The 45,747-nt window shown below is 38.1% G+C and carries 48 protein-coding genes, 4 tRNA genes, 1 pseudogene and 2 other annotated features; of the genes and pseudogenes, 42 read left to right on the top strand and 11 right to left on the bottom strand.

What is annotated here, in order from left to right:
* Nucleotides 1-2 precede the first annotated feature (2 nt).
* The 5 genes from FB379_RS10955 to FB379_RS10935 all read left to right on the top strand — a co-directional run bounded on the left by FB379_RS10955 (nt 3) and on the right by FB379_RS10935 (nt 1,182).
* Nucleotides 3-91 (top strand) — tRNA-Leu (locus FB379_RS10955).
* 5 nt (nt 92-96) lie between these two features.
* Nucleotides 97-173: transfer RNA gene (locus FB379_RS10950), tRNA-Arg, on the top strand.
* 3 nt (nt 174-176) lie between these two features.
* Nucleotides 177-253: transfer RNA gene (locus FB379_RS10945), tRNA-Pro, on the top strand.
* A gap of 11 nt (nt 254-264) precedes the next feature.
* A tRNA-Ala gene (locus FB379_RS10940) sits at nt 265-337 on the top strand.
* Between the two features lie 77 nt (nt 338-414).
* Nucleotides 415-1,182, top strand: a complete 768-nt coding sequence (locus FB379_RS10935; protein ID WP_066252211.1) for a protein rep — start codon at nt 415-417, stop codon at nt 1,180-1,182.
* A 241-nt stretch (nt 1,183-1,423) separates the two neighbouring features.
* On the opposite strand, the gene FB379_RS10930 is transcribed toward FB379_RS10935, so the two are convergent.
* Both FB379_RS10930 and FB379_RS10925 read right to left on the bottom strand, forming a co-directional pair.
* Nucleotides 1,424-1,657: a hypothetical protein gene (locus FB379_RS10930; protein ID WP_066252204.1), complete on the bottom strand. Its 234-nt coding sequence runs from the start codon at nt 1,655-1,657 to the stop codon at nt 1,424-1,426.
* 16 nt (nt 1,658-1,673) lie between these two features.
* The gene (locus FB379_RS10925; protein ID WP_133309202.1) at nt 1,674-1,892 is read right to left on the bottom strand and encodes a hypothetical protein; all 219 of its coding nucleotides are present in this window, start codon (nt 1,890-1,892) and stop codon (nt 1,674-1,676) included.
* A gap of 281 nt (nt 1,893-2,173) precedes the next feature.
* On the opposite strand from FB379_RS10925, the pseudogene FB379_RS10920 reads away from it, so the two are divergent.
* The 6 genes and pseudogenes from FB379_RS10920 to FB379_RS10895 all read left to right on the top strand — a co-directional run.
* Nucleotides 2,174-2,524: pseudogene (locus FB379_RS10920) on the top strand (protein rep); the annotation flags it as partial.
* Between the two features lie 489 nt (nt 2,525-3,013).
* Nucleotides 3,014-4,369: a hypothetical protein gene (locus FB379_RS10915; protein ID WP_144597984.1), complete on the top strand. Its 1,356-nt coding sequence runs from the start codon at nt 3,014-3,016 to the stop codon at nt 4,367-4,369.
* Between the two features lie 12 nt (nt 4,370-4,381).
* Nucleotides 4,382-5,065: an ATP-binding cassette domain-containing protein gene (locus FB379_RS10910; RefSeq protein WP_066247871.1), complete on the top strand. Its 684-nt coding sequence runs from the start codon at nt 4,382-4,384 to the stop codon at nt 5,063-5,065.
* Between the two features lie 32 nt (nt 5,066-5,097).
* The gene (locus tag FB379_RS10905; RefSeq protein WP_158640186.1) at nt 5,098-5,580 is read left to right on the top strand and encodes a stage II sporulation protein M; all 483 of its coding nucleotides are present in this window, start codon (nt 5,098-5,100) and stop codon (nt 5,578-5,580) included.
* On the top strand, nt 5,568-6,095 hold the full coding sequence (locus FB379_RS10900) for a hypothetical protein (protein ID WP_144597982.1): 528 nt from the start codon (nt 5,568-5,570) through the stop codon (nt 6,093-6,095). The genes FB379_RS10905 and FB379_RS10900 overlap by 13 nt, the downstream gene beginning before the upstream one ends.
* A gap of 64 nt (nt 6,096-6,159) precedes the next feature.
* Nucleotides 6,160-6,903, top strand: coding sequence for a hypothetical protein (locus FB379_RS10895; protein WP_144597981.1), 744 nt, complete (start codon nt 6,160-6,162; stop codon nt 6,901-6,903).
* A gap of 143 nt (nt 6,904-7,046) precedes the next feature.
* Here FB379_RS10895 and FB379_RS10890 read toward each other — a convergent pair whose 3' ends face one another.
* From FB379_RS10890 to FB379_RS10850, 9 genes are all read right to left on the bottom strand, one after another.
* A complete protein-coding gene (locus FB379_RS10890) occupies nt 7,047-7,799 on the bottom strand; it encodes a prepilin peptidase (RefSeq protein ID WP_144597980.1) in 753 nt (250 codons plus the stop codon).
* Between the two features lie 18 nt (nt 7,800-7,817).
* The gene (locus FB379_RS10885; RefSeq protein WP_144597979.1) at nt 7,818-8,624 is read right to left on the bottom strand and encodes a hypothetical protein; all 807 of its coding nucleotides are present in this window, start codon (nt 8,622-8,624) and stop codon (nt 7,818-7,820) included.
* Complete coding sequence (locus FB379_RS10880) at nt 8,617-9,219, bottom strand: PilN domain-containing protein (RefSeq protein ID WP_144597978.1); 603 nt, start codon at nt 9,217-9,219, stop codon at nt 8,617-8,619. The genes FB379_RS10885 and FB379_RS10880 overlap by 8 nt, the downstream gene beginning before the upstream one ends.
* Nucleotides 9,220-10,218, bottom strand: a complete 999-nt coding sequence (gene pilM / locus FB379_RS10875; protein ID WP_144597977.1) for a type IV pilus biogenesis protein PilM — start codon at nt 10,216-10,218, stop codon at nt 9,220-9,222.
* A 117-nt stretch (nt 10,219-10,335) separates the two neighbouring features.
* Complete coding sequence (locus tag FB379_RS10870; RefSeq protein WP_144597976.1) at nt 10,336-10,734, bottom strand: prepilin-type N-terminal cleavage/methylation domain-containing protein; 399 nt, start codon at nt 10,732-10,734, stop codon at nt 10,336-10,338.
* A gap of 187 nt (nt 10,735-10,921) precedes the next feature.
* A complete protein-coding gene (locus FB379_RS10865; RefSeq protein WP_144597975.1) occupies nt 10,922-12,127 on the bottom strand; it encodes a type II secretion system F family protein in 1,206 nt (401 codons plus the stop codon).
* Nucleotides 12,114-13,166: a type IV pilus twitching motility protein PilT gene (locus FB379_RS10860; RefSeq protein WP_117017145.1), complete on the bottom strand. Its 1,053-nt coding sequence runs from the start codon at nt 13,164-13,166 to the stop codon at nt 12,114-12,116. The genes FB379_RS10865 and FB379_RS10860 overlap by 14 nt, the downstream gene beginning before the upstream one ends.
* 12 nt (nt 13,167-13,178) lie before the next feature.
* Nucleotides 13,179-14,834: a GspE/PulE family protein gene (locus FB379_RS10855; RefSeq protein WP_144597974.1), complete on the bottom strand. Its 1,656-nt coding sequence runs from the start codon at nt 14,832-14,834 to the stop codon at nt 13,179-13,181.
* Nucleotides 14,835-14,906: 72 nt separating this feature from the next.
* A complete protein-coding gene (locus tag FB379_RS10850) occupies nt 14,907-16,298 on the bottom strand; it encodes a G5 domain-containing protein (protein ID WP_158640185.1) in 1,392 nt (463 codons plus the stop codon).
* A 676-nt stretch (nt 16,299-16,974) separates the two neighbouring features.
* Here FB379_RS10850 and FB379_RS10845 point away from each other — a divergent pair.
* From FB379_RS10845 to FB379_RS10700, 31 genes are all read left to right on the top strand, one after another.
* On the top strand, nt 16,975-17,442 hold the full coding sequence (locus tag FB379_RS10845) for a type IV pilus modification PilV family protein (protein ID WP_157727882.1): 468 nt from the start codon (nt 16,975-16,977) through the stop codon (nt 17,440-17,442).
* Nucleotides 17,435-17,959: a hypothetical protein gene (locus FB379_RS10840; protein ID WP_144597972.1), complete on the top strand. Its 525-nt coding sequence runs from the start codon at nt 17,435-17,437 to the stop codon at nt 17,957-17,959. Before FB379_RS10845 ends, FB379_RS10840 begins: the two co-directional genes overlap by 8 nt.
* Nucleotides 17,940-19,694, top strand: coding sequence for a DUF4097 family beta strand repeat-containing protein (locus FB379_RS10835; RefSeq protein WP_144597971.1), 1,755 nt, complete (start codon nt 17,940-17,942; stop codon nt 19,692-19,694). The genes FB379_RS10840 and FB379_RS10835 overlap by 20 nt, the downstream gene beginning before the upstream one ends.
* Nucleotides 19,695-19,982: 288 nt before the next feature.
* A complete protein-coding gene (locus tag FB379_RS19005) occupies nt 19,983-20,105 on the top strand; it encodes a hypothetical protein (protein ID WP_277874802.1) in 123 nt (40 codons plus the stop codon).
* A 371-nt stretch (nt 20,106-20,476) separates the two neighbouring features.
* On the top strand, nt 20,477-21,151 hold the full coding sequence (locus FB379_RS10830) for an MgtC/SapB family protein (protein ID WP_242009321.1): 675 nt from the start codon (nt 20,477-20,479) through the stop codon (nt 21,149-21,151).
* A gap of 241 nt (nt 21,152-21,392) precedes the next feature.
* Nucleotides 21,393-21,854 carry a CtsR family transcriptional regulator gene (locus FB379_RS10825; RefSeq protein ID WP_063387474.1) on the top strand — a complete coding sequence of 154 codons (462 nt, stop codon included), beginning with the start codon at nt 21,393-21,395 and terminating at the stop codon, nt 21,852-21,854.
* Nucleotides 21,855-21,868: 14 nt separating this feature from the next.
* Nucleotides 21,869-22,417, top strand: coding sequence for a protein-arginine kinase activator protein McsA (locus FB379_RS10820; RefSeq protein ID WP_063387128.1), 549 nt, complete (start codon nt 21,869-21,871; stop codon nt 22,415-22,417).
* Between the two features lies 1 nt (nt 22,418).
* Entirely contained in the window at nt 22,419-23,507 is a 1,089-nt protein-coding gene (locus FB379_RS10815) for a protein-arginine kinase McsB (RefSeq protein ID WP_063387129.1), read from the top strand.
* Nucleotides 23,504-25,939 carry an ATP-dependent protease ATP-binding subunit ClpC gene (gene clpC, locus FB379_RS10810; protein ID WP_063387130.1) on the top strand — a complete coding sequence of 812 codons (2,436 nt, stop codon included), beginning with the start codon at nt 23,504-23,506 and terminating at the stop codon, nt 25,937-25,939. The genes FB379_RS10815 and clpC overlap by 4 nt, the downstream gene beginning before the upstream one ends.
* 83 nt (nt 25,940-26,022) lie before the next feature.
* Entirely contained in the window at nt 26,023-27,399 is a 1,377-nt protein-coding gene (gene radA, locus FB379_RS10805) for a DNA repair protein RadA (RefSeq protein WP_144597970.1), read from the top strand.
* Nucleotides 27,400-27,402: 3 nt separating this feature from the next.
* Nucleotides 27,403-28,464, top strand: coding sequence for a DNA integrity scanning diadenylate cyclase DisA (disA, locus tag FB379_RS10800; RefSeq protein ID WP_144597969.1), 1,062 nt, complete (start codon nt 27,403-27,405; stop codon nt 28,462-28,464).
* Nucleotides 28,465-28,563: 99 nt separating this feature from the next.
* On the top strand, nt 28,564-29,658 hold the full coding sequence (locus tag FB379_RS10795) for a PIN/TRAM domain-containing protein (protein WP_063387133.1): 1,095 nt from the start codon (nt 28,564-28,566) through the stop codon (nt 29,656-29,658).
* A 15-nt stretch (nt 29,659-29,673) separates the two neighbouring features.
* On the top strand, nt 29,674-30,366 hold the full coding sequence (ispD, locus tag FB379_RS10790; protein ID WP_063387134.1) for a 2-C-methyl-D-erythritol 4-phosphate cytidylyltransferase: 693 nt from the start codon (nt 29,674-29,676) through the stop codon (nt 30,364-30,366).
* Nucleotides 30,363-30,842: a 2-C-methyl-D-erythritol 2,4-cyclodiphosphate synthase gene (gene ispF, locus FB379_RS10785; RefSeq protein WP_063387135.1), complete on the top strand. Its 480-nt coding sequence runs from the start codon at nt 30,363-30,365 to the stop codon at nt 30,840-30,842. The genes ispD and ispF overlap by 4 nt, the downstream gene beginning before the upstream one ends.
* Before the next feature lie 71 nt (nt 30,843-30,913).
* On the top strand, nt 30,914-32,374 hold the full coding sequence (gltX, locus tag FB379_RS10780) for a glutamate--tRNA ligase (RefSeq protein ID WP_063387136.1): 1,461 nt from the start codon (nt 30,914-30,916) through the stop codon (nt 32,372-32,374).
* A gap of 42 nt (nt 32,375-32,416) precedes the next feature.
* Nucleotides 32,417-32,650: a binding site (T-box leader), on the top strand.
* A gap of 35 nt (nt 32,651-32,685) precedes the next feature.
* A complete protein-coding gene (cysE, locus tag FB379_RS10775) occupies nt 32,686-33,366 on the top strand; it encodes a serine O-acetyltransferase (RefSeq protein WP_082829424.1) in 681 nt (226 codons plus the stop codon).
* Nucleotides 33,363-34,760 (top strand): cysteine--tRNA ligase, encoded by a 1,398-nt coding sequence (gene cysS, locus FB379_RS10770; RefSeq protein ID WP_144597968.1) that lies wholly within the window; start codon nt 33,363-33,365, stop codon nt 34,758-34,760. Before cysE ends, cysS begins: the two co-directional genes overlap by 4 nt.
* Nucleotides 34,761-34,762: 2 nt before the next feature.
* Nucleotides 34,763-35,191 carry a Mini-ribonuclease 3 gene (locus tag FB379_RS10765; protein ID WP_066247904.1) on the top strand — a complete coding sequence of 143 codons (429 nt, stop codon included), beginning with the start codon at nt 34,763-34,765 and terminating at the stop codon, nt 35,189-35,191.
* Complete coding sequence (gene rlmB, locus FB379_RS10760; RefSeq protein ID WP_422386930.1) at nt 35,181-35,924, top strand: 23S rRNA (guanosine(2251)-2'-O)-methyltransferase RlmB; 744 nt, start codon at nt 35,181-35,183, stop codon at nt 35,922-35,924. The genes FB379_RS10765 and rlmB overlap by 11 nt, the downstream gene beginning before the upstream one ends.
* Before the next feature lie 3 nt (nt 35,925-35,927).
* Nucleotides 35,928-36,443, top strand: a complete 516-nt coding sequence (locus FB379_RS10755; RefSeq protein ID WP_063387141.1) for an NYN domain-containing protein — start codon at nt 35,928-35,930, stop codon at nt 36,441-36,443.
* A 79-nt stretch (nt 36,444-36,522) separates the two neighbouring features.
* Nucleotides 36,523-37,176 (top strand): RNA polymerase sporulation sigma factor SigH, encoded by a 654-nt coding sequence (sigH, locus tag FB379_RS10750; RefSeq protein WP_063387142.1) that lies wholly within the window; start codon nt 36,523-36,525, stop codon nt 37,174-37,176.
* Nucleotides 37,177-37,239: 63 nt separating this feature from the next.
* Nucleotides 37,240-37,383, top strand: a complete 144-nt coding sequence (gene rpmG, locus FB379_RS10745; protein WP_144597966.1) for a 50S ribosomal protein L33 — start codon at nt 37,240-37,242, stop codon at nt 37,381-37,383.
* 34 nt (nt 37,384-37,417) lie between these two features.
* A complete protein-coding gene (secE, locus tag FB379_RS10740; protein WP_063387143.1) occupies nt 37,418-37,600 on the top strand; it encodes a preprotein translocase subunit SecE in 183 nt (60 codons plus the stop codon).
* Between the two features lie 116 nt (nt 37,601-37,716).
* Nucleotides 37,717-38,250, top strand: coding sequence for a transcription termination/antitermination protein NusG (gene nusG / locus FB379_RS10735; protein ID WP_063387144.1), 534 nt, complete (start codon nt 37,717-37,719; stop codon nt 38,248-38,250).
* Nucleotides 38,251-38,430: 180 nt separating this feature from the next.
* On the top strand, nt 38,431-38,856 hold the full coding sequence (rplK, locus tag FB379_RS10730; RefSeq protein WP_063387145.1) for a 50S ribosomal protein L11: 426 nt from the start codon (nt 38,431-38,433) through the stop codon (nt 38,854-38,856).
* Between the two features lie 103 nt (nt 38,857-38,959).
* The gene (gene rplA, locus FB379_RS10725) at nt 38,960-39,658 is read left to right on the top strand and encodes a 50S ribosomal protein L1 (RefSeq protein WP_063387146.1); all 699 of its coding nucleotides are present in this window, start codon (nt 38,960-38,962) and stop codon (nt 39,656-39,658) included.
* A gap of 55 nt (nt 39,659-39,713) precedes the next feature.
* Nucleotides 39,714-39,856 (top strand) — a sequence feature (ribosomal protein L10 leader region).
* Between the two features lie 43 nt (nt 39,857-39,899).
* Entirely contained in the window at nt 39,900-40,400 is a 501-nt protein-coding gene (gene rplJ / locus FB379_RS10720; RefSeq protein ID WP_063387147.1) for a 50S ribosomal protein L10, read from the top strand.
* Nucleotides 40,401-40,454: 54 nt separating this feature from the next.
* Nucleotides 40,455-40,820 carry a 50S ribosomal protein L7/L12 gene (rplL, locus tag FB379_RS10715; protein WP_063387148.1) on the top strand — a complete coding sequence of 122 codons (366 nt, stop codon included), beginning with the start codon at nt 40,455-40,457 and terminating at the stop codon, nt 40,818-40,820.
* 104 nt (nt 40,821-40,924) lie between these two features.
* The gene (locus FB379_RS10710) at nt 40,925-41,527 is read left to right on the top strand and encodes a class I SAM-dependent methyltransferase (RefSeq protein WP_066247918.1); all 603 of its coding nucleotides are present in this window, start codon (nt 40,925-40,927) and stop codon (nt 41,525-41,527) included.
* A gap of 254 nt (nt 41,528-41,781) precedes the next feature.
* Complete coding sequence (rpoB, locus tag FB379_RS10705) at nt 41,782-45,360, top strand: DNA-directed RNA polymerase subunit beta (RefSeq protein ID WP_063387150.1); 3,579 nt, start codon at nt 41,782-41,784, stop codon at nt 45,358-45,360.
* A gap of 42 nt (nt 45,361-45,402) precedes the next feature.
* On the top strand, nt 45,403-45,747 hold a 345-nt coding region (locus FB379_RS10700), incomplete at its 3' end, for a hypothetical protein (protein WP_242009320.1).

The raw sequence follows: 45,747 nt of genomic DNA, 5'->3' as shown, positions 1-45,747 counted from the left end.
CTGCCGGGGTGGCGGAATTGGCAGACGCACAGGACTTAAAATCCTGCGGTAGGTGACTACCGTACCGGTTCAAGTCCGGTCCTCGGCACCATATTGGCGCCCGTAGCTCAATTGGATAGAGCGTTTGACTACGGATCAAAAGGTTAGGGGTTCGACTCCTCTCGGGCGCGCCATATCGGGAAGTAGCTCAGCTTGGTAGAGCACATGGTTTGGGACCATGGGGTCGCAGGTTCGAATCCTGTCTTCCCGACCAGGGAATTTAAAGGGGCCTTAGCTCAGCTGGGAGAGCGCCTGCTTTGCACGCAGGAGGTCAGCGGTTCGATCCCGCTAGGCTCCATCCAAATATTTATTTATACAACCAATTCCAATAATCCACTGAACCTTAGGGAGATTCCTAAGGTTTTTTTATTGCCCATGAAAAATGGACATGCCTGGCGCAGGTCGTTAAAAATTGCATATCACAATAAATTGATTGTTGAGGAAGCCAATCGGCGATATCATTGTGCTTGGTTATTTCTCACACTGACAGTTCGGAATGTCGAGGGAGGAGAGCTTCGCCAAACGATTTCCGATATGATGAAGGGGTTTAATCGTTTGACGAAGTACAAGCGATTTGATGCAGCCGTCCTTGGGTATTTTCGAGCTTTAGAAATCACGAAAAATCATGAAGAACATACATATCATCCACATTTTCATGTGTTATTACCAGTAAAGAAAAGTTATTTCACAGGCAAGTTATATATTAGTCAAAAAGATTGGACAAGCCTTTGGAAAAAGGCAATGAAACTTGATTACACGCCGATTGTACATATACAGCGGGGCAAAGGGAAAACCAAGATTGATGCTGAACAGATCGAGAGTGAAGTGCGAGAGGCTATAGAGGAGCAAAAAGCTGTTTTGGAAATTTCAAAGTACCCTGTGAAGGATACAGATCTTGTCCGCGGCAACAAGGTGACTGAAGACAATTTGGATACGGTCTACTATCTGGACGACGCGCTGTCGGCTCGGCGACTAATCGGATATGGTGGCATTTTGAAGGAGATACATAAGGAAATGAATCTCGGTGATGCAGAGGACGGCGATCTGGTTAAGATTGAGGAAGAAAATGATGAGGTGGCAAACGCTGCATTTGAGGTTATGGCTTATTGGCATCCTGGCATAAAGAATTACATAATCAAGTAAGAAAAGCAGGCCTAGAGCCTGCTTTTCTTACTAAGGTAGATGTTTTTTTAACTTTTTGTCCCATCCTGTAAAGACCATTATTGCCGTTATTGGTAGCCCTAATGCCATAACAAAAATCAAAGATACATTTTCAGATGGACCTAAGATTAAATAAATCAATAACATTATAGCCGCGAGGCTAATATAACTTTTTAAAAATGCTATCAGTGAGTTTTTATTCATAATCTCGCCCCATTTTAAATTATTTTACAATCGTGTATTTTATTTGTACTGAATAGGATGTATGGTAATTTTTATAATCAGTTATTTTTAATCTCTTTCCTTTTTTTGCAGCATTTATAACTTCTTTTTTATAAAGAGAATTAGAACTCAGTTGTGTTGCTAATGCAGAAGCCCATCCAGCAACTCCACCCCATTTAGTAGCAATAGCTAAAATAACAATTTTTAGATTACTATTACCTTTTATTGCTTTCATATTATTAGCCAACTCTTTATTGAGCTTTGGATAAAGTATAAGACCCTACTACAACTCTCTTTTCTGCTGCATGAGCAACATTACTTGATTTATTAAATCCCAAAAAACTTGTTGATCCTAACAGAGGTGGGGCAACCAATAAAGCTACCAATATAATCTTCACTAAAAAACCAAATTTCTTCTTTTTCACAATCATAGCATTATCTCCTTTACTTTCACACTCTTTTTCAATCAAAAAACATCCTTTCCTGGAATTATATGGGCCCATATACTACTACTATAAACAAATATAAGTCTTTTTTGGGATACTTTGGATATGATTTAATTAGAATTAGTCGAAAATTTAGAAGGGTTTGAATTAAAGATAGGAAAAAACGTTTTACTTTTTATAACGTGTGGTTTTTGGGATTGATAATGTACAACATTAGAGAGCATACTTCCTTTGCTACAGCGACGATTATTTTAGCTGCTTTCATTGCTGTTTGTTTGATGCTTGAGGTGGTTTGGAAAAGATATAAAAAAGACTTAGAAGAATACGAGAAAGATTTTAAAAAAGCTATCAGAGAACAAAATGCTATTTTGGAAGTTTCTAAGTATCCAGTCAAAGATACGGATGTCATTAAAGGGAATAAGGTCACGGATGAAAATGTGGAAACCGTTTTGGTGTTAGACAACGCCTTGGCATATAAGCGATTAATCGGTTATGGTGGTTTGCTGAAACAGATCCACAAGGAATTGAATTTGGGAGATGCAGAAGATGGAGATTTAGTCTATATCTCCGAAAATGACGAAGTAGCAAACGGTGCTTTTGATGTGATTGGCAAGTGGCATATCGGTTTAAAAAATTATGTGATAAAGAGAGATTAATAGGGTGTAGAAAATTAGAGATACAGAAGATACGGGAGATGATTTTCGTATCTTTTTTTATTGCTCGGCGGGTCACTAGAGGGAAGAAGGTGACGCATGGCGGTTGTCAATTAAAATGTGCGGTAGCGGACCGAAGGGAGCATAAGGAGCACATTTTTTTGTGTTGCTTAACATAGTGCTTTGAAGCCGTTAGTATGATCCGAAAAGTGTATAGCGATGGGGGCAAACAAAACTATCGATATCGATCGAAACATAAAAAATGGGAGAATTTCTAATAAATCGCTAAATATGGTTGATCAATGGTATATTTGGTAATATTATTTAATTGATCAGATGAAGAGAAAGTGAGAGTTTAAATATGAGTTCAGCTATACAATGGCTCAGCAGCTTCATTATTTTTTAGGAAAAATTTAAGAAAATAGATAAACATCGCGTAATGAACATTGTTTCTAAATTTCGTTTTATGGTTTTATTGATGAGGTGCAGACTATGTCATATGTAAGAATTTTTTTTCTTATTGCAATCAATGCTTTAAGAGCATATCAAAGCAATTTGTATGAAAAATTTGAAAAAATTTTACCTGAATTTAAATATCTGGCGAAATATTATATATACTTTTATGCAGCGTCAAATATTTTATTATTAGGGATTATTCTTTTACTAGACCCTTCTCAAAATGTACATATTCATCGTATATTAAATGACTATAAATGGGAAATTTTAATCGCAAAATATTTAATGGAATTATTTGTCATTATAAATTTGTTAAGATTTGAAGTTCCAAAAGGATTTAAAAAAGTTTATGGATTAATACCGTCTATTTTTTATGTAATCACTGCTAATTTTAAAAACGTTTATACATGGATACTGATACAGTTTATATATTATACATTTTTAGATAAACAACTTTTTTTGATCTTATTTATTTTAAGCTGTATAATCATTTATCTTTCTTTGTTTGCTAAAATATCAGAATTTCAATACATATTAAATATTTTAAAAATGGCTCGTCTCATGTTTGTAATATTGTTAAGTTATCAAATCATTCAAGAAGTATCGCAAAAAGCAGGTTTTAGCTTCGCGAGTGCAAGCAATAAAATCGAGGTTTTATTATTTTTATGGGTGGCTTTTCTATTAATTCTGTTAATATCTAACTATTTTTTATTAAGATATATTAAAGCTACTACACGAATTTTCCAGGAAAAACAATTAATCCATTATTTCAAACTATTTTTTATACCCTTCATATTTTTGACTTTGATACAGATCACATCCAGCTTGTTTGTTTTCATCAGCAATATCGAAGAATCACTGATAATCATATCCTATTTAATTTCATCTCTTTTTGTAAAAATCAAATTTATTGATTTTTTAACTATGGAAACTTATGGTTATTATTTGTTTTATTTAAAGTCTTTAGACAAAAAAATTCAATCTGAGTTTATGATGAATATTAACTTAAATAATTTCTTCTTATTATTGCCCGTTTTACTATTTCACCTCTGTTATCTCATTTTAAATCAGCAATATATTTATGCTTTCCTGCTGATGCTTGTATACATATTAGACATTAAGGCAGATGAACTAATCATTTTAATCACGAGAAAAATATTGAAGAAAAGTGAATTGCCTAATTTGTTTATACACACAAAAAAAGGTTTATCCAACGTATTATTAATAGCGTTTGTTCCCAGTGCCATTATTAGCATTCTTGTAAACAGTAGCAGCATAAAGAGCTCCAGCTTAGCTACAACGATGTTGCTGCTCGTTTCCGTCATACTATTTTGTGTGTCAATATTGGCGCATTATTGGAGGAAGAGCTTTTTTGACGAATTACATAAGTGAGGTAAAAAATAAATGTTAGAAATTAAAAATTTAACGTATAGCATAGGGGAGAAAAAAATTTTAGATCATATATCTTTTTCAATACCTGAAAATGAAGTGACAGCCATTGTCGGGCCAAATGGCGTGGGCAAAACTACAACCGTGCAAATATTGTCGAATATAATCAAAACGGAAAATGCTTCTGTTAAGAGCTTAAATCGTAATAAGAAAATCGTTTACTTGGATATTGAATATTTAGTTTTTGATGAATTGACAGCACAAGAGTTTCTCGAGTTACATTCACGAATTCATAATAAAAATAAAGAAGAGCTTGAAGAGCTATTAAACGAATTTGAAGTATTGAATATTAAAGAATTTTTACCGAACAAGTTAAAGGGTCTTTCTTTAGGGCAAAAGCAAAAATTGATAATATTAATGGGATTTATGTCCAATGCAGATATTTTAATATTTGATGAGCCATTTAACGGTTTAGATTATAAATCTGAAATGAATTTTAAAGAGCTGCTCAGAAAAAATAAGTTTAACTTCACAATTATCATCACTACCCATAATTTTCATGATATCGAAAGGTACACTAAGCAGTGCATTGTGATGGAAGATAGCAAAACGATTAAGCAGATTACAAACGTAAATACTCAAAGTTATAAAAAAAATATATTTCATTATTTAGATTTAGAACAGGAGCAGTATAGATGAATCGTCAGTTCGTCATAAAAAGGGAAGAGTTCATGAAAATTCCTCTGCTTATATTTGGTTTTTTATTGGCAGGATTCTTCTTTGGCGCATTATTAGAAGTCGATTTAAAAAGGGAAGCTCTCGATCTAAATTTTATTGATATTTTTTTCAATAACGCCTCAATCGGCATTATGTTAGTTCTGCTAACAAGTTTCATATCTTATCCGATTATTTTATATAATTCATTTTTTTTAGGGTTAAACATATATTTTGGCATAGAGCTCTTTGGCGTATATAAAACTTTCATGACTTTAATTTTCCATACGCCGATAGAAATAGTAGGATGGATCATATGTATCATCGCTTCGAAAAGAATGAAAGGTTTTTATAAAACTGTGTTAAAAAAAGAAATAAACAAAGAAAATATAAAGGCTGTTTGTATGTTATTGCTGACAATGATAGCTGTTTACTTTGTTGCAGCCATAGTGGAATATTATGCTTTTGAATTTCTGGGGGGACATAAATGGTTAAATTAAAAGCAAATGAAAAAATATTATTAATACTGTTTACGCTTTGGTATTTATTATCCATACAATTTATCAGTCAATACATGATCATGAATCAAGGCAGTGTAATCTATGAAATGAACATTTTTAAAACGAAAGAAATCATGTTTGTATTCCTAAATTTTGTCATAATGATCTTTTCGATTGTTTTTCTTTTCTTTCAAGCTTTTATCTATCGATTTATCATACTATTATTTAAACCGCAGAAATATCCATCCATATTTTCAAGCTTTTTTTATTTAATGATTGGATATTTGCCATTTTCCATTACGATCATTATCACAAACTTTATTCATCAAGAGTATGTTTACAATATTTCAACGAATATATACGCAAAAATTTTCATAACGATTATTGTAAACGTAATATATATATTCATCATTGTTAAAAAAAATATCATCGATTCCAAAAAGGCGCTATTATTGTGTATGTTTTTAATCGTAATAAATGCTCTAGTTTTATTCATTAATTTCAATTCACTATAAAAAACGATTCAGAGGAACTTGGATAAAATTTTCTTCATTCTTGAATATATGAGAGGATAGGAAAATGGTTAATGAAATAAAAATGTATTTTTCTCATCACAAACCAATTTATGTTATACTTGCTGCAATCATGATAGGATGCGGACTGCAATATTTCATACTTAGCAATGAGAATATGAAGTCTGTACAGGATGCTTTATCGGAAGAATCGGAGTCATTGATTTTCCAAAGCTTCTCTGTCGATATCATTGCCCTAATTGCCTTGCTATATTATATTTTTTGCTCTGCTGCTTCAATCATGAAAGATGGAGTTTTTGAAAAAAATAAAAGCACCCGTAAAATGATTTTACATAAAATATACGCTTCTTATTTGTTCGTATTTATTTGCAACGGAATCATTGTATTATTGACTAGCATAATCGTTATCATACTTTATGGATTTCATCATGATATTTTTTATCATGCATTGTTATTACTTATTGCGAAGTCCTATACCGCAATTTTTTATGTAACATTATCTATGTTTTTGGCTGTTCTATTCAAAAAGTATATGTTTATTTTTTCCATGCTTTTTGTTGTGGAGATTGCAAAAATTGCGGTTTTTGCATTTCTGCGTAAATTTGCTGTTTTTGATTACGTTATATTCAATCATTTAGATATTTCTTCTTATTTCCATTTGCCGTCTTCGGGAATTGATAAGGGATATAACATATTATTTTCCATTGCCATATATTTAGCGTATATATTCCTTCTGCAAGCTTTGAGTGTTTATATATTCAACAAGAAAAGAGAGCGTGTAACCTATTAATTAACATTTATCGTTGTTATGGATGGCATTATCACCATTGTAAAGATTTTGAAAAGGCCGTTTAGCTCGCTAGGCTAGCTGTTAAAAATACTTTTGCTTCATATCAAAAGAAAAGAAAAGTCAGACCTGTTCTCTTTTGTCCATTATATGATTAACTGAATATACCAATGGAAAATTTCCGTTTCATAAAAATATGAAAGCACGGCTCCAATACTTATGAAAGGTCCGAATGGTATCGCCGATTTACGGCTTAATTGTTTCGTGATGATGCCAAATAGACCGAATAATGCCCCAATCAAGGTAGACAGGAAAAAAGCTAATAACACTCCTTTAAGACCTAAAGCATATCCTAAAACAGCAAATAGTTTAATATCTCCGCCTCCCATTCCGCCATTGCTTACAATGGCAATGATATAAAGAAGGATAAAACCGACAGTCATTCCAATTATCGAATCATACCAAGGATGAAGCGGAATCCAGGTCCGCAGGAGAACAAATAGAATGAAGAAAAAGATTAAAATTCGATTCGGAATCAATTTGTAAGATAAATCACTCACCGTAATAATGATCAGGAGTGAAACAAAGGATAGTGCTACTAAAAGCTCCTCGTTAAATCCAATTTTGTAAAAACTAAAAACAAATAGTAAACCTGTGATCAGCTCCATCACTGGGTAAATAGCCGAAATCGGAACACGGCAGCTGCGGCATTTTCCTTTTTGAAGCAAGTATGAAAAGATGGGTATTAATTCATACCAGGATAAGAAATGGCCACAATGCGGGCAGTGCGACCTCGGCTGAACGATTGAGCGTTTTTTCGGGATGCGAAGACCGACAACATTAAAAAAAGACCCGAAAATGATTCCGATAACAAAGAAAAAAAGGTAAACGAAAACCATTGCCAAACTCCTCGTACATTAGTGTTCAGGGCTGTTTTTATCATTTTGCGATTCCTTATTTGTTTCTGATGAATGATTTTTATCTGTTGAATCAAAATAAAAAGTAGTTAATTGAATTTCCATCGTAATAGTTTGATTCGTTTCGTCCTCTAAAAGCTCCTTTTCCCCCGGTTTTGTGAATGAAAGGACGTCCACTCGGGTGATTCGCTCCAATTTTTCTATTTCTTGTAAAAATTGTAAAAAATGCTTGAAATCTGGTGAAACAACCGACAGATTAAAGGTTATTAGCTTCACGTTTTTATATTTTTCTTTCTCTGTCGTTTCGTTGGAAGCTGATTGGTTTTCGCTTTGATTAGACGGAGCATCCGCATTTTCATTTTCAGATTGATTGGCTGCAGACTCCATTTCGGTTGACTCATTTTGCTCCTTATTTTCGTTCGTATTGTTCGCATCTGTTTTAATGTTTTCCGATAATAATTCCGATTCAGACAGCGTTTGCTCATCCTTAAAGGAAATGTTCTGGATTTGGCTGCCGCTGACGTATTCCGCTTCCTGTAAATCAAGCAGCAGCTGGTCCATATTGCGGCTTAACGGCATTTTTTTCTCTAATTGAGCAGTATTTTCTTCCTTATCCGTTTTACTTTTATTTAATTGTGCTTCCAATTGCTTCATTTCCACTTCAAGCTGATTGGCATCTAACTGTGCAAGCGCAACATCGTCTTTCAAAGGCTTTACCGTATACATATACACAACGCCAATAAGCAAAAACAGTAAAACGATTAAACAATAAAAAAAGATTTTCCTTTCTTGGAGGAAATCACTCATCTTCTTCACCCCCGTTTTCGTCCTCTAACGCCGAAGAATGAGTCTCAAGAATAATATTCACATCATATCTCGGAATCTCCTTGAACATTTCTTCATCCACTTGTTCATCTGAAGCTTCTTCAAATGTGAAGGTTTTAATTTCTTTGATCCTTACATTTGTAAAAAGAGGGGAAGAGACGAGCTTTGAAACATAAGATGCGGCAACATCCAATGATTCGAATTGGGTTTGGATCGACAATTGTTTATTTTCATATTCATAATGGCTTAAATAGCTATGATTTGGCAGCAATTCCAGCAATTCTTCAATGAAATGTGAGGTAGGTGCGGTCAATTCCTCTGTTTTAGCGACCGCTTCTTCTAAGCTGCCTGATTGTCCATTTTTTTGATTTTCTACTTGAGTTTCTAAAATTTCCTTATCCATTTTTAAATTTTCAATTCTCGTATCGGCCAGTTTTTTCTCATTTTTCGTATGAATATATTGATAAACAATGATCGATAAACAGATTAACCAAATAACAAGAAAAGAGATAAAAATAATCAAAACCGTCGAACTTTGTCTTTCGGATTTCGGCAATAAATTTATTTCAGGGATCACTTAACTTCCCCCTTTCAAGGCAAGCCCTAAAGCAGGTATAAAATGACGAGGAACTTTATCCATTTTTTCAGGAGAAAGGTAAGCATCTAAAATCGTAACGGGAATTTGAAATTGACCTTCTATTTTTTTTCTAATCAAATCTAAGTTTGGAAAATCTCCTAACAGCATAATTTTCGATACAGCTTTCTGACCTTTATGAATGGAGTAGCGGTAAAAATTCATCATCCGCTCCAATTCCATTATTTGATCATCAATTAAACCTAAAAATTGCGCTTCGTCACCATTATACGTCCAGGTGAGCAGATCATCATCGTATTGGTAGCTTGTCCAATCGTTCATTTGAATATCTAAATCTTGAAATCTTAAAAATTCAGGCTGGTTCTCCGAAAAAATACTGATCATGATTGAGTTTAAATTCAACTCCAAAAATAAATATGCTTCATCTGTATTTTTTGTCATATATGTATATTGGAAATACCGATATACGCCGATGGAACGAATATCAGCAGCTACTGGCTTCAGTCCTGCATCAATTAAAATTTCCGTATATTTTCTCATTTCATCTTCTGGAACGGCAAAAAGAAGCCCTTCGCGTTCTGTTTGGGTATCAGCCTTTCCAGGCAATGGTGATACATCAAAGATTGGATTGTCAAATGGAAGATAAAGTGTATGTCCTAATTCCATAATAAAGTGGCCGTTGATTTCTTTATCTTTTAAATGAGCAGGAAACTTTACCTTTCTCATAATGACAAGGGAATCAGGCGCATAAAACTGGACATTCCGTCTTTTGATTCCCCACTCTTTGACGGTCTCCTTCATAAAATGATAAAACTCCATCTCATCAAGAATTCGCCCATGCTCTAACAGGCCGTTCGGTATAGACTTTTCTTTGAAATGTTTAATATTTGTTAAATCGCCGCCGGAATGATCCACCATCCGAAGCGCGTAATCATCGATGACTAAGTTGATTGTTTTTTTAGCCGAAAGAAAAGTGAGCATAGGCGAACCCTCCTGTGACCAAATATTTTGGAAAAGAGAAATACTTCAGCTTTTGATAGAAAGTATTCAGGCAAATTATTATGTTTACATGTTCCAAGTTAAAACGAAAAAGATTCTTTAATCATCTTCATTTAAGAAAGCTCGTAGTCGTCCTTCAGTAGCAGGATCACCAACACCATTTATATCATTTGCAGGATGACCAGAAATTTTCCATTTTTTCTCTTCAAATGAAACTTTGAAATTTGGATTAGCTGTTTCAAAATCAATATACTCTTCAAGTTCATCGGCAGTATAAGTTTTTGAACCAGAAGTATTATCTTTTGCATATTTTAGCTTGGCAGCTGAAATAATATTTAATGCCTCTGATACAGTAGCCCGTTCTTTAGAATTGCCAATGACATTTGCAATAATCGGGATTGCAATAGCTAGTATGATTGCAATGATGATAATAACAGCCAATAGCTCAATTAATGTCATCCCTTTTTCTTTTTTGAGAAGTTTTACATGTTTTCTCATTTCATATTCCTCCTTTGTTTTTAGTTTTCATAAATTAACTTTCATAAAGCAAAACGACAAGCGCTTGTTATGTTCCCGTAAACTTTATTAACTCGATTTCTTGACCACCCCCTAAAGGAATTTTTTTGGAATCTAGTACAATACGTTTCTTTAGACATGCTTTAATGCTGCAAGCTTTGTCATCTATTTACATTTGCTGATAAATGCTAAACATAGGAATCATAATGGCAAGAACAATTGTCCCAATGACAAAGGCTAAAATGACGATCATAATCGGTTCGATCAGCGATTTCAAAATTTCAACGCTGCGGTCAACTTCCGCTTCATAGAAATCAGCTATTTTGGTTAACATGAAATCTAATGAACCAGTCTCTTCGCCGATCGCCGTCATATGGGTGACGAGCGGCGGGATCACCCAGCTTTTTCTAAACGGTTCGGACAAGCGGTCTCCTTTTTCTAAACTATCACGTGCGTCCAACACAACTTTTCCAATGACTGGATTGTTAACAACCCGCTCAACAATAGTTAATGCTTGTAAAATCGGCACTGAACTAGAAAAAAGGGATGATAATGTCCGCGTCATTCTTGCAATAGCTGATTTTTGCAGCAATTTGCCGAAAACAGGCATCTTTAACAAAATAACATGGACAGTGTAATAAAAGGCTTTATTGCTCTTCATTAACAAGCTGAAAGCAAGAATCGCTGCTAATAAGACGAGAAGTACAATCCACCAAAAGTTTTGAACTACATGGCTTGCGCCAACTACGAATTTCGTAATGGCAGGCAGTTCGCTGTCAAATTGGGCAAAAATTTCGGTGAATTTAGGCACAATCGTTAGCATCAGAAACACAACAACTGCAACAATGATAATGATTAATGTGATTGGATAAGCAAGGGTTGATTGAATTTTTTTCTTCAAATCGTATTGCTTTTCAAAATAAGCCGCCAGCCTGTCCAATGTTTCGTCCAAACTCCCGCTGGCTTCCCCTGCCCGAACCATATTGACAAAAATGGGCGGAAAAATTTTCGGATATTTGCTCACGGCATCTGAAAAAGCATTTCCTGTCCGCAATTCCGTTTCAATCTCAGCCAATACTTTGGCCAATGCTTTGCTTTCCGTCTGCTTTGATAAAATATTCGTTGAATCTACAATAGAAACTCCTGCACGGATCAGTGTTGCAAATTGCCGGCAATAAATGACAAAATGTTGGTTTTTCACAGGTCTGCCAATCGATACTTCCTTATAGATCAAGCCTTTTGCTTCATTGATCTCACGGGGGCTTATTCCTTGTTCTCTTAATTTTGCTATCGCATTTGTTTTATTTAGTGCATCAATCGTACCTTTCTTTAGCTGTCCTGTTTTCGTACGACCGACATATTTATAGATAGCCATTTTCATCACCTTTATTGATATATGGCATGGCGCTTTCGTAAGAAATTTTTCCTGAGCTTAATAAGCTTTGAACCGACATTTCCAATGTATGCATTCCTTGAGCTCTATTCGTTTGCAAAACATTGTGGATTTGATGAATTTTTTCATTGCGAATCAAGTTTGAAATGGAAGGATTATTAATTAAAATCTCCGTCGCAACCGTTCTCCCGGATCCGTCCTTTAGCGGAAAAAGGCGCTGTGATATGATTCCTTGCAAAACGTTTGCTACTTGAAGGCGAATTTGCCTTTGCTGATGGGGCGGGAACACATCTATGATCCGGTCGATCGTCTGAGCTGCACTGCTTGTGTGCAATGTGGCCAGCACTAAATGACCTGTTTCAGCAGCAGTAATAGCTGTCGATATCGTCTCAAGATCCCGCATTTCCCCCACTAAAATAATATCCGGGTCTTGCCTTAAAGATGCGCGCAGTCCGTTTGCAAAGCTTTTCGTATCTGAACCAATTTCCCGCTGATTGATAATGGATCGCTTATGGGAATGAATATATTCTATTGGATCTTCTAATGTAATAATATGTTTGGAATAGTTTCGATTAATATAATCGATCATCGCTGCCAATGTCGTTGACTTACCTGAACCGGTTGGTCCCGTGACGAGAATTAACCCTTGGGGCTTTTCCATCAATTTCTCGACAATGGAAGGTATTTTAAGCTCTGCGATCGTTGGGATCTTCGTCGGTATAACCCGGATCGCGACACTTATATGATTGCGTTGGCGAAAAGCGTTTAATCGAAACCGTGAAATTCCCTCTAATTCATAGTTAAAATCAAGCTCGCCCTGCTGCTCGAACGTATCCCACATCGTCTCCGGAATAAGCTCTTTTGCCATTCTTTCCGTGTCGTTTTTAGACAATGAATGGTCTCCATAAGGCTTTAGCTCGCCGTTTATGCGAAAAACCGGAGGAGAGTCGACAATTAAATGGAGGTCTGAAGCATGATCCGTAAAAGCTTTTTTAAGTAAATCTGATATATTGTATGACATGAAGCCCACCTCCTACTCGAGGACAGCGACGCGTAAAATTTCTTCTGTTGTCGTTAATCCCTCTTTTACTTTCAGCAAACCGTCATCGATTAAAAATTTTAATCCTTTTTCCCGTACAAAATTTTGCAAATAAGAAGTTGACGTATTATTCATGATGAGTTCACGAATCTCCGCATCGATCGGCAATACCTCTTGAATGGCTAGGCGCCCGCGGTAGCCGGTCATGTTGCAGCTCGGACAGCCTTTGCCTTTTGCAACCGTCTCGATTTCAAGGCCTCTATTCGCAAAAATTTCTTTTTCTCTTTCAGTCGGGCGGACGATTTCGCGGCAATCCCGGCACACTCGTCGAACTAAACGCTGGGCTACAATGCCAATGATTGAAGACGATATGAGATACGGTTCAATGCCCATATCGATTAATCTCGTTAAAGCAGCAACTGCACTATTCGTATGTAGAGTACTTAATACTAAATGACCTGTAAGTGACGCCCGAATGGCAATTTGTGCTGTTTCTGTATCACGAATTTCGCCGATCATAATAATATCCGGGTCCTGGCGCAAAATCGAGCGAAGCCCATTGGCGAATGTCAGGCCGATATCTTCATTTACTTGAATTTGATTGACTCCTTCGATCTGGTATTCGACAGGATCTTCAACCGTGATGATATTTACATCCTCTGAATTTAACTGATTTAAAGCTGCATACAATGTCGACGACTTTCCGGATCCTGTAGGTCCAGTGATTAATATTATTCCATTTGGCTGCTTTAGCATAGTAATAAATTTTTCCAAATTTTCATCTGTAAAACCGATTTTTTCCACACTGTTTAATACATTGCTTAAATCAAGAATCCGCATCACGACTTTTTCGCCAAAAATTGTCGGCAGCGTGGCGACACGAATATCCACCGGTTTAAAATTAATCGTTGTTTTAATTCGGCCGTCCTGCGGCAATCTATTTTCTGTAATATTTAAGTTTGCCATAATTTTAATCCGGGCAATGATGACATTTTGCATATGTTTTGGCAGTGACCGCTCTAAACGTAAAATGCCGTCGACCCGGTAGCGGACCTTTACGTCCGTTTCTTGCGGGTCAAAGTGGATATCACTGGCACGCTGGGCAAGACCGTTGGCAATGATTTGGTTGACAAGACGAACAACAGGAGAATCTTCATCCGTTACTTTTGCTTCATCCATTGAATCCTTTGGTGAAAGATCACTCATGATCTCTTCCATCGATTCTTGAAGATCATAATATTTTGTGATCGTTCGATATAATTCATCTTTTGTCGCAATAGCGGGTTCAATATGGCATCCTGTTGCCATTCTCAATTCTTCTATAGCAAAATAGTCCATCGGATCCGCCATTGCAACAAAAAGTTTATTTTTATCTTTTCGGATTGGCATCACATAATGCCTTTTTGCCAGCTCTTTTGGAATTAATTGAAGAACATCCTGATCAATTGGATATTGATAAATATTAATATGCGGTATTCCTAATTGGAACTCCAATACTTCAATCAGCTGCTGCTCGGTAATAAAACCTTCTCTCAGCAGGGCATCCCCTAATTTTTCATCCGGTGACTTATTTTTTAATGTTTGGTTTAATTGTTCATTTGTAATGAGTCCAGCTTCTAAAAGCAAGTCTCCTAAACGCTTTCTAGACAATTTCCGTTCACCTCCAAAGATGCTGGCTTTATCATATTCATTCAGATTTCCTTTTCTCTAACGGCGTTGCCTTTATTTCACATATTCCGGCTCTTCCTCCACACTTTCCTCCATTAATTGCTTTTCGTATTCCTCTTCGCTTTGAAAACGGTCTTGCCCCATGCTTTCAGTCCCGTCGGTACCATTGTCCGTATTTATATCCTTTTGCTTCGTTTGGTCCGTATTTGTTGAATGATCAGCATTTGCATTACTAGGATCCGCTTGGCTACTATTCGTATTTGTATCGTCCGAATTCGTTTGGTCATTTTCGTTATTCGCATTATTATTTTGATTTTCAGAAGAAGGTAATGCTAATAAAATGATTTCAGGTACAGGCAAGTAAAAGTCAGTGCTAATCAACTCACGGGAAAGCTCCGCGCCGTTTTCGGCTACTGACACTCGGTATACTTCCACTCGCTGACCATTTACACCGTTTTGTATAACGCGCTTGCAGCATGGCTGTAAATCCTTTTTATAACGATAGATGGTGCGATAATGAATATCTTCTTTATTTTCAATTTTGTATTGATATTTTGTTTTTTGAGGTGCGGACAAGATCGCCATTTTCAATTTTGATCCGTTTTTTTCAGCTTGAATTGTGTATATATAAGGTCCAGGATTTGAAACGACGAAATCTTTATCATCTGTTTGACTGACTTTTGCTTCAATCCCTGCTTTTGAATAGGCCGGAATTACTCGCTGCGAATGGCGCTCAATAATCTCTACATTTGTTTGCAGGAGCAAAGAATACAGCATAGAAACGACGAAATTTCCATCATCCTCCCTAAAATAACTCACCTCATTTGCCACTTGCTGCAAAAACGAAAATGAATTTCCAGGTGTTATCTTTTTTCCATTTAATTCTTCTACTAACTCATCTAAAAAGATATAGTCTTTCGGAATTTTCCAGCTTGCTTCAGCAATTACATCATTTTGTTCGTTTGCTTCTGTTAAAACCGCTTGAATGTTATGTTCTCCTAAATAAGAGGCCGTTGTTTCAATGTTGTCTATCGTTTTGACTTTATCAATATGGTTCGGCCATTCTGAAAGTTCTTCATCCGTTATATTCACTTTTACAACCAACGGCAGATCAACTGATTTTTTTTTAATAAAGAAGGCATACCACGGTGTTTTTGTTTTTTCGAGCAATTGATCCATCGTTTGATTCAGGTCATACTGAATATCTTCAGATGGAATGGTTAATATTTCCGTGGGTGATTCAATCGTCATATCACTTTGATTTTTCCACTCATTGATCTTATCTGATAAAATGTCTTTAGCTTCATCAACAGTCATTCCACCGACATCAATTCCTCCGACTGTAGAACCATCAGGAATTGTAAAGGCAGCGTTTGCGATATGGGGAGTTCCGAAACTAATGGTCGCAGCTGATATAGCGATTATGAAAGAAAAAAACAAAGCCATTAACCTTTTCATCCTGCTCATAAAGAACCTGCCTTTCTATGTATCATTTGTCTGATCAAGCTTAGAAGGCTGAAACCGGCAAATAAATATATATTACTAAGGTTGACTTTTCATTTCAATGCCAATATTCGGGATCTTTTAGAAGCGCGGTTGATTGCGCAAGGCTCCAGTTCCTTAGAGCTTGTTTCTTCATCGTATGAGTAAAAGAAGAAGTACAATTGATTTGTCTAATTCAGCCTGTAAAAATATAAAATTTTACAAAATAGGTAAAAAATACAGCTTTATTTAGTTAAAAAGACCTATTTTGGAGTAAAATGAAAGCAACGAAGATGAAATATTTTGTATAATAATAGCAAAATTACAGCGATTCATCCACAATAAAATGTAAAAATTTGAATAAATAGTAAAAATATTGTTTTCTTTTAGTCTAAAAGGCTTTATTTTGAAGTAAAATAAAAGTAATAAATAATGTATTTTTGTATAATCATAGCAAATTTTGGAGAGAAAAATTTTTACGGATTTAGTAAAAATGTTCCATATACTTACATTCTATTATTATGATTCGTTTAAGACAATGGTTTTTTAGTCAAAAAGTCCAATTTCAGAGGATATAGTTCCAATTCACTACAGCCATTGCGACTATTACTTAATATTTAAAAAAATGGGTGAATATTCTATGAAAATGAAGATTGTGAAGAAAATGGACGGGTTTACACTTGTGGAGATACTAATTTCTCTCGTCATTCTTTCCATCATTATTTTGGCATTTCTTAATCTTTTTGTTTTTACAAATAAAACAACTGTAGTAAACAATGATCAATTAGTGGCAATTCATCTGGCGAAATCAACAATGGAAAGAATTAAGATGAATCCTTTTTCTTATATTGATGAACCAGATAATGATCGCTTTAATCAGCCGCAAGTTTATACTTCTGACAGCTGCTCGAACCGTCCAGATCCCGATGAATGTGAACTTTTGTTTTCTCCACTTATAAATAATAAAACGTATGCAGTTCAAGTAACGGTCAGTCAAACTGCTAATGAAAAAGCGATTCGATTAATGAATGTACTTGTTGAAGTGAATTTACAAAATTCAAAAACACCCATTACTTCAAAGGTTGAAGGGTATGTGAGCTATGAGTAAAAAAATCATATCCTCTAGTAAAGGAATTTCGTTAGTAGAAGTTCTTTCAGTGGTTTTATTGGGTTCTGTTATCGGACTGATCGCTTACTCTGTTCTTTTTAGCGGATTAAAAACATATGACCGTGCTATGGAAGAAGCAGCATTGCGCGATGAAGCAGATTATATACTCGCCCATTTAATTGATGAGCTGTTTGTGTTAAAGGTTAGTGAGATTAAGGAGCGGAAATTGCCGGATCCAAGCGGGAATTACTTTTTGATCAAAAATGACGGCAGCAAAATTGGTTTTGATCATGAACATTCACGTGTAGTGATTAATAACAAAGAATTGTCGTTAACAAACGGAAATATCGTGCTTTCTCGCGAATCAAAATTGATAGAAACTGAACGAGAAGATGTGTTTGAAATTTTGTTAGTTTTACAATCTGCTAAAACACAGCAAACAATGAAACTGAAAAGTATTGTGAGCATTATCAATGATCGAAAAGGAGTGCAAAATAATGAAAATCTTAATGAATGAGAAAGGATACTCCTTGATCTTAACCATGTTGATCTTTTTACTATTTACAGTCTTGTCTGTTTCCGTTTTGACAGTTGCTTTATCTGGAGTGAAAAGAAATCAAACAAGCGAGGATTATGTTCAAGCTCGTGAATTAGCCAATAAAGGAATTGAACATATTACGAATCAGATTCAAAGCGATTTGAAAAATGAACTAGGAGAAGAAGGAATCACCCGCAGCGAGTTTATAACGAAATTAAATACGATTTTAAATCGCTATAAAGACGTGATAAATAGTGTTCACAATACTGGCGCAACTGGTGAATATCGAGTATATATACGAAATATAGAAAATGTAATAGAAAATGGTGAAGAAAACCCGCTAAAGAAGAAGATAACCTTTTTAAGCAGAGGATTTGTTGATGGCAAGGAAAAAACGGTTATTTCAGAAGTTGAAATTGGTGCACAATCTGTTTTGGAGACATTACATTATGCGCTCGGTGCCAACAAATTATGTAAAACTCCAAATGCCTGTATACCTGGTGAAGGAAATATGTTTTTGCACGGCGGAGTTTCGATCACAGGGGATATGAAGGTAGACGGGAATTTAATCATAACAAACCGCGGATATGCATATTTAAGTGGTGAGAAATGGATTGCGTCCGTTTACCCGAGCATTTTACCAACACAAGGAAAAGCAAACGCAAACTTACTACTTGGCGGAAATATTTTTACCTTTAATCATACCCCTACATATGAACAACATATTACAACTTCTAATTTTGGAAGTTCTTATACAAAGCTAACAGATCGTATTGATGATGCTTTTTACAATCGGCAAGCCCCGGTTATTGTAAAAAGGCAGCCGATCCGTGATGACATTCAAATTCCTGCACAAAAATCGGTTTTTTATTATAAACATAATTCTCCCGGTGTAACGATCATAAAAGCTAATAATAGAATAATCTCAAACCAAAATCGGCCTAATGACAAAGTTTATGCGAGTCATGATGAATGTATTTTATGGTGTAATCAGAAATACGATGGAAATTACACATTTACTGGGAATAATCTTTTTAAAAGCTTTGCCACTGCAGGTTCATTAACAATTCGCAATTCAAATAATCAATTCAGACAGACCACCTTTAAGGAGGGGGCCTATATAGAGAAAGATTTAACAATTGGCAACGGGTCTGATTCGTACAACCCAAATAATTATGACAAAATTCGGGTGGACGGCCCCATATTTGTGAACGGTGATCTGACGATTAGAGGGGCTGATGCGGAATTTAATTCTATTATGTATGTAATGGGGGATGTGACGATTGAATATTCGCGCATCAATGGATTAGGCCAAAACGGTTCGTTAATTATTTTTGCAAATGGAAATATAAACATAAGAAATAATAGCGTTAACCAGGATGAACCTAGTAATATTAAAGGGTTTTTCTATTCAGAACAAGCATTAGAAATGTTTGGAGTTGGTTCAAATATTCGTATAGAAGGAGGAATATCAGCGAGGCGCATTGTTTTAAATGCGATAAGAGGACGGGCCAGCAATCAAAATTTTAGTGGGGCGCAAAAAATTACGAATAACGATTATTTTGAAGGTGCACAAAACCAAATAGGCAAGCCTTCTAGGCTGCAAATTATTTATGATCCGGAAATTATCAATACGTATGCAGATATAAAGTCTAGAGAGCCCGTTATTAAAAACTTAGATCCGCCTAAAATTATTAATCGTGACATAGAATAAATACCTTTCATCTTAATTTTTTTGCCGATATGACCACCGCCTCTCGTGTATAGCGAAGGCGGTGGAGGAATCGGCTTCTTTTTTAGCTTTTTGTGATGTTTTTCCGTTGCAATACTTTCCGTTATGATCATAAAATGAAAAATTAAGAAATGACAGTCTAAAAGCCAATTTTTCGAGAAAATTGTCGAAAGCCGAAATGGATATTTTTGCTGTTACAAAAACATCTTTAATTGATTTGAATGATGCAAACCGTTTTAATTAATCTGATAAAAGTGATGGAGGCGAGATTTGCTTATCCATGTAAAAAAGTATGGACGAAACGATTATTCGCTGCAATGCGGTTTGACAAGCTCAAGCCTCTTTTATCCTCTTGTAAATGGAAATATACAACAAACAGACAAAACAGCTTAAAACAGAACGAACAAAAACGACAAATTTACGAACAACTAAGAGCTCGCTTCTTCTGAAGATCCTCCGCATCTATTGCAATCAAGCTCGCTTTCTTTAAAACCTTCAATCGGAGTATAATTAATTGATCGCTACTTCAGAAGCATAAACTTTTCCATTCTTGAAGCATATGAGCAGTGAAAGCTTCGTTTGATTTTAAAGCCAGCTCTAAAAGTGCTTTTTTGTTTCATATCATTCTTAGTCTCATACTCAAGAACGATTGAATATTGAGCACGGTTCATCGCATATAATGGGAAAGTATAATACTGTATCATTTCAAAATTCATATATGGCCAAAACAGAAAAAGTCATTTGGATGGTAAGGAGGAATGATAATGCCTGAGGAATGGAAAATTATGTTAATTCGCATTGTTTTAGCAGTCATTTTAAGTGGATTTATTGGCCTTGAACGAGAATTTAAACGGCATCCAGCAGGCTTTCGCACGCATTTGTTAGTTGGTGTCGGCTCCTGCATGATGATGCTGCTGTCTCTTTATGGCTTTGAAGAATATATGGATCGTTATGAAAATATGCGTTTTGACCCAGCAAGAATTCCTTCTTATGTCATTAGCGGCATTGGTTTTTTAGGTGCTGGAACGATATTAGTGAGAGGGGTTACGGTAAGAGGATTAACGACGGCAGCCTCGATTTGGGTTGTTGCAGGACTTGGCCTTGTAGTTGGGGCAGGAATGTATCCGTTGGCGATTTTTTCTACCTTGATTGTATTGTTGAGTTTGATCTTTCTCAATAAGGTGGAGGCTTTTTTTGCTGAGAAGTCAAGCAAAAAATGGATACAAGTTAATCTTCCAGAAGATGATTTGGTGGAATTTACTCGGAAACTTGAACAATTAAATATTTCTGTTTATAAAATTCATTTTACATTGTCAAAGCCAAAAGAAACTAAACATGCGAAGCGTTCATATTTACTTGAAATTGGCCTTCCAAAAGATGAAATGCCTGAAATCATAAACGAATTATTGAAATTTCAAGAAGTTAAAAAAGTTTTTTAAAGAGCGGGTTTTTTCCATATTGTAAATGGCAATATTATTAGTGAGCTTTTTTGTTGAAATGACACAAAAAAAAATTTATATTATAATTAAGGTCAAATATAGTCAAAGTCAAGTGACTAGTTGTTATCGTTTAGGAAATAAGCATTACGTAAACATCTTGCCTCCTATCCCTCAAGGATATTGCACATTTCTTGAGCGTTTTGCAATTCCAATCAAAAAGTTGAAGGAGGTGTTTTTCGAGGTGCGGAATATATCTGATATTATCGAGCAATATTTAAAGCATGTATTAGATTCAAGCGGAAAAGAAATTGTTGAAATTAAAAGAAGTGAAATTGCGGATAAATTTCAATGTGTTCCATCGCAAATCAATTACGTGATCAACACTCGTTTTACAATTGAACGGGGTTACATTGTCGAAAGCAAAAGGGGTGGAGGCGGTTATATCCGAATTATGAAAATTCGAATCAATGACCGTATCCAGCTGATCAATCAAATTTTAAATGCCATTGGTAAAAGGCTGTCACAATCGTCGGCGGAGGATATTATTTTGAGATTGGCTGATGAAGAGGTTATTTCAGAAAGAGAAGCGAAAATTATGTTGAGCGTAATTGATCGGTCTGTTTTATATATTGATTTGCCTGATCGAGACGAATTGAGGGCAAGGATGATGAAGGCGATGCTCACCTCGTTAAAATACAAGTGAGGATGTGATGGACGATGATTTGTCAAGAATGTCATGAAAGGCCCGCTACTTTCCACTTTACAAAAATCATCAACGGCGAAAAGACTGAAGTGCATATATGTGAAAAATGTGCACAGGAAAAAAGTGATGTATTCATATTCAATATGAATCCAGGCTTTTCTATAAACAACTTATTGTCCGGATTATTAAATATGGACAGCGCCATTAGCAGCCAAGGGCAAAATGTTTTCAAGAAAAATCAGGTCATTCAATGTGAGAAATGTAATATGACGTTTGATCAATTTACGAAAATTGGTAAATTCGGGTGCTCCCATTGTTACAAAACGTTTTATCACCAAATTACCCCGATTTTAAAACGTGTTCATGGCGGGAATACAACTCACGGCGGTAAAGTACCGAAACGGACCGGTGGAAGTATTCATTTGAAAAAGCGCCTGAAAATGCTTAAACAGGAACTGCAAGAATTAATTGCGAAAGAGGAATTCGAAAGAGCAGCTCAAGTTCGGGATGAAATTCGGTCCATTGAAGCGAAGATAAATGGACGGAACGAAAGGGGAGTATGACATGTCCTTTCAAAAATTTATTCGTTCAGCCATGAGCCCTTGGATGAATCAAGAAGGACCTGATTCCGATATTGTGCTGAGCAGCCGAGTCAGATTGGCGCGAAATATAGAAAATATCAGCTTCCCTACCATTATGTCGAATGAAGAAGCCTTGGCTGTTTTAAATACATTTGAAGAATCATTTTCACAAAGAGTGTTTGACGGTTTAGGGACATTCGTGCTGCTGAAAATGAATGAACTTCAGCCTATTCAAAAACGCGTACTTGTAGAGAAGCATTTGATTAGTCCTTATTTAATGGAAGAATCAGCACTTGGAGGGTGCCTTTTATCTGAAAACGAAGAAGTGAGCATCATGATAAACGAGGAGGATCATATTAGAATTCAATGTTTGTTCCCGGGCCTTCAGCTAAAAGAAGCGTTGAAAATGGCAATGAATCTTGACGATTGGATTGAGGAAAAAGTAGATTATGCATTTGATGAACATAGGGGCTACTTAACTAGCTGTCCAACAAATGTTGGTACCGGCTTGCGGGCTTCCGTGATGATGCACCTTCCAGGACTTGTCTTAACACAGCAGATTAACCAAATTATACCTGCTATCAATCAATTAGGATTGGTTGTGAGAGGTCGGTATGGAGAAGGAAGTGAAGCGATAGGTAATATATTCCAAATTTCGAACCAAATTACGCTAGGCAAATCAGAAGACGATATTGTCGATGATTTAATAGGTGTTGTCGGGCAATTAATTGCTCAAGAACGGGCTGCAAGAGATGCTTTATATAAAACGAATCCGCATCATCTAGAAGACCGTGTATATCGTTCCTACGGCACTCTCAAATACAGCAGGATTATTCCATCGAAAGAAGCAATTCAATGTTTATCAGATGTGCGCTTAGGAATTGACCTGGGAATTATTCAAAATGTTCCACGCAGTGTTTTAAATGAGCTTATGATTTTAATTCAGCCCGGATTTCTGCAACAATATTCAGGAGGAGTTCTACGGCCGAATGAACGGGATATTCGCAGGGCAACATTAATTCGTGAAAGGCTTCAATTAGAAAGGAAGCAAAGGGAGGATGATGAACAATGATGTTTGGGAGATTTACGGAACGGGCGCAAAAAGTGCTTGCTTTAGCGCAGGAAGAAGCTGTACGCCTCGGACATAACAATATCGGCACAGAGCACATATTGCTTGGGCTCGTGCGCGAAGGAGAAGGAATTGCCGCTAAAGCGCTTCACGCTCTAGGATTAAGTCCAGAAAAAATCCAAAATGAAGTGGAAAGCCTGATAGGACGGGGGCAAGAAATTTCGCAAACGATCCATTACACACCGAGAGCAAAGAAAGTCATTGAACTGTCAATGGATGAAGCAAGAAAATTAGGACATTCTTATGTCGGAACAGAACATATCCTATTGGGATTAATTCGAGAAGGCGAGGGAGTTGCTGCGCGTGTTTTAAACAATCTCGGAGTAAGCTTGAACAAAGCGCGTCAGCAAGTTTTACAGTTGTTAGGCAGCAATGAAGTATCCTCAAGCCACCAAGGAAGTTCGATGACAAACGCAAATACTCCGACGCTTGATAGTCTTGCGCGGGACTTAACGGCTGTTGCACGGGAGGGCGGACTTGATCCAGTCATCGGCCGAAGCAAAGAAATTCAGCGTGTCATCGAGGTTTTGAGCCGAAGAACAAAAAATAATCCTGTTTTAATAGGTGAACCTGGTGTTGGGAAAACTGCCATAGCAGAGGGACTTGCTCAGCAAATTGTGAATAATGAGGTTCCTGAAATTTTGAGAGATAAGCGCGTTATGACCCTTGATATGGGAACAGTTGTAGCTGGCACAAAATATAGAGGGGAATTTGAGGACCGCCTTAAAAAGGTAATGGATGAAATTCGCCAAGCAGGAAACATCATTTTATTTATTGACGAGCTTCATACACTGATCGGCGCAGGCGGGGCGGAAGGTGCAATTGATGCTTCCAACATTTTAAAACCTGCTTTGGCTCGGGGAGAATTGCAATGTATTGGGGCAACAACTTTGGATGAATACCGTAAATATATTGAAAAGGATGCTGCACTTGAACGGCGCTTCCAGCCAATCCAAGTCGACGAACCGTCCATTGAAGAGAGCATTCAAATTTTAAGAGGCTTAAGAGACCGATATGAAGCACACCACCGGGTATCCATTTCCGATGAGGCGATTGAAGCTGCTGTTAAACTTTCAGATCGGTATATTTCCGATCGGTTCCTGCCTGATAAAGCGATTGACTTGATTGATGAAGCAGGCTCCAAAGTCCGTCTTCGTTCATTTGCAACACCTCCGAATTTAAAGGAATTGGAGCAAAAATTAGAAGAAGTGCGAAAAGAAAAAGAAGCTGCAGTCCAAAGCCAAGAATTTGAAAAAGCAGCTTCATTAAGAGATACAGAGCAGCGGCTCAGAGAGGAATTAGAGGAAACGAAAAAATCATGGAAGGAAAAACAAGGTCAAGAAAATTCTGAAGTGACCGTAGAGGATATTGCAATGGTTGTTTCAAGCTGGACGGGAATTCCGGTTGTTAAACTTGCCCAAACAGAATCAGAGCGGCTTTTGAATCTCGAAGAAATTTTACACTCGCGCGTTATTGGTCAAGAAGAAGCTGTCACTGCAGTCGCAAAAGCTGTCAGACGGGCACGTGCAGGCTTAAAAGATCCGAAGCGTCCGATCGGTTCATTTATCTTCTTAGGACCGACAGGTGTAGGGAAAACGGAATTAGCCCGTGCATTAGCTGAAGCAATGTTTGGTGACGAAGATGCTATGATTCGAATCGATATGTCAGAATATATGGAGAAGCATTCTACGTCAAGGCTCGTTGGTTCGCCTCCTGGATATGTAGGCTATGAAGAGGGAGGACAATTGACGGAAAAAGTGCGCCGCAAGCCATACTCAGTCGTATTATTGGATGAAATTGAAAAAGCTCATCCAGATGTGTTTAACATTTTGCTGCAGGTGCTTGAAGACGGAAGACTCACAGACTCAAAAGGGCGCACCGTTGATTTTCGAAATACGATTTTAATTATGACTTCAAATGTAGGGGCAAGCGAATTAAAACGGAATAAATATGTCGGCTTTAATGTTCAAGACGAAAATGAAAATTATAAAGATATGAAAAACAAAGTGATGGATGAACTGAAAAAAGCATTTCGTCCTGAATTTTTGAACCGGATTGACGAAATTATTGTGTTCCACTCTTTAGAGAAAAAACATTTGAAAGAAATTGTTTCGCTGATGGCGGATCAGCTGACAAAACGATTAAAAGAACAGGATATAGAACTCGAATTAACGGATCGTGCAAAAGAAAAGCTGGCTGAAGAGGGCTTTGACTTAGAATATGGAGCGCGTCCGTTGCGGAGAGCGATTCAAAAATATGTCGAAGATCGCTTATCAGAGGAATTATTGAAAGGCACGATCTCGCAAGGTCAAAAAGTTGTATTGGACGTGCAAAATAATGAATTTGTCGTAAAAACTGCAGAAAAGGTTCAATAATCCAATGGGCATACTGCTTCACGTATGCCCCTCTCTTTCATTATATTGTCGTTTATCGATTGAACAAAGTGGGGAATAACCGAATGTCAAAGATCAAATCAAAATTTATTTGTCAATCGTGCGGATATGAATCGCCGAAATGGATGGGAAAATGTCCAGGGTGCGGCGAATGGAATTCAATGGTTGAAGAAGTTATCAAGCCAAAGGGAAAACACCGCATTGCTTTTAGTCATTCCGAATCATCCACTGTCAGCAAACCTTCTCCAATTCATCAAATCCAAGCTGCGCAAGAACCTAGAATGCTTACAGGACTTCATGAGTTTAACCGCGTATTGGGAGGCGGAATTGTAAAAGGGTCTCTCGTTTTAATTGGAGGGGATCCTGGAATTGGAAAATCCACTCTCTTATTGCAAGTCTCCTCACAGCTGGCAGAGAGAGGGAACGATGTTTTATACATTTCGGGAGAAGAATCTTTAAAACAGACAAAACTTCGCTCCGACCGACTCGGGGTAAAAGGCGAAAGACTATTCGTGCTTTCTGAAACGGACTTAGAAATCATCATTCAATCCATAATGGAAACTGAACCGGCTTTTGTCATCATTGATTCCATTCAAACGATTTATAACAGTGAAATTGCTTCTGCTCCTGGTAGCGTATCTCAGGTTCGAGAATGTACGGCTGAATTAATGAGATTGGCAAAGACAAAAGGAATTCCGATTTTTATTGTCGGTCATGTAACAAAAGACGGCACAATTGCAGGGCCGCGCATTTTAGAACATATGGTTGATACTGTATTGTATTTTGAAGGTGATCGACACCATACGTACCGAATTTTACGGGCAGTTAAAAACAGGTTCGGATCCACTAACGAAATAGGAATTTTTGAAATGAAGGAAACAGGTCTTAAAGAAGTGCTCAACCCGTCAGAAGTGTTTTTAGAAGAGCGTGCAAAAGGGGCATCTGGTTCAACAGTAGTCGCTTCCATGGAAGGGACAAGACCTGTTCTAGTCGAAATACAAGCTTTAATCACCCCGACAAGCTTTGGAAACCCAAGAAGGATGGCAAATGGGATTGATCATAATCGTGTTTCTTTGTTGATGGCGGTATTGGAAAAACGTGTTGGTTTATTGCTCCAAAACCAAGATGCCTACTTAAAAGTTGCCGGCGGGGTGAAATTAGACGAGCCTTCAATTGACTTGGCAATTTGCATCAGTATAGCTTCAAGCTTTAAAGATGTTCCGACGAACATTTATGATGTTTTTGTAGGTGAGGTTGGTTTAACAGGAGAAATTAGAAGGGTTTCACGAATTGAACAGCGTGTACAAGAAGCTGCCAAACTGGGATTTAAGCGGATTTTTTTACCGAAAGCCAATCTGGGCGGTTGGAAATGGCCGGAAGATATAGAAATTGTCGGTGTGCAAAACATTTCAGAAGCGCTCGAACTTGCAATAGGGGGATAAGCTATGAAACAAGAAAAATCGTTTAAGGAAATCTTGCAATTTGTAGCCCCAGGCACACCAATCCGGGAAGGAATTGAAAACGTGCTACGCGCAAAGACCGGGGGGCTAATTGTTGTAGGATATAACGAAAAAATCAAACAAATTGTAGACGGGGGATTTTATATCAATTGCCCTTTTTCCCCCGCCTATTTATATGAACTAGCTAAAATGGATGGAGCCATTATTTTAAGCGACTCAGGGCAAAAAATTTTATACGCAAACGCACAGCTCGTTCCGGATACGAGCATAGAGGTAAGAGAAACAGGCATGAGGCATAGAACAGCTGAACGAGTAGCAAAGCAAACAGGAAATCTCGTAATTGCTATTTCTGAAAGAAGAAATGTCGTCACATTATATTTTGGCAATTCCCGCTATGCTTTGAGGGATATCGGCGTCATTTTGACGAAGGCCAATCAAGCTTTGCGGACGTTGGAAAAGTATAAATCTGCCACTGACCAATCCATTAATAATTTAGGATCTTTAGAGTTTGAAGATTTAGTCACGATCGATGAAGTGATCCAAGTTTTACATAGAATAGAAATGGTGCTGCGAATTAAGAGTGAAATTATTAATTATATTTACGAACTCGGTACAGAAGGGCAGCTGATTCAGCTTCAGATGACCGAGCTTTTAGCAGATATTGAAAAAGAAGCGGCTCTGCTTATCAAAGATTACAGCATGGAGCGGCTGAATGATCCTATTCCTGTATTAAAGCAGCTGCAAGAATTGTCCAGCTCAGCATTATTGGATGATGCGGTTTTATTGAAGCTGCTCGGATATCCCCATTTTACCAATATGAATGAACCTGTTGTTCCTCGAGGTTACCGGTTTTTGCATAAAATACCAAAGCTTCCTTCCGTTATTATTGAAAATTTAGTGACAACCTTTGAAAATTTGAAACAAATTGCAAATGCTACCGTAGAAAAGCTTGATGAAGTGGAAGGAATAGGTGAAGTTAGGGCGAGGAAAATTAAGGAAGGATTAAGGCGCCTCCAAGATCAGTATAACATTGCAAGGGAGCTCTAACACATCCTTTACAGTAATTTATCAATATTTTTACAATCCTTGTTTTTAGATGTTTGAAAGGTTTGAAAGTGTATATAATGAAATAAAGGAGGTGGAGGTATGTTAAAACGAATTGTTCAAATATTTTTCTTTTTTGTTGGCGGAACGTTAGGTGTTTTGTTTATACCGGAATTATTATTTCTCTTAAATCTTGATGATGTTCCATTTCTGATGACACCATATACATTGGCGATATTAGGTGCAATTTTATTTTATATAACCTCCTTCTGGCTAGTGGATTATGTGGTGAATTGGATAAAATTTATAGAAGAGAAATTAGTGAAAGCTCCGGTTACGGATGTATTATTTGGCAGTTTAGGATTAATTTTTGGTCTGATTATTGCTTATTTAATTGGAATTTCATTATCTGAACTTCCATACCCAATTATCAATAACATTGTTCCGATCTTTTTAACCATAATTTTAGGATATTTAGGTTTTCAAATCGGATATAAAAAGCGCGACGAACTGTTGAACTTGTTTTCGATTACAGCAAGAATCAGCAAGAAGAAAGCCTCTCAAGAAGAAGAGGAAAATGTTGAAAAGAAAAGCTTAAAAATATTAGATACAAGTGTTATTATAGATGGCAGGATTGCAGATATTTGTCAAACAGGTTTTTTAGAAGGGACCATTATTATTCCTCAATTTGTGTTGGAGGAACTTCAGCATATAGCGGATTCTTCAGATGTGCTAAAAAGAAATCGAGGAAGAAGAGGTCTGGATATTTTAAATAAAATCCAAAAAGAGCTGGACATTAAAGTGGAAATATGGGAAGGCGACTTCGAAGATATACAAGAAGTCGACAGCAAGCTTGTAAAACTGGCAAAAATCATTCAAGGCGTTGTGGTCACAAACGATTTCAATTTAAATAAAGTATGTGAGCTCCAAAACGTCTCTGTTTTGAACATCAACGATTTAGCCAATGCGGTAAAACCGATTGTACTACCAGGGGAAGAGTTAAATGTCCAAGTAATTAAGGATGGAAAAGAGCATAACCAAGGTGTTGCTTATCTTGATGATGGCACGATGATTGTTGTCGAGGACGGAAGGGACTATATCGGGAAAAATATTGATATTCTCGTTACAAGCGTTCTTCAAACATCTGCCGGACGAATGATTTTTGCAAAGCCAAAGCTGCTGGAAAAAGCATTGTAATAAGGGAGAAAGAAGATGGAATATCGGGTTGTCATACCAGCTGCAGGGCAAGGGAAAAGAATGAGGGCAGGAAAAAATAAACAGTTTATCAAACTTAATTCTTTACCTGTGATTGTTCATACTTTAATGGTGTTTGAAAAAGATCCTCAATGCACCGAAATTGTTCTAGTCATAAACGAGAAAGAGCGTGAAGAATTTCTTTCTTTACTGAAAAAATATAAAATAAAAAAAGTGCAAAAACTAGTTCCCGGAGGACAGGAACGCCAATATAGTGTTTACAACGGGTTAAAAGCTGTTGAAGAAGATGGTATAATATTAATTCACGACGGTGCAAGGCCTTTCATTCGCAGGGAAACCATTCATCAGCTTGTTGAAAAGGCTCATTTAGAGGGCGCAGCGGTCGTAGCCGTTCCTGTAAAGGATACTGTGAAAAGGGTTCGCAATATGGAAGTCATTGATACTGTTGAACGTTCTAGCTTGTGGGCAGTTCAAACGCCACAAGCTTTTCGTCTTTCCATCGTATTAAAAGCTCATGAAGCGGCCAATAGGGATCAATTTGTAGGAACAGACGATGCAAGTCTTGTAGAAAGAATTGGCGAAAAAGTTTGTATTGTACATGGGGATTATTCAAATATAAAGCTTACAACCCCTGAAGATTTGATTTTTGCCCGTGCGATTTTAGAGAGTGAAAGAGGGGAAAGGGAATGATTCGGATTGGACAAGGTTTTGATGTTCATCAGCTTGTGGAAGGAAAACCGCTTGTGATCGGTGGAGTCAACATTCCTTATGAAAAAGGATTGCTTGGACATTCTGATGCTGATGTTCTTCTTCATGCATTGACAGATGCCTGCTTGGGAGCGATTGGAGAAGGAGATATCGGCAAGCATTTTCCTGATACGGATCCTGCATATAAAGATATTGACTCGGCGAAATTGCTTCAAGAGGTATGGAACTTGGTAAAGGAGAAAGGCTATATATTAGGCAATGCGGATTGTACAATTATTGCTCAAAAACCAAAAATGGCGCCTTACATCCATCAAATGCGTACTAGAATTGCGGAGCTCTTGGAGGCTGAACTTGACCAAGTGAATGTTAAAGCAACGACGACGGAGGAGCTTGGGTTTACAGGACGCGGGGAAGGAATCGCTGCACAGTCAATCGTTTTATTGCAAAAGAAAAAGTAATCTTTGAACATCAATGGTTTGGTGGTACAATATTTTAAAGAATTACGGTTTGATTATTGGAGGGACAAAATATGGCTGACAACGGAATACGGGTTCGCTATGCACCGAGTCCGACGGGGCATTTACATATTGGAAACGCACGCACTGCATTATTTAATTATTTGTTCGCTAGAAGCCAAAATGGGAAATTTATTATCCGAATTGAAGATACCGATCAAAAGCGGAATATCGAAGGAGGAGAACAAAGCCAGCTTTTTTATTTAAAATGGCTTGGAATTGATTGGGACGAAAGCATAGACAAGGGCGGAGATTACGGTCCTTATCGACAATCGGAGCGGACAAGCATTTATAAAAAATATTATGAAGAGCTCTTGGAAAGAGACTTGGCGTATAAATGTTATTGTACGGAAGAGGAGCTTGAAAACGAGCGTCAAGCGCAAATCGATCGCGGTGAAATGCCAAGATATTCAGGGAAATGCGCGCACCTTTCTAAAGAACAGCAAGAGGCACTCGAAAAAGAAGGACGGAAACCAAGCATTCGTTTCCGGGTTCCAAAAGGAAAAATATATAAATGGAACGATATCGTAAAAGGAGATATTTCTTTTGAGTCCGATGATTTTGGGGATTTTGTCATCGTGAAAAAAGACGGAACACCGACTTATAATTTTGCCGTCGCCGTCGACGATCATTTAATGGAAATCAGTCATGTGTTGCGCGGAGAAGACCATATCTCCAATACACCGAAGCAAATGATGATTTATGAAGCTTTTGGATGGGAGCCGCCTGTTTTTGGTCATATGACGTTAATCGTCAATGAAAACAGAAAAAAATTAAGCAAGCGTGATGAGAGCATCATTCAATTTATTGAACAATATGCTGAATTAGGGTATTTGCCTGAAGCGCTCTTTAATTTTATCGGTTTGTTAGGATGGTCTCCTGTTGGGGAAGAAGAGATTTTCAGCAAAGAAGAGTTTATTAAAATTTTTGATCCAAACCGATTATCAAAATCACCTGCTGTTTTCGATACACTGAAATTAAAATGGATGAACAATCAGTACATGAAAAAGCTTGATCTCGAAAAAGTAGTCGACCTTTCGCTGCCCCACCTTGTAAAAGCCGGGCGCATCAGTGAAAATATGTCAGAAGATGAAAGAGATTGGGTGCAACGTCTCATTTCCCTGTATCAAGAGCAAATGAGCTACGGTGCAGAAATTGTCGAATTAAGCGAAATGTTTTTTAAGGAAGAGATAGAGATCGATGAAGAAGGAAAGCTTGTGCTTCAAGAAGAACAAGTTCCTTCCGTGTTAAGCGCATTTTTGGAAGAAGTGAAAGCAATTCAAGATTTCAAAGCAGATGAAATCAAAAAAGCGATTAAGTCAGTTCAAAAGGCGACAGGTCAAAAGGGGAAAAAATTGTTCATGCCGATTCGCGTTGCGACGACCGGGCAGACACACGGTCCTGAGCTGCCGCTTGCCCTTGAGCTCTTAGGAAAAGAAAAGATTATCACAAGGCTGGAAAAAGCACTAGATTAACTTTTTAAAAAAATTGTAATATAGTATTGATGAACAGATGACGGAAAAACGTTGAGAAGGAGAAGTAAGAAAGCAAACGGCTTTTCAGAGAGAACCTCCTTTGGCTGAAAGAGGTTTAAGCACGCGCTTTCTGAAATGCCCCTTCGAGTCTTTTGTCGAAACCAGCGGGAGTAGACAAAAGCGGAGACTCACCGTTATAAGAGTTAAAGTTGAGGGAAAAGAAAAGCTATACTTTTCCCTAAACAGAGTGGAACCGCGCTTATTTGCGTCTCTGTATCTACAGAGGCGCATTTCTTTTTCAGTAGGGTATTATGATTACTTTTTATGGGAGGGAGAAAAATATGTGGAAAATATTAAAAGAAGATGTGGAAGTCGTTTTTGACCAAGACCCTGCTGCGAGATCTTATTTAGAAGTGATCTTAACTTATTCAGGCCTTCACGCCATATGGGCTCATCGGTTGGCGCATGCGTTTTACAAACGGAAATTATACTTTATCGCCAGGGTCATTTCGCAAATAAGCCGCTTTTTCACGGGAATTGAAATCCACCCTGGTGCCAAAATCGGTCGTCGTTTTTTCATCGATCATGGCATGGGTGTCGTTATTGGCGAGACTTGTGAAATTGGCGATAATGTTACTGTATATCAAGGAGTTACATTAGGCGGAACAGGTAAAGAAAAGGGGAAACGGCATCCTACCATCAAAAATAATGTTCTCATTGCAGCTGGCGCGAAGGTATTAGGATCTATTACGATTGGAGAAAACTCGAAAATTGGCGCAGGTTCCGTCGTTTTGCGCGATGTTCCGGATAATTCGACTGTTGTAGGCATTCCGGGGAGAGTTGTTGTGCAAAACGGGAAAAAGGTGAGAAAAGATTTAAATCATAGAGATTTGCCGGATCCTATTTCAGATAAATTAAAAGAGCTTGAAAAAGAAATAGGAAAATTAAAGGCAGAATTAGATAATCTGAAAAAAAAGGAGGGCGTTCAATGAGTATCAAAATTTATAATACATTATCCAGGAAAAAGGAAGAATTTATTCCTTTAGAGGACAACAAGGTAAAGATGTATGTTTGCGGTCCTACCGTTTACAACTATATTCACATCGGAAATGCTAGACCAGCCATTGTATATGATACAGTTCGTCGATATTTGGAGTACAGAGGGTACGATGTGAAATATGTGTCGAATTTTACCGATGTGGATGATAAATTGATTAAAGCTGCAAATGATTTGGGCGAAACGGTTCCGGAAATTGCAGAACGATTTATTAAGGCCTATTTTTCTGATATTGATGCACTGGGATGCAAAAGAGCGGATGTTCATCCTCGTGTAACGGAAAATATGGAGACAATCATTGAATTCATCCAAGCTCTCATTGACAAAAATTATGCCTATGAAGTCGACGGAGATGTGTATTATAAAACACGGTATTTTAAGGAATACGGAAAGCTTTCGCATCAATCAATAGATGAGCTTCATGCCGGTGCCAGAATACAAATTGGCGAAAAAAAGAGAGATCCGCTTGATTTTGCACTTTGGAAAGCAGCAAAAGAAGGGGAAATTTCATGGGATAGCCCTTGGGGAAAAGGACGTCCTGGCTGGCATATTGAATGCTCCGCAATGGCAAGAAAATATTTAGGGGATACAATTGATATTCATGCAGGCGGCCAAGATTTAACTTTTCCGCATCATGAAAATGAGATCGCACAATCCGAAGCGCTTACCGGCAAACCTTTTGCGAAATATTGGATGCATAACGGTTATATTAATATCAACAATGAGAAGATGTCTAAATCACTCGGAAATTTTATTCTTGTTCAAGACGTTTTAAAGCAGTATGACCCACAAGTATTTCGATTTTTTATGCTGTCTGTACACTACCGACATCCTATCAATTATTCGAAAGAACTTTTGGATAGTACAAAAAACGGATTGGAAAGAATCCGCACCTCATATATCAATTTAAAGCATCGGCTGGAAAGTAGTGCGAATCTCACTGATGATGATGAAAAATGGCTGGAAGAAATCAGCCGGCTAAAGAAGGAATTTATTCATGAAATGGACGACGATTTCAATACGGCGAATGCTATATCTGTCATTTTCGATTTAGTGAAAAATGCAAACTATTATTTGGAAAGAAAAAACACCTCCGAAAAAGTAATTAAGACATTTTTGCAGCTATTTAATGAATTTGGCGATGTATTAGGTTTGACATTTGATGTTCAAGAGCTGCTGGACGAAGACATTGAAAGGCTGATAAACGAGCGAAATCAAGCTAGAAAAGAAAGAAATTTTGCTTTAGCCGACAAAATTCGAGATCAGCTCAAGGAAATGAACATTATATTGGAAGATACGCCTCAAGGAACAAGGTGGAAAAGAGGATAAATATGATTGAGCTTGAAAAAATAAAAGAAGCACGGCAGCTTAATGGTCTTGTTTTAGCATATATGGGCGATGCTGTATATGAAGTATTTGTCAGGCATCATCTGTTATCAAAAGGAACTGTCAAACCGGGCCAGCTTCATAAATTGGCGAAGTCGTTTGTTTCGGCCAAAGCGCAGGCAGCGATTTTAAAAACATTAACTGACAACGGCTTTTTCAATGAAGAAGAGCTGGAAATAATGAAAAGAGGGCGAAATGCCAAATCAAACACGGTGCCGAAAAATACCGATGTACAAACATACCGATACAGCACGGCTTTCGAATCTTTAATCGGCTATCTTTTTTTAACAGGTGATCAAGATCGGCTAAACAACGTCATAGATGCTGCAATCGCTGCAACATACGAGAAAGGGGGAGTTGAACGTGGCGGATGAATATATATACGGGAAGAATTCGGTTATCGAAGCATTGAAATCGAACAGGGATATTAACAAAGTGTTTATTGCGGAAAATTCATATACTAAACAAGCGCAGCAAATTATAATGCTGGCGAAAAATAAAGGGGTAGCAGTTCAATTCGTTCCAAAGAAAAAGCTCGATCAGATCGTTTCGGGCAGCCACCAAGGAGTCATTGCGCAAGTTGCTGCATATAAGTATACGGATTTTGAAGATTTGTTCAAATTGTCTGACGAATGCGGGGAAGCGCCCTTTTTTCTGATTCTAGATGAAATTGAAAATCCAGCTAATCTCGGGTCGATTATGAGAACAGCTGATGCTGCTGGAGTACACGGCATTATTATTCCAAAGAACCGAGCGGTCGGTTTAACCAATGTAGTGGCAAAAACGTCAACGGGAGCAATTGAATATGTTCCCGTAGTCCGCGTGACAAACTTGGCACGCACGATTGACGAGCTGAAAAACAGAGGTATATGGATTTACGGCACTGATGCAAAAGGGGAAGACGATTATCGGACAATTGACGGGAAACTGCCCGTTGCATTAGTAATCGGCAGTGAAGGGAAAGGAATCAGCCGCTTAGTAAAAGAAAAGTGCGACTTCCTTGTGAAAATCCCGATGGTTGGTCATGTTACTTCTTTGAACGCCTCCGTTGCTGCCAGTCTATTAATGTATGAAGTTTTTCGTAAACGGCGGCCATCAGGAGAGTAACCAATGGATATTTTATTAGTCGATGGATACAACATTATTGGTGCTTGGCCTGATCTGCAAAAATTAAAAGATGAAAACAATTTGGAGGATGCAAGGAAGATCCTGATCAACAAGATGGCCGAATATCAAGCATACACAGGGATGAAGGTGATTGTCGTTTTTGATGCTCATTTAGTGAAAGGAATTGAAAAAAAATATTTGGATAATCGCGTGGAAATTATTTTCACGAGAGAAAATGAAACCGCTGATGAACGGATTGAAAAGCTGGCCAAAACATTAAAAAATATTAAGACGAAAATTTATGTAGCAACGTCCGACTATATAGAACAATGGACGATTTTTTCCCAGGGAGCTTTGAGAAAATCGGCGCGCGAGCTATATAACGAAGTGGTGTCTATTGAAGAAAGCATTCGAAAAAAAATTCAGCAAATTCAGGGCGAGCGCCCCGCTTCGAAGATTCGCCTTTCTTATGAAGTTGCCGAAAGGTTCGAAAAATGGAGAAGAGGAGATTTATCGTAATTTTGACATAAGTTGACGTTTATGGAAATCTTGCAGTATAATATTTCTAATAATTGTATGCGCGGTCGGGGTGATTTGCATGAGTGTTCAAGACAACAAGGGGGAAAAAATAAAAAAATTGCAGAAGCTTGAAGATGAACAAATTGTAGAGCTCGTCCACAAAGGCGACAGCGCTGCATTGGATTTCTTGATCACAAAATACCGGAACTTTGTGCGGGCCAAGGCAAGATCCTACTTCCTCATCGGGGCGGATCGTGAGGATATAATTCAAGAGGGGATGATTGGATTATATAAAGCGATTCGTGACTTTAAAGAGGACAAGCTTACCTCCTTTAAGGCTTTTGCTGAGTTGTGCATTACCCGCCAAATGATTACTGCCATTAAAACTGCTACCCGTCAAAAACATATTCCTCTAAACTCGTATGTTTCATTGGATAAACCCATTTATGATGAAGAGTCAGATCGCACACTGATGGATGTAATATCTGGAGCAAAAGTAATGGACCCAGAAGAACTCATCATTAACCAGGAAAAGTTTGATGATATAGAATTGAAAATGGGGGAAATATTATCTGATCTTGAACGGAAAGTGTTGTCCCTTTATTTGGAAGGCCGTTCCTATTTAGAAATTTCAGAAGAATTAAACAGGCATGTGAAATCTATTGACAATGCCTTGCAGCGGGTGAAAAGAAAGCTAGAAAGATACTTAGAGCTGAGGGAATTTACTTCATAACTCATTGACATAAAAATTGCCATTATGTTACTGTTTAATAGAGTAAGTATCGGTAGGTGTAATATGAGTAAAAAAATAGTTCTAGCTTGTTCTCAATGCGGCAGCCGAAATTATTCAACGATGAAAAAGGCGACCGAAGAACGGATGGAAATCAAAAAGTTTTGTAAAACGTGCCAAGCTCATACCACTCATCGGGAAACAAAGTAAATTGCACGATTCTTGGATTTCTGGAGGTAAACAAATGCAGCGCTTGACTGGATTTTTTCGAGATGTCGTAAAAGAAATGAAAAAGGTCAGCTGGCCGAAAAGAAAGGAATTGGTTCGCTATACGATTACGGTCATTACAACGGTAGCCTTTTTTGCTATATTTTTTGCTATTGTCGACTTAGGAATTTCTGAGTTATTAAGGCTTATTCTTGAATAAAAGCCTTTTATCCATGATATAATAGATATTATTCATAAGTCCGTCAGTAAACCCGGTAAACGGGTTTTTTCATTGCCTAAAAATGAAATGGGGAGGGAAGGACAAGGTCCTCTGATATGGAAAAGAACTGGTATGTTGTGCATACATATTCCGGCTATGAAAATAAAGTAAAAGCGAATTTAGAAAAACGCGTAGAGTCAATGGGCATGCAGGACAAAATTTTTCGTGTGATCGTCCCTGAAGAAGAAGAAATGGATATGAAAAGCGGAAAGAAAAAAGTGACGAAAAAAAAGGTTTTCCCTGGGTATGTTTTAGTAGAGCTCATCATGACGGATGATTCATGGTATGTGGTTCGCAACACTCCCGGAGTTACCGGATTCGTCGGCTCTGCAGGGTCTGGATCTAAACCAACTCCGCTTTTGCCGGAAGAAGTACAGGCAATTTTCAAACGCATGGGAATAGAAGAGGCTCGGGTGGAAGTTGATTTTGAATTAAAAGAAACGGTAAAAGTAAATGACGGCCCGTTTGCTAATTTCACAGGCGTTATCGAAGAAATCGATACAGATAGAAAAAAAGTCAAAGTTCTCGTCAATATGTTTGGGCGTGAAACACCAGTTGAACTAGATTTTTCCCAAGTTTCCAAATTGTAAAATGTAGAAAAACAAACTTGAAATCATTAATTAAAAATGGTAATATTTCTTAAGTCGATATGTCTCTGAAAGAGACTGAATGATGCATTAATCTTTCTCTCATTCATATAAAGAAGGATGTTGCATGAGTGGGAGGGTTTTACCCTATTACCACATCACGGACTTAAGGAGGTGTGTCTCGTGGCTAAAAAAGTGATTAAAATTGTGAAATTGCAGATTCCTGCAGGTAAAGCTAATCCTGCGCCGCCAGTAGGACCTGCTCTCGGTCAAGCTGGGGTTAATATCATGGGATTCTGTAAAGAGTTCAACGCTCGCACGGCTGATCAAGCTGGCTTAATTATTCCTGTTGAAATTACGGTATTTGAAGACCGTTCATTTACATTTATTACGAAAACTCCGCCTGCTGCCGTTCTTTTGAAAAAAGCAGCTGGAATTGAATCAGGTTCTGGTGAACCGAATCGTAATAAAGTGGCAACAATTAAACGCGATAAAGTTCGCGAAATTGCCGAAACGAAAATGCCTGACTTAAATGCAGCTAGCGTTGAAGCAGCAATGCGTATGGTTGAAGGCACAGCCCGAAGCATGGGCATTGTGATCGAAGACTAATCAATATGCATTGGTGTAGTAGGTTGCGAGTTTGTTTATTCAAGTTCGCAACCTTTATTCGTGGGAGGTTATTCCGCTAAAACCACATAAGGAGGAAAATGATATGGCAAAAAGAGGTAAAAAATATTTAGAAGCTGCAAAGCTTGTTGATCGTTCAAAAGCTTATGACGTAAAAGAAGCAATTGAATTAGTAAAGAAAACGAATATCGCAAACTTTGATGCGACAGTTGAAGTTGCATTCCGCCTTGGCGTTGATCCTCGTAAAAACGATCAGCAAATCCGCGGGGCTGTTGTGCTGCCGAACGGTACAGGTAAAACACAACGTGTATTAGTATTCGCTAAAGGGGAAAAAGCAAAAGAAGCGGAAGCTGCTGGTGCGGATTATGTCGGCGACAGCGACTACATCAATAAAATTCAACAAGGCTGGTTTGACTTCGATGTTGTTGTGGCTACCCCTGATATGATGGGTGAAGTCGGTAAACTTGGACGTATTTTAGGTCCTAAAGGTTTAATGCCGAACCCTAAAACAGGAACGGTAACATTTGAAGTTGAAAAAGCTGTCAAAGAAATTAAAGCTGGTAAAGTTGAATACCGTGTAGATAAAGCTGGGAACGTTCATGTTCCAATCGGAAAAACTTCTTTTGACAGTGAAAAATTAGTTGAAAACTTTACAACAATCTACGACGCGCTATTAAAAGCAAAACCGGCAGCGGCAAAAGGCACTTACATGAAAAACGTTTCTGTAACGTCTACAATGGGCCCTGGAATTAAAGTAGATCCTTCCAGCTTTGTCGTGAAATAATAAACCGGTTTGACAAGCAGGGTGTATTTTAGTAAAATAAAAATGTTGTGTAATTAAATAGAATTCATTTATACCGTAGACAGTAGGTGCCGAAAGGCTTAATATCCTACCGAGGTGTATGATATAGATTAAGCGGAACGTTTGCTTATTTGTACGATACCTCCATGTCTGCGGGCATGGAGGTATTTCATTTCACCGGCGGTATAAGTGTTCATTTTCAATTTGCAGGAGGTGTAAACAAATGAGCAGCGCAATTGAAAAGAAGAAACAGATCGTTGAAGAAATTGCAGCCAAATTCCGTGAAAGCGTCTCTACTGTTATCGTAGATTACCGCGGTCTTAATGTAGCGGAAGTAACGGAATTGCGCAAAAGACTTCGTGAAGCAAATATAGAGTTCAAGGTTTACAAAAATACGTTAACTCGCCGTGCTGTTGAACAAGCAGAAATTTCTGGATTAGAAGAAGTGCTGACTGGTCCAAACGCTATCGCATTTAGCACTGAAGATGTCGTGGCGCCTGCTAAAATTTTGAATGATTTTGCAAAAGAGCATGAAGCGCTTGAGATTAAAGCTGGCGTCATCGAAGGCAATGTTGCAACAGTTGATGAAATTAAAGCGATTGCTGACCTTCCATCTCGCGAAGGCTTGCTTTCTATGTTGCTTTCTGTACTGCAAGCTCCTATTCGCAACTTTGCACTTGCAACAAAAGCAGTTGCAGATCAAAAAGAAGAGCAAGGCGCTTAAAGCAAATTTTCGTATTAAACTATTAGCAATTTAAAACATAAGGAGGAAAAACAAATGACAAAAGAACAAATTATTGAAGCGATAAAAGAAATGACTGTTCTTGAACTTAACGACTTAGTAAAAGCAATCGAAGAAGAATTTGGCGTAACTGCTGCTGCTCCTGTTGCTGTGGTTGGTGGCGCTGGCGGCGGTGAAGCTGCTGCAGAAAAAACTGAATTCGATGTTATTCTTGCTAATGCAGGTGCACAAAAAATTAAAGTTATCAAAGTTGTTCGTGAAATCACTGGCCTTGGCTTAAAAGAAGCAAAAGAATTAGTTGACAACACTCCAAAACCATTAAAAGAAGGCGTATCTAAAGAAGAAGCTGAAGAACTTAAAGCAAAACTTGAAGAAGTTGGAGCAGAAGTTGAAGTTAAGTAAAAGCTGTTAAATAAATAGAAAAGCTCGCTGATTCATTGGCGGGCTTTTCTTTTATGTATGAATTTCTGCCCGTAGAAAATACTCCTAAAAAAGGGGTGCAGAAAATGAGCGAACATTATTTTTCGGAAAAACCGGAAGTGGAAAGCAATAGGAGAAAAATTGAGTGCACGTTGAGAAATCATCCATTTGCGTTCATGACCGACCGCGGAGTTTTTTCAAAACGGGAGGTTGATTTTGGAACGCAGCTATTAATTGAAACTTTCGCTGCTCCCGAAATTCCAGGAGATATTTTGGATGTAGGCTGCGGATACGGACCGATCGGATTGTCAATTGCAAAATCGGAACCCGATAGAATGATTGATATGATCGATATAAATGAAAGGGCAATCGAACTTGCGGAACTGAATGCTCGAATAAACAACATTCAAAATGTCCGTGTGTTTCAAAGCAATTTGTTTGAAAATCTGGAAGGGAAATGGTATGCTGCTATTTTAGCAAACCCTCCCATTCGGGCTGGAAAACAAGTCGTCCATCATATATTTGAAAAAAGCTTTGATCATTTAAAAGACCATGGAGAGCTTTGGATCGTTATCCAAAAAAAGCAGGGGGCTCCTTCCGCTAAACAAAAGCTGGAGACTCTGTTTCGTTCGGTAGAAGTGGCAGAGAGAAAAAAAGGCTATTATATTTTTAAAGCAAAAAAAGATTGACCTGCAATCCAGGATATGTTAACATTATAAAATGCCAATATATTAATTTCCATTTGTAGCTAAATTTTTTCTTGGATGTATAGAACCAATCCATTAAGGAAAAAATAATAAAATCAACTATTTCTGCGCAGTGGTTTTCTTTTTTCATAAAGAAAATCCTTTTTCTTTTTACTTGTAATAGTATTTATTTTATTATATAAAACATGGAATGCTATTTACAAGATATTATTATGCTGATTTGAGGGGTGACTCAGTTGACAAGTCAACTAGTTCAGTACGGACGACACCGCCAACGCAGAAGTTATGCGCGTATTAAAGAAGTGTTGGAATTACCTAATCTTATTGAAATCCAAACCTCTTCGTATCAGTGGTTTCTTGATGAGGGTCTTCGTGAAATGTTTCAAGACATATCTCCTATCGAAGATTTCACTGGTAACCTCTCGCTTGAGTTTATTGACTACAGCTTAGGTGAACCGAAATACTCCGTTGAAGAAGCAAAAGAACGCGATGTTACTTATTCTGCCCCGCTGCGGGTAAAAGTGCGCCTAATTAATAAAGAAACAGGCGAAGTGAAAGATCAAGATGTATTTATGGGCGATTTTCCGCTTATGACGGAAACCGGCACATTTGTGATCAATGGTGCAGAACGAGTAATTGTTTCCCAATTAGTCCGTTCACCTAGTGTTTACTACAGCGACAAAATTGATAAAAACGGTAAGAAGGGCTTTACAGCTACCGTCATTCCAAACCGTGGCGCTTGGTTAGAGTACGAAACAGATGCAAAAGATGTTATATATGTCCGCATTGATCGCACTCGCAAATTACCAGTTACGGTTCTTTTACGTGCCCTTGGGTTTGGCTCTGATCAAGAAATCATCGATGTGTTCGGAGAAAATGAATATTTAAGAAATACGTTGGATAAAGACAATACCGAAAGCCCAGAAAAGGCGCTTCTTGAAATTTACGAACGCCTGCGTCCTGGTGAACCGCCAACAGTTGAAAATGCAAAAAGCTTATTGATCTCCCGTTTCTTTGATCCAAAAAGATATGATTTAGCAAGTGTCGGCAGATATAAAATTAACAAGAAACTTCATATCAAAAACCGACTCTTTAATCAACGATTAGCAGAAACTCTAGTCGACCCTGAAACTGGAGAAATCATTGCTGAAAAAGGAACTATTATTGATAGAAGAACGCTGGATAAAATTTTGCCTTACCTTGAAAAAGGAATAGGGTTTAAAAAATTCACTCCTGATGGTGGAGTAGTTGATGAAGACATCACGTACCAATCTATTAAAATTTATGCTCCAAACGATCCGGATGGAGAAAAAATTCTCAACGTTGTTGGCAACGCAAACATTGATGAAAGTGTAAAAAACATTACGCCAGCAGACATTATTGCGTCCATCAGCTACTTCTTTAATTTGCTATATGGAGTAGGAAATACAGATGATATTGACCATTTAGGAAACCGCCGTCTTCGTTCGGTAGGGGAGCTTTTGCAAAACCAGTTTCGAATCGGACTTTCACGGATGGAGCGTGTTGTGAGGGAGAGAATGTCCATTCAGGATGCCAATACGATTACTCCGCAGCAATTAATCAACATCCGTCCAGTAATTGCGGCCATTAAAGAATTTTTTGGTAGCTCCCAATTGTCCCAATTCATGGATCAAACCAATCCTCTTGCAGAACTGACGCATAAGCGCCGTTTATCTGCATTGGGACCTGGCGGACTCACACGTGAACGAGCAGGCTTTGAAGTTCGCGACGTCCATTATTCCCATTATGGACGCATGTGTCCAATTGAAACGCCTGAAGGTCCAAATATCGGATTGATTAACTCATTATCAACATATGCAAAAGTAAACCGTTTCGGTTTTATTGAAACGCCGTATAGAAGAGTTGACCCTGAAACAGGGAAGGTAACAGACCGAATTGACTATTTGACAGCTGACGAAGAAGATAACTATGTTGTTGCTCAGGCTAACGTGCCAGTAGCAGAGGATGGAACGTTTTTAGAAGATAATATTGTTGCCCGTTTCCGCGGGGAAAACATAGTGGTGAAAAAAGACCGTGTCGACTACATGGACGTTTCGCCTAAGCAAGTTGTATCAGCAGCAACAGCTTGTATCCCGTTCTTGGAAAACGATGACTCCAACCGTGCATTAATGGGTGCAAACATGCAGCGCCAAGCTGTTCCTTTGCTTCAACCAGAAGCGCCTATTGTTGGTACCGGAATGGAGTATGTATCGGCTAGAGACTCTGGAGCAGCTGTCATCTGCAAGCACGCAGGCGTTGTCGAACGAGTTGAAGCCAACAGAATTTTAGTTCGCCGTTATGAAGAAGTGGACGGTCAAAAGGTTAAAGGTGATCTCGACGAGTACAAATTGTTGAAATTCGTCCGTTCCAACCAAGGAATGTGCTACAATCAGCGCCCAATTGTATCTGTTGGAGACGAAGTCGAGAAAGGCGAAATTTTAGCTGACGGTCCTTCCATGGAAAAGGGAGAGCTTGCTTTAGGCCGAAATGTACTTGTCGCCTTTATGACATGGGATGGATATAACTATGAAGATGCCATCATCATGAGCGAGCGTCTTGTAAAAGAAGACGTCTATACTTCCATCCATATTGAAGAATATGAGTCTGAATCCCGTGATACAAAATTGGGTCCGGAAGAAATCACTCGTGATATTCCAAATGTCGGAGAAGACGCTCTTCGCAACTTGGATGAACGAGGCATTGTCCGCATTGGGGCAGAAGTTAAAGACGGCGACTTGCTTGTTGGGAAAGTAACGCCAAAAGGAGTTACAGAACTGACTGCTGAAGAACGATTATTGCACGCTATTTTTGGAGAAAAAGCACGTGAGGTTCGTGATACATCACTTCGTGTTCCGCATGGGGGCGGAGGTATTGTTCTTGATGTAAAAGTGTTTAACCGTGAAGACGGAGATGAACTGCCTCCAGGTGTCAACCAGCTGGTGCGTGTATACATTGTACAGAAGCGTAAAATCTCTGAAGGGGATAAAATGGCAGGCCGCCATGGAAACAAAGGGGTTATTTCCCGAATTCTTCCTGAGGAGGACATGCCGTTTTTGCCGGATGGAACACCAGTTGACATCATGTTAAATCCATTAGGAGTACCTTCCCGGATGAACATCGGGCAAGTATTGGAATTGCACCTAGGAATGGCGGCTAAGAAGCTGGGCATTCATGTTGCAACTCCGGTATTCGATGGTGCGACAGAAGAAGATGTATGGTCAACAATTGAAGAAGCTGGGATGGCCCGTGATGCGAAAACGGTCCTTTACGACGGCCGCACTGGGGAACCTTTCGATAATCGCGTGTCTGTCGGAATCATGTATATGATCAAACTGGCGCACATGGTTGACGATAAACTGCATGCTCGTTCCACAGGTCCATACTCGCTTGTTACACAGCAACCGCTCGGCGGTAAAGCACAGTTCGGTGGACAGCGGTTCGGAGAAATGGAGGTTTGGGCTTTAGAAGCCTATGGAGCAGCATATACATTGCAAGAAATCCTTACTGTAAAATCAGACGATGTTGTCGGTCGTGTAAAAACATACGAGGCAATCGTAAAAGGCGAAAATGTGCCTGAACCTGGAGTTCCTGAATCTTTCAAAGTATTAATTAAGGAGCTTCAAAGCTTAGGACTGGATGTTAAAATTCTCTCAAGCGATGAACAAGAAATCGAAATGAGAGAATTGGAAGATGAGGTAAATTCCACCCAGTCAGATGGCCTCTCTTTAACGACTGATACAATCGAAGAGGAAATTGTTGATAAAGAAGAAAAAGATGCAGTTGCCAAAGAGTAAAGGAATTTTTTGCTACGGAAGATAAAAAGGGAGGTAGGCCCCTTGCTGGATGTAAATAATTTTGAGTATATGCACATCGGTCTTGCTTCACCTGATAAAATTCGTTCATGGTCATATGGTGAAGTGAAAAAACCAGAAACGATCAACTATCGTACTTTAAAGCCTGAAAAAGACGGTTTGTTTTGTGAACGTATATTCGGTCCGACAAAAGATTGGGAATGCCACTGCGGAAAATATAAACGGGTTCGCTATAAAGGCGTAGTATGCGATCGATGCGGTGTTGAGGTTACGCGAGCAAAAGTGCGTCGGGAGAGAATGGGGCATATCGAACTTGCTGCTCCTGTCTCTCATATTTGGTATTTCAAAGGGATTCCAAGCCGTATGGGA

It is taken from the genome of Aeribacillus composti (genome assembly GCF_007827555.1).
GTDB lineage: Bacteria > Bacillota > Bacilli > Bacillales > Aeribacillaceae > Aeribacillus > Aeribacillus composti.
The sequence above is the reverse complement of the archived record's forward strand: the minus strand, read 5'-3'. Positions and strand labels throughout refer to the sequence as shown.

Bases quoted from the DNA above. Each gene is read 5' to 3' on its own strand.
- FB379_RS10935 (WP_066252211.1), top strand. From the start codon at position 415: ATGAAAAATGGACATGCCTGGCGCAGGTCGTTAAAAATTGCATATCAC.
- FB379_RS10930 (WP_066252204.1), bottom strand. From the start codon at position 1,657: ATGAAAGCAATAAAAGGTAATAGTAATCTAAAAATTGTTATTTTAGCT.
- FB379_RS10915 (WP_144597984.1), top strand. From the start codon at position 3,014: ATGTCATATGTAAGAATTTTTTTTCTTATTGCAATCAATGCTTTAAGA.
- FB379_RS10910 (WP_066247871.1), top strand. From the start codon at position 4,382: ATGTTAGAAATTAAAAATTTAACGTATAGCATAGGGGAGAAAAAAATT.
- FB379_RS10905 (WP_158640186.1), top strand. From the start codon at position 5,098: ATGAAAATTCCTCTGCTTATATTTGGTTTTTTATTGGCAGGATTCTTC.
- FB379_RS10900 (WP_144597982.1), top strand. From the start codon at position 5,568: ATGGTTAAATTAAAAGCAAATGAAAAAATATTATTAATACTGTTTACG.
- FB379_RS10895 (WP_144597981.1), top strand. From the start codon at position 6,160: ATGGTTAATGAAATAAAAATGTATTTTTCTCATCACAAACCAATTTAT.
- FB379_RS10890 (WP_144597980.1), bottom strand. From the start codon at position 7,799: ATGGTTTTCGTTTACCTTTTTTTCTTTGTTATCGGAATCATTTTCGGG.
- FB379_RS10885 (WP_144597979.1), bottom strand. From the start codon at position 8,624: ATGAGTGATTTCCTCCAAGAAAGGAAAATCTTTTTTTATTGTTTAATC.
- pilM (WP_144597977.1), bottom strand. From the start codon at position 10,218: ATGCTCACTTTTCTTTCGGCTAAAAAAACAATCAACTTAGTCATCGAT.
- FB379_RS10870 (WP_144597976.1), bottom strand. From the start codon at position 10,734: ATGAGAAAACATGTAAAACTTCTCAAAAAAGAAAAAGGGATGACATTA.
- FB379_RS10865 (WP_144597975.1), bottom strand. From the start codon at position 12,127: ATGGCTATCTATAAATATGTCGGTCGTACGAAAACAGGACAGCTAAAG.
- FB379_RS10860 (WP_117017145.1), bottom strand. From the start codon at position 13,166: ATGTCATACAATATATCAGATTTACTTAAAAAAGCTTTTACGGATCAT.
- FB379_RS10850 (WP_158640185.1), bottom strand. From the start codon at position 16,298: ATGGCTTTGTTTTTTTCTTTCATAATCGCTATATCAGCTGCGACCATT.
- FB379_RS10845 (WP_157727882.1), top strand. From the start codon at position 16,975: ATGAAAATGAAGATTGTGAAGAAAATGGACGGGTTTACACTTGTGGAG.
- FB379_RS10840 (WP_144597972.1), top strand. From the start codon at position 17,435: ATGAGTAAAAAAATCATATCCTCTAGTAAAGGAATTTCGTTAGTAGAA.
- FB379_RS10835 (WP_144597971.1), top strand. From the start codon at position 17,940: ATGAAAATCTTAATGAATGAGAAAGGATACTCCTTGATCTTAACCATG.
- FB379_RS10830 (WP_242009321.1), top strand. From the start codon at position 20,477: ATGCCTGAGGAATGGAAAATTATGTTAATTCGCATTGTTTTAGCAGTC.
- FB379_RS10820 (WP_063387128.1), top strand. From the start codon at position 21,869: ATGATTTGTCAAGAATGTCATGAAAGGCCCGCTACTTTCCACTTTACA.
- FB379_RS10815 (WP_063387129.1), top strand. From the start codon at position 22,419: ATGTCCTTTCAAAAATTTATTCGTTCAGCCATGAGCCCTTGGATGAAT.
- clpC (WP_063387130.1), top strand. From the start codon at position 23,504: ATGATGTTTGGGAGATTTACGGAACGGGCGCAAAAAGTGCTTGCTTTA.
- radA (WP_144597970.1), top strand. From the start codon at position 26,023: ATGTCAAAGATCAAATCAAAATTTATTTGTCAATCGTGCGGATATGAA.
- disA (WP_144597969.1), top strand. From the start codon at position 27,403: ATGAAACAAGAAAAATCGTTTAAGGAAATCTTGCAATTTGTAGCCCCA.
- FB379_RS10795 (WP_063387133.1), top strand. From the start codon at position 28,564: ATGTTAAAACGAATTGTTCAAATATTTTTCTTTTTTGTTGGCGGAACG.
- ispD (WP_063387134.1), top strand. From the start codon at position 29,674: ATGGAATATCGGGTTGTCATACCAGCTGCAGGGCAAGGGAAAAGAATG.
- ispF (WP_063387135.1), top strand. From the start codon at position 30,363: ATGATTCGGATTGGACAAGGTTTTGATGTTCATCAGCTTGTGGAAGGA.
- gltX (WP_063387136.1), top strand. From the start codon at position 30,914: ATGGCTGACAACGGAATACGGGTTCGCTATGCACCGAGTCCGACGGGG.
- cysE (WP_082829424.1), top strand. From the start codon at position 32,686: ATGATTACTTTTTATGGGAGGGAGAAAAATATGTGGAAAATATTAAAA.
- cysS (WP_144597968.1), top strand. From the start codon at position 33,363: ATGAGTATCAAAATTTATAATACATTATCCAGGAAAAAGGAAGAATTT.
- FB379_RS10765 (WP_066247904.1), top strand. From the start codon at position 34,763: ATGATTGAGCTTGAAAAAATAAAAGAAGCACGGCAGCTTAATGGTCTT.
- FB379_RS10755 (WP_063387141.1), top strand. From the start codon at position 35,928: ATGGATATTTTATTAGTCGATGGATACAACATTATTGGTGCTTGGCCT.
- sigH (WP_063387142.1), top strand. From the start codon at position 36,523: ATGAGTGTTCAAGACAACAAGGGGGAAAAAATAAAAAAATTGCAGAAG.
- rpmG (WP_144597966.1), top strand. From the start codon at position 37,240: ATGAGTAAAAAAATAGTTCTAGCTTGTTCTCAATGCGGCAGCCGAAAT.
- secE (WP_063387143.1), top strand. From the start codon at position 37,418: ATGCAGCGCTTGACTGGATTTTTTCGAGATGTCGTAAAAGAAATGAAA.
- nusG (WP_063387144.1), top strand. From the start codon at position 37,717: ATGGAAAAGAACTGGTATGTTGTGCATACATATTCCGGCTATGAAAAT.
- rplA (WP_063387146.1), top strand. From the start codon at position 38,960: ATGGCAAAAAGAGGTAAAAAATATTTAGAAGCTGCAAAGCTTGTTGAT.
- rplJ (WP_063387147.1), top strand. From the start codon at position 39,900: ATGAGCAGCGCAATTGAAAAGAAGAAACAGATCGTTGAAGAAATTGCA.
- rplL (WP_063387148.1), top strand. From the start codon at position 40,455: ATGACAAAAGAACAAATTATTGAAGCGATAAAAGAAATGACTGTTCTT.
- FB379_RS10710 (WP_066247918.1), top strand. From the start codon at position 40,925: ATGAGCGAACATTATTTTTCGGAAAAACCGGAAGTGGAAAGCAATAGG.